The sequence below is a fragment of the Aquirufa sp. genome (assembly GCF_044239315.1).
Taxonomy (GTDB): Bacteria; Bacteroidota; Bacteroidia; order Cytophagales; family Spirosomataceae; genus Aquirufa.
In genome coordinates this window covers 57,672-98,968 of record NZ_JBIIBQ010000009.1, presented here as the reverse complement: position 1 = coordinate 98,968, position 41,297 = coordinate 57,672, and the positions used below count along the sequence as shown (strand labels likewise).

The following is a 41,297-nucleotide window of genomic DNA, read 5'->3' as shown; positions in this document are numbered from 1 at the left end:
CTTCAAGATAAACCGAAAAGTCATGTTATCACCAGTTTGCTTGAACATAAAGCCGTATTAGAAGTCTTTCATTCCCTAGAGAAAGAGGGTTGGGAGGTGACCTATATTAAAGAGGTATCTGAATTAGCCTCGGCGTTTAGACCGGATACGGTATTAGTTTCTTTGATGCTCGTTAATAATGAATTAGGATCCATTTTGCCTTATCAGGATGTACTCAAGCTTTGTGAAGTAAGGAACGTTTGTTTTCATTCGGATTCAACACAGGCTTTAGGTAAAGTGGAGTTGGATTTGTCCTCATTACCTCATTTAATTAGCTTTAGCGGACATAAAATTTATGGACCTAAAGGTATTGGTGGATTAATCACAAGAAAGCCTGTTAAAGCTATTTCTTACGGTGGCGGTCAAGAACGAGGGTTAAGACCAGGAACATTGCCAGTGCCGATGATCGTCGGTTTAGCTAAAGCCATGGAGTTGATTCCAGAGCTCTTATCTAAATCTGCTTTTTATAAGACATCTATTGAAAAGTTAAAGACTATCATACCTGCTGATTCTCTAAATACACCAACGAATTCAGTACCCTCCATCTTGAATTTCACGCTGAAAGGTGCTGATTGGGAACGTATGTTTCAGGTATTAAATGCACTAGCTTTTTCAAACGGTTCTGCTTGCAATGCCAAGACTGAATTACCTTCACATGTGTTGAAAGCTATCGGTCATTCTGATGAGGATGCTTTAGCGAGCGCTCGATTTAGTTTAGGCTATTTTACAACGCCGGAAGAGGTAGATGTAATTTGTGAAGTACTGTCTCAAAAATTACCCCAGCTCCTATGAAAGAATTAATTCAAATTATTCAGCAAGTCAAGGAGCTACAAAAGACCGAAAGGAAGTTTGTACTGGCCACAGTCGTTCAAGTAGATGGCAGTGCATACCGTCGACCAGGTGCGCGTATGTTGATTTCTGAGGAAGGAGATTGGTGGGGAGGAATTTCTGGTGGTTGTTTAGAGGGAGATATTTTGAAGAAAGCGCAATTAGCACTCTATTCGCAGGAATATAAGTCGATTACCTATGATACTCGGGAAGAAGATCCTTTTGCTTTAGGTATCGGATTGGGTTGCCAAGGTATGATTGAGATTCATATTAACCCCTTCCAACATCAAATTAATCAGCTCGTAACAGTTTTAGAAAATCATATTCAAAGTAATGTAGCTCATACTTTATCTATTAGGTATGATGTAGATTTTCAAATTTCGCTGGCGGAAGCGGTTGAATCTCATGTGAGTAAATGGGCAGAGGATACATTTACAGAATACTTGCCGGCACCGATCACGGTATGGCTTTTTGGGAATCAGTTTGATTCACATGCTTTTATTCAACAAGCCGCTTTATTGTCTTGGCGCGTGAATTGGGTGGGTATTTTGTCTAAAATGAAGGCTAATCTGCCTGTTAATGGACGATCTAGTTATGAGGATTTTGGGACTATAAAAAACTCCGATTATGTCGTGATGATGACCCACGATTTAGATAAGGATGTCAAGATTTTGAAACAGTTAATTGAATTGCCTACAAAACCTACTTATGTGGGAATTTTAGGACCTAAGAAAAGATTTGAAAAGCTTCAAAACCATTTTGAACAAGATTTAGTTACACAATTACCTATCTCTACTCCCATCGGATTAGATCTAGGTGCTGAAGGCCCAGAAGAGATTGCGATCTCCATTATGGCTGAGATTTTATCCATAAAAAACAATAGAAACGGACAGCGATTGCATCTACGTGATCGAGCTATCCACGAATAATATGAGTACACAGATAGACCGCCTAAAAAATACGATTGCGCCCCTACGTGAGGCATTAGTTCAACATCCGATTAATTCCTTTATTCAGAGTCCAGCTGAATTAGAGGTGTTTATGCAGCATCACGTATTTGCTGTTTGGGATTTTATGTCCTTAGTTAAGAAGTTACAGCAAGAATTTACGTGCGTTGAACTTCCTTGGAATCCGAAAGGCCCTGCCGAAGTTCGCTACTTAATCAATGAAATTGTCTTAGGTGAAGAATCAGATGTAGACCAAAATGGTGTCTATATCAGTCATTTCGAACTTTATTTGCGAGCCATGGAAGAATTGTCTTTCATGCCCTCTCCTTTCTTACAAGAGTTAAGGACGTATGCAAGTTTAGATGAATTGCTTTTGGCCATACCAAAGGCCTCTATTCCGGAGTCTGTAAAGCAATTTTTAAGCTTCACTTTTTCTGCGATTCAAAATAAAACCCCGGAAGAGGTGGCTGCCATCTTTACTTTTGGTAGAGAAGATATCATCCCAGAAATGTTCCAAGTTATTGTGGATCAATTGAAAAGAGATGCGCCGGAGAAAGTAGAAACCTTAGTTTACTACCTAGAACGTCACATTGAAGTAGATGGTGGTCATCACAGCGAATTAGCGTATCGCATGATGGATTATCTCTGCGGTAATGAGGAGGAAAAATGGGCACGCGCTAGGCAAGCCGCAGTTGAATCTTTACAGGTGAGACTTAAGTTGTGGGATGGAATAGTAAAGCATAAAGCATAAAGCACAAAGGATAAAAATGCAAAAAGCCCGATCTAGTGATAGACCGGGCTTTTAATTTTACCGATTAGGCTTATTTTACTTCTTCGAAAGAAACATCTTCCGCGCCGCCATCAGATCCATTGGCATCTGCATTTGCTGTAGGTTCGCCACCTTCAGCGCCAGCACCTGCTGCATACATCTCTTGAGATGCTGCCGTCCAAGCTGCGTTCAATTTTTCTAAACCTGCGTCAATACCCGCTATATCTTGTGAAGCATGTGCCACCTTCAATTCAGCTAAAGCACCTTCGATCGCCGTTTTATTTCCTTCCGATAATTTCTCACCGTATTCTTTCAATTGCTTGTCCGATTGGAAAATCAAAGCATCTGCCTGGTTTACTTTTTCTACTTTCTCTTTTTCTAATTTATCTGATGCTTCGTTTGCTTTTGCCTCGTTACGCATCTTCTCGATATCCGCGTCTGTTAAGCCGCTAGAAGCCTCGATACGGATTTTTTGCTCCTTACCAGTTCCTTTGTCTTTCGCAGATACGTTTAAGATACCATTCGCATCGATATCAAAAGTTACTTCGATTTGAGGTACACCGCGCTGTGCTGGTGGTAAACCATCTAAGTGGAAACGACCTAATGAACGGTTATCTTTCGCCATTGGACGCTCTCCTTGAAGAACGTTTAACTCTACTGAAGGTTGGTTATCTGCAGCTGTAGAGAATGTTTCAGACTTCTTAGTCGGAATCGTTGTATTAGATTCGATTAATTTCGTGAACACGCCACCCATTGTTTCGATACCTAGAGAAAGAGGTGTTACGTCTAATAAAAGAACGTCTTTCACTTCTCCTGTTAATACACCACCTTGGATAGCAGCTCCGATTGCAACCACCTCATCGGGATTCACTCCTTTTGAAGGCTTTTTACCAAAAAATTTCTCCACTTCTTCCTGAATACGCGGAATACGAGTCGAACCACCCACTAAGATGACCTCATCGATATCTGAGTTCGTGTAACCAGCGTTTTTCATCGCACGCTTACAAGGTTCTAAGGTGCGTTGGATTAAGCTATCCGCTAATTGTTCGAATTTAGCTTTTGATAAAGAGCGCACTAAGTGTTTTGGAATACCATCTACCGGCATGATGTACGGTAAGTTAATCTCCGTTGCAGCACTGGAACTTAATTCGATTTTCGCTTTTTCAGCCGCTTCTTTTAAACGTTGAAGAGCCATTGGATCTTTACGTAAGTCGATATTCTCGTCAGCGATAAATTCTTCTGCTAACCAATTGATGATTACTTGGTCAAAGTCATCTCCACCTAAGTGCGTATCACCATCTGTTGATTTTACTTCGAATACACCATCACCTAATTCAAGTACAGAAACGTCGAATGTACCGCCACCTAAGTCGAATACAGCGATTTTCATGTCTTTACCACCTTTGTCTACACCATATGCTAAAGCAGCTGCTGTAGGCTCGTTGATGATACGCTTTACTTCTAAACCAGCAATTTGACCTGCCTCTTTAGTTGCTTGACGTTCTGCATCGTTAAAGTAAGCTGGAACCGTGATAACGGCTTCTGTTACTGTTTGGCCTAAATAGTCCTCAGCTGTTTGCTTCATTTTTGTCAAAATCTGCGCTGAAATCTCTTGAGGTGTGTATAAACGATCTCCAATACGAACACGTGGCGTGTCATTGTTTCCTTGCTCTACCGAGTAAGAAATCGTTTTTAATTCAGAGCTTACCTCTGAGTATTTTTTACCCATGAATCGCTTCACAGATGAAATCGTGTTTTGTGGATTTGTAATCGCTTGTCTTTTCGCAGGATCGCCTACTTTACGTTCGCCGTTCTCTAAAAATGCAACGATCGATGGAGTCGTACGTCTACCTTCTGAGTTTGCAATAACGACTGCCTCGTTCCCTTCCATTACCGCCACACATGAGTTGGTGGTTCCTAAGTCAATTCCAATAATTTTTCCCATGATTATTTTTAAATATTTGTCAGCATTTATACAAGGAATGTGCCATTTTAGAATGCCAATGGCTTTTGTGACATATTGTCACCTTTTAATTTAAAATCACTTAGTGAACGGAAAAAATGGCGAGATGTGGTATATTTGTGCAGTATTAAATAGACAATTATGTCCGAATCAAAAGATTTTAATTGGGTAGAAGGCCCAGAACCGCATAGAGCTCGTACTCGTGCTATAGTTAGAGCTCATCCCGAGGTGAAGAATTTGATAGGTAAGAATCCGATGACTTTCGTTTGGATCTTAGCCTGCGTAGGCATGCAAATCGCAATGGCTTATTTTATTAAGGATTATCCTTGGTGGGCGATTGTGGGTGTTGCTTGGATTTTTGGGGCATTCCCTACGCATACATTATTTGTATGTATCCATGAGTCTGCACATAATTTAATTTTCAAAAAGAATTCTTGGAATGTAGCATCAGGAATTATTGCCAATTTTCCTTCTCTTTTCCCAACAGCCATTTCTTTTAAAAATTTCCATTTAAAGCACCATGCTTTTCAAGGTGTACATGAATTAGATGCTGATTTACCGGATTATTGGGAAGCTAAATTGATCGATAATTATTTCATTGGAAAAATGATCTGGTTATTATTATTCCCTTTCTTCCAAGGTATTCGTACAGTACGTTGCATTGAATTAGCTGTATTTGATCGCCCGGTGATCATGAATATTATCGCTCAAGTTACTTTCAATGTTCTTATCGTTTATTTCTGGGGATGGTCAGCGCTAGCTTACATGGGTTTAAGTTTCATGTTCTCTGTAGGATTACATCCACTAGGTGCTCGTTGGATTCAAGAACATTTCTTAGTGTTAGACAAGAATCAAGAGACTTATTCTTATTATGGAAATTTGAATGGCATTAATATGAATGTAGGTTACCATAATGAACACCATGATATGCCATCTGTCCCTTGGAATAATTTGCCAAAGCTAAAGGCAGCCGCTCCTGAATTTTATGAAAACTTAAAGTATCATACGTCTTTTGTGAAGCTATTTTTCACCTTCTTATTCTCACAAGAATTAGGTTTATACTCTCGTATTGCGCGCAAGGATCGCGACGGAGTGCCATTGACGGATCAATCGATGCCGGATGTAGAGCTTTTGAAATAGAGTATAGATTATAGATTATAGATATGGATAAATAAAAAGGGAGCAATTGCTCCCTTTTTGTTTGTAGTTGGTAGAATATATACCCTATCTCTACTCTATACTCTCTAATCTCTACTCTCGAGCACCCTCGCTTCCCCATGCACAAAAACCGTCAGTTCAGGACCCGCCAGGTTTGTGATTTCTACTCCCGTTTGCTTCACGGCAATATTTAATTGGTTTGCACGGAAGTTGATTTTGAAGGAGAACTCGGTCCATTGTTTTGGCAAGAATGGATTAAAGTGTAATGAATGACCTTTTAGACGCATTCCGCCAAAACCTTTGATGATCGACATCCAGGTTCCTGCCATACTCGTAATGTGGCAACCGTCTTCTGTGTCGTTATTATAATCATCTAAATCTAAGCGTGCGGCACGCGTGTAGAATTCGTATGATTTATCTTCTTTTCCCAATTTTGCAGCTAAAATGCTGTGAACGCAAGGGCTTAACGATGATTCGTGAACGGTAATCGGTTCGTAAAAATTATAATTGCGTTCTAAGTCTTCTAAGCTGAAATCATCCTCAAAGAAGTACATTCCCTGTAATACGTCTGCCTGTTTGATGTAACAAGAGCGTAGAATGCGATCCCAAGACCATTTTTGGTTGATAGGACGTTCTGCAGCAATCGTTTCAACTGGTGCAATTACTTTGTCTAAGAAACCATCTTGTTGTAAATAAATACCTTTATTCTCATCAGAAGGCAGGTACATATTAGCAATGATATGCTGGAATTGATCGATTTCTGAAGCAGTAAAGGCTGTTTTAGCGATTTTAGTCGCAGCCTCTGAAGGATAATTCTGTTGAATTTCAGCGTAAACTTCCAAGGTATATTTTAGACACCAAGTAGCGATGTAATTCGTATACCAGTTATTGTTAACGTTATTTTCGTATTCATTAGGGCCAGTAACGCCTAACATCACATATTTCTGCTTGTCTTCTGACCAATTAACGCGTTGAGCCCAGAATCGCGCGATGCCTACTAATACTTCCCAGCCGTAATCAACTAAATGCTTGCGATCGTCCGTGTAATTCACATAATCCATAATCGCGTAGGCGATGGCGCCGTTGCGGTGGATTTCTTCGAAGGTAATTTCCCATTCGTTGTGACACTCCTCTCCGTTCATGGTAACCATTGGATAAAGAGCGGCACCCTTGTTGAAACCAAGTTTGCCCGCGTTTTCGATAGCGCGATCTAATTGCTTCCAACGGTAAATCAATAAGTTTTTAGAAACTTTCGCTGGAGCTGTACCTAAATAGAACGGAATACAATATGCTTCAGTATCCCAATAGGTAGATCCACCGTATTTTTCACCGGTAAATCCTTTAGGTCCAATATTCAAACGATCGTCCTCCCCTGTATAGGTTTGGTTCATTTGGAAGATATTGAAACGAATACCTTGTTGTGCAGATGCGTCGCCCGAAATGATAATGTCATTAATTGACCATTTAGCCGCCCAAGCTTCTGACTGTTCAGCTAACATTTTAGCGAAACCTTTTGCCGAAATACGTGCTAGGTAATCAGAGGCGATTTTCTCGAACGAAGCGGTTGGGTGATTTTCAGAAGAAATATTAACCGCATACTTAATGATGGTTAACTTCTCCCCTTGCTTCGCAGCTATTGTATAGGCAAGTTCGCTGTATTTTTCGCGAGTTTTTGAGGATGCTTTTGCCTCTATTTTTTGCCCATTGGATTGGATTTCAATCTGTTGAGCGGTGATAACCTCGAAACCGGTTTTCTTTGTTTTGGACCAAACAAAATTCGAACCTACTTTCACCTCATCCCAGAATTTCTCATCATAATTTGAATCTTTATTCTTGATATCCCCATCTATGAAGGCTCTTACATTAATGTCTTCCGTGAAATTGATGGGTGTAATCGTGTAAGAGATGACACCTGATTCGTCATCAGCCATACTATTCAAACGAATAGACTCGATGGCTAAACGCTTCCCGTTACGAAGGGTCATTTCACAAGTACGAAGGATATGACCTTCTTTCATGTTCAATTCGCGATAGAAGGAATGAATTTCACTGGTGTTTAAATCTACTTCTTCACTCCCTATTTGGATAGATAAACCATTCCAGTTAGCGGCATTTAATACTTTAGCAAAATATTCTGGATAGCCATTCTTCCACCAACCCACACGCGTTTTATCTGGATAATAGACTCCTGCAACGTAATTTCCTTGTAAAGATTTTCCTGTGTAAGTTTCTTCAAATGAGCCCCTTTGTCCCATTCGGCCATTACCTAGAGAAAAGATGGATTCGGTTATTTCATTGTAGTCAGGATGGAATTGATCTTCGATGACCTTCCATTCATCTATTTTTAGATATTGCTTCATTCAGTTTATTTGGTAATCTTTTACAATATCACAAAAATAGAAAATTGTAAATTTTGGACATTTCTGTGCTATGGTGTTTCTTTAAAATTTAAATAATTCAGACGCTTTAGCACCAATAAATGTAGGAATCACCTTATCTGCTTCGCTTAAAACATCAGCTTCACCTATTCCGATTGCTTTCATTCCCCCTTTTTTTGCCGCTTCTACCCCAGCTTGCGCATCTTCAAATACAATACATTCTGCTGGTGTAAATCCTAAACCTTCTGCGCCTTTCAAGAAAACTTCTGGATCTGGCTTACTCTTCGTCACCTTGTTACCATCAATTATAAGGTCAAACCAAGGTAAGAGACCTGTTTTTGTCAAAATGACTTCCGAATTCTTGCTAGCAGAACCTAAAGCGATTTTATACCCTAGTTCCTTTATTTGGCCTAAAAAATCTAAAACACCCGGTAAAATTTCAGCCGGATTCATATTAGAGATCAATTGAAGGTAATTCTCATTTTTCTCGATTAACCAAGCTTCTTTTTGATCGGAAGTAGCTGAATAGTTTGCCCAATCTAGGATACGATTTAATGACTCAACACGTGATACGCCTTTTAATTGCTCATTTTGCTCTTCAGTTAGTTGGTAATTGAAGTTTTCACCTAACATTTTCCATGCTTGAAAATGGTAAATCGCAGTGTCAACTAATACACCATCGAGGTCAAAAAGGCAGGCTTTGTACGTCATATTTAGGTAGGGATTGTTTTAAAGATTAACAAAATTATTACATTTACATCTGCCAAAAAACCTTTTTCTGCTGTGCTAGACAGTTTATTTTAAATTATATGCGTAAATTCTATTTATTACTGTTAACTGCCGCCTTACTACATCCACTTATGGCTCAAGACAAATCTAAATCTGATAAACATGTCGTTTACCAAATGATGTTTCATCTTTGGGGAAATCAACAAACTCAAGTAAAAAGAAATGGTTCTGCTTCCGAAAATGGAGTGACTAAATTTAAAGACATTTCTGAAAAGGGTTTGAAGGCCTTGAAAAAGAAGGGTTATTCGCATTTGTATACCACGGGAATTTTAGAGCACGCGACGATGGAGGATTTGACCGCTTATGGCTCTCCTCTGGATCATCCTCACGTTGTTAAAGGTCGTGCAGGCTCCCCTTTCGCTATTAAGGATTATTATGATGTGAATCCATTTTTAGCGGATAAACCGGCAGAACGTATGCAGGAATTCGCTGCTATGTTAGATCGCGTGCACAAAGCTGATTTAAAATTAGTCTTGGATTTCGTGCCTAATCACTTAGCGAGAGCTTACCATTCTGATATGAAGCCGGCGGGTGTAGTTGATTTTGGCCAAAATGATAACAAAGACCTCTCCTTCTCACCAAATAATAATTTTTATTATTTACCAGGTACGCAGTTTACAGTTCCAACAGGTGTGAATCCGCCGGTTCCAGTGACAGTCCCTTATATTGAAATTCCAGCCAAAGTGAGTGGTAACAATGTATTCTCTGCACAACCTTCCATACATGATTGGTTCGAAACAGTGAAGTTGAATTATGGGGTTGATTTACAGCATGGTAATCAAACACATTTTGATCCGATTCCTGATACTTGGTTGAAGATGACAGATGTGTTGATTTATTGGACAAAGAAGGGCGTGGATGGATTCCGATGTGATATGGCAGAGATGGTGCCGGTAGAATTTTGGGCCTATGCGATACCTAAAGTAAAAGCGATTAATCCTGAGGCAGTTTTTATCGCAGAGATTTACAATCCTGCTGAATACCGCAATTATATTTTCAAAGGGGGCTTTGATTATCTCTATGACAAAGTGGGCTTGTATGATGGTATTCGTCATATTATGGAAAGGAAGCCAGGTGCAACTACGGCTGATATTACTCGAGTTTGGCAGAATGAATCAGGTGATTTTGCGAACCACATGCTTCGCTTCTTAGAGAATCACGATGAGACGCGTTTAAATTCACCAGGATTTGCCGCTTCTAATTTTTGGTCTACAATCCCTGGAATGGTCTTGACTGCAAGTATGCACGATGGTCCATTGATGATTTATTTCGGTCAAGAGTTTGGTGAGAAAGCGCAGGAAATTGAAGGATTCAATGAAGCGGATGATCGTACGACAATGTTTGATTTCTACCGTGTGGATACACACCAGCGTTGGGTGAATGGCGGAAAATTTGATGGAGGTAAATTGACGAAAGACGAAAAAGTGATTGAATCTTTCTACTCGGATTTATTAGCTTGGGTGAATTCATCCGAAGTTATCAGAAAAGGTAAATTTTTCGATTTACAATATGCCCAAAGTGCGGGGTATCCTAAAGATAAAGTGTACTCCTATTTACGATACACGGAGAAAGATCGAAATTTAATCATCTGTAACTTCGATTCAGTTGATCATTCTTTTGATGTTGAAATTCCGACTTTGGCCCTAGATATGATGGGTGTTAAATCTGTTCAATGGAAGGAAGATAAAACATTTTTACCTCCTACTAGTGCTACTGTGAAAGTAGACGGCAATCACATTCAACTACCGGCTAATTCAGCCCTCATTATTACCTTATAAACTCGATGAAAAATTTTACTAAACCTCGTTTAAGTATAGGCCAAATCTTCAATATGAGTGTTGGATTCCTAGGAATTCAATTCGGCTTTGCGCTACAAAATGGAAACGCCTCTCGTGTTTTGCAGAATTTTGGTGCGGATGTCGAGCAATTATCGTGGTTTTGGTTAGCTGCTCCATTGACTGGCATGCTTATTCAGCCCATCATTGGTTTCTATTCCGATCGTACTTGGAATGGATTAGGTCGTCGTAAACCCTTTTTCTTAACGGGTGCTATTCTAGCTGCTACGGCTTTATTCTTTTTCCCACATGCTGGAGCTTTAGCAAATTTCATCCCTCCTATGATTGTGGGAGCAGGAATTCTGATGATGATGGACGCTTCGTTTAATGTGGCGATGGAGCCATTTAGAGCTTTAGTGGCAGATAATTTACCAGAAGAACAAAATACATTAGGCTTCTCCATTCAAACCTTTTTAATTGGAATTGGTGCTGTAGTAGGTTCTTGGTTGCCCTATATGTTTGGAAATTGGTTTGGCATCTCTAAAGTGGCAGCAGAAGGCCAAATCCCGGATAACGTACTTTATAGCTTTTATGTTGGAGCTGTCGTTTTTATTTCTGCTATTGTGTGGACTATTGCTACAACGAAAGAATATTCTCCTTCAGAGCGGGAGGCGATGGGTTTTCAAGAAGAAGGTTCAACAGATACTATTTGGTCAGTTTTTAGATATATCAAGGAAATGCCCTTTACCATGCGCCAATTAGGAATGGTTCAATTCTTCTCTTGGTTTGCCTTATTCTCGATGTGGGTATTCTCTACTCCTGCCATCGCGCATCATGTATATGGCTTACCTATGGATGATCACAGTTCTCCGGAATTCCAAAATGCAGCGAACTGGGTGGGTATTATTTTTGGAGTTTATAATGGCGTATCTGCTATCTATGCTGTTTTTTTACCGAGAATTGCAAAGGCAATTGGGAACAAGGCGACCCATGCTTTTTCTTTAATTGCTGGCGGTCTAGGTTTGATTTCTATTTATTTCATTTCTGATCCTCAGCTGTTGATAGTAAGCATGGTGGGTGTTGGAATGGCTTGGGCCTCTATTTTAGCTATGCCTTATGCTATTTTGGCAGGTTCTATTCCGATGTCCAAAATGGGCGTTTACATGGGAATTTTTAACTTCTTCATCACTCTTCCTCAGATCGTAAGCGGTATTATAGGTGGTTCTTTAGTGAAGCATGTATATGGTGGTAACGCAATCTATGCGATTGTGGTAGCTGGATTTTTCTTTATTGCTGGTTCTGTCAGTGTGCTATGGATTAAAGAGAAGGCCTAATGAAGATCATTTTCTTTCTTTTATTCTCATTTATTGGCTTTTCGCAGGTTATTCCTGGGCCTTTAGTGGATAAAATAAAGGAAGCCCGTTTACAAAAAGATCCATTATTACTAGCCAAGCAATTTACGGGTTTACCCTACGCTTCGCATGCTTTATCGAAAGAGAATCCTGAGAAGTTTGTAGTGGATTTCTCTGGTTTTGATTGCATTACTTTCGTCGAAAATATTTGGAGTTTGTATCGTTCAAAAGGCTTATACAGTCTTTTTCTTCACGAATTAACCCAAATTCGGTATCGAAAAACGCCCATCTCCTTTGAGAATAGAAACCACTATTTAAGTGCTACTCTTAATCAGATGGAAGACAAAGGCCTTTTTAAGCAAGTGATTCCTTCCAAGTATTTAAAGTTGGCTGATAAGAAGGTGGAGTTTTTATCTCATTATTTGGCCCCTAAAAAATACGTGATAGTGGTAGATTCTATCAAGGCAACAGAAGCATCATTAGGTCCTATAACCTATGTTCCGAGTGCTCAATTTGCCGCTGTAAGTTCTTTTGTTCGTACGGGTGATCTAATCGCCTTTGTTTCAAAAAGGAAAGACCTTGATTATCAGCATGTAGGATTTGTTCGCGAAATGGGAGGGCAATTTTATCTCGTACATGCTTCTCAAGATCGCCGTAAAGTGTGTCAATCAGTTGAATCAATTTCCGTATATTTAAAGAATCATCCTAGTATGATAGGATTTAATGTCTTTAGACCGGAATATGAGCCATAAAGTTTACGATTTTGATCAGGTTATTGATCGCCACCATACCCACTCCTTCAAATGGGATAACGTAACTTATCCAGCTAACGTAGATATGCTACCTATGCCGGTGGCAGATATGGATTTCGTGGTAGCGGATGAGATTTTAGCTGCTATAGATCAAATTACTTCCCATGGAATTTTAGGTTATTCGATTGTTCCTGAAACACTTAAAGTGGCTGCTCAATCCAAGATAGCGCGCGATTATAAGTGGTCTACCTCCCTTGAATCGCAAGTTTGGATTCCTGGAATTGTCCCAGGGATTACGGCGGCTTGTGCTGCCTTAACAAATGAGAAAGAAGGAATCATAACTGCCGTTCCAGTGTACCACCCCTTTCATTTAGTCGCAGGATGGGTGAATTGTCCTTTGATTACCTTTCAAATGATAAAGGACGGCGATCGCTGGACCTACGATTTTGATGATTTTGAGAGAGGTTTGCAAAAGGGACCTAAGGTCTTTTTACTATGTAATCCACACAATCCAGGGGGTACCGTATTTAACGAATCAGAAATTATGCGCATCGTCGAATTATGTGCGAAATACCAGTTGACTATCGTTTCGGATGAGATTCATGCAGATTTGCGTTTAAGAGCTGCATCTGAACACATTTCGATTGGGCGTTATGAGCAGCAGCCGATTATCAGTTTTTTTGCTACTTCTAAGGCGTTTAATACGGCAGGATTAGGTGGCGCGGTAACTGTTATTCCCGATGCAGCACTGCGAGATAAATTCATAAAGGCCTCCAATGGCTTTTTCTCCATGCTTTCAAGACATAGCATTGAGGTGATGCTAGCCACTTATGCTTCTGGTGAATCTTGGTTAAGTCAGCTTCTACCCTATTTACAGGCGAATCATGATTTGTTATATGATTTTGTGCAATCTACTCCTGGTTTAGCTATGCAGCCTTTAGAGGCTACTTATCTAGCTTGGATTGAATACGATGAGGCTATTTTAGGTGATTTCCAAAAGAAATGTTGGGATGCCGGACTTCATGTTCTTCGTGGAGAACAATTTAAGGGACGAAATTTTGTTCGCTTAAATTTTGCTTGTCCTCGCTCTGTACTTGAAAAAGCGATAAATCGAATGAAATCCATTACTAATGGCTAAACTGTTGAAGTTTTTCCTGTTTGTCATTTTGTTGGGCTTTTTGGCCTACATATTTGTGTATATTTCAGAATTAGACGATCAGCCAGAAAAAACAGAAGTAGTAGATATCGATGTGGTTAAGGCCTACGGGGATTCTTTAGCCCAAATTGCAGTGGATGATACGGCTTCCAAGCCTGTATCTAATTTGAAGAGTTCAGCTTTCGAGGATTTCACTGTTTCGGTGGATAATGGGCGCTTGAAGGTAGAAAAAAGTCATGAGGTGATCTTAGAAAAAACATTTCAAGGATTTAGATCACAGACCGTTTTAGCTACAGATTTGAATGGTAATGGATTACCTGAATTTTGGGTAGCCGGATTTGAGGGTAAAAAATACCGAGTTTATGCTTTTGAATACAAAGCTGGAAAATTAAATACTGTTCGTTTTCCGGGTATTATGGGAAGGCAACAATTAGGTTATGCTGGTGGAGATAGTTTATATCTAGAAAAATCTGCCATCGTACATTCTTTTGACTATGAAAATGATCCCTACGCTGATATTTCCACTGGGGTTCGAAACTGCTATTATAAATATGGTGTGGATGGGAGTTTTGTCCTCACTAAAACCTTAGACCTAGATAAACAAGATGAGTAAAGTTGAATTGCGTTCGCAGCAGTGGTTTGGTAAGACGGGTAAAGATGGTTTCATCTACCGTGCTTGGATGAAAAATCAGGGTATTCCAGACGATTATTTCCAAGGAAAACCGGTGATTGGAATTTGTAATACGTGGTCTGAATTAACACCATGTAATGCTCATTTCAGGGAATTGGCTGAATTTGTAAAGAAGGGAGTTATTGAGGCTGGTGGATTTCCGGTAGAGTTCCCTGTGATGTCTTTAGGTGAGACATTGATTAAACCTACGGCCATGTTATACCGCAATTTAGCGAGTATGGACGTAGAGGAATCGATAAGAGCGAATCCGATTGATGGCGTGGTCTTAATGTGTGGTTGTGATAAAACGACTCCTTCCCTTGTGATGGGTGCATGTAGTGTAGATTTACCTACCTTGGTTATATCGGGAGGACCAATGATGAAAGGTAAGTTCAAAGGAAAAGAGATTGGTACTTCAGATGTATGGCGTTTTGCCGAAGCCTATAAATTAGGCGAGCTAACTCAGAAAGAATTTATTGAAGCGGAAGCTTGTATGGCTAGAACGCCTGGTCATTGTGCCGTGATGGGAACAGCCTCTACGATGGCAACGATGGTGGAAGCTTTAGGTTTGAGTTTACCTCAAAATGCCGCGATTCCAGCGGCCGATGTACGCAGGAAAGTATTAGCGCAGCATTCAGGTCGTCGGATTGTGGAGATGGTGAATGAGGATTTGAAGATGTCCAAAATCTTAACGCGTCCTGCTTTTGAAAATGCGATTCGTGTTAACGCGGCAACGGGTGGATCTACGAATTTTGTGATTCACTTAACAGCCATCGCTGGTCGTTTAGGTGTTGATTTAAAATTAGATGATTTTGATGAATTCTCCCGTAACATTCCTTTGTTAGCGAACATTCAGCCCTCTGGAGAGCATTTTATGGAAGATTTATACTATGCCGGAGGACTTCCAGCCTTGATGAATCAAATGAAGGAACATCTTCATACTTCAATTATGACGGTCAATGGTAAAACAGTAGGCGAAAACATCGATAATACGCCTATATATGATCCTAATATCATTTCTTCCTTTGAAGAACCATTCAAGCCTGATTCTGGCATTGCAGTCGTGAGAGGTAATTTAGCGCCTAATGGAGCGGTTTTAAAACCTTCTGCTGCATCGAAGGAATTGTTTAAGCATCGGGGGAAAGCGGTGGTTTTTGAAAATATTGAAGATTACCACGCTCGCATTGATTCAGATGAGTTAGAAATCGATGAGAATTCAGTGATGGTTTTGAAGAATGTAGGACCAAAAGGGTATCCTGGAATGGCTGAGGTGGGTAACATGGGGATTCCTAAAAAGCTTTTGGAAAAAGGAGTAAAAGATATGGTTCGTATATCTGATGGTAGAATGAGTGGTACGGGTTTTGGTACAGTCGTATTGCATGTTTCTCCTGAATCTGCGGCCGGTGGTCCTTTGAATTGGGTTCAAAATGGAGATTATATCGCTCTGGATGTGGAGAATCGCACGATTAATTGGGAAGTATCAGAAGAAGAATTAGCGGCCCGTAAGGCGGCACAACCATTAGAAAAGCCTAAAACGATTCGTGGATATGTCGGATTATTTATTGACCATGTCGAGCAAGCCGATCAAGGAGCTGATTTTGATTTCTTGAAAGGTGGATCAGGATCAGTTGTAACACGAGATTCTCACTAAGATGAAAAAGTATATCGTTACGGGTGCAGGACAAGGTATTGGTCATCAGATTGCCCAGCAATTGATGGCTGAAGGACATGTCGTACTTGTCAATGATATCGATCCTGCCTTATTAAAAGGCACCTATGTAAAGGCTGGGGACGTTAGTTCTCCAGCCTTTATTCAAGAACTAGTAGCCTATGCAGAGACTATTCCTGGCGATTTAGCTGGTTGTGTGTGCAATGCGGGGGTAACGACATTTGGGAGTTTTTGGGATTATAGCCCTGAATCGATGAAATCATTACTCGATTTAAACATTCAAGGTACTTTTTTTTTAATTCAAGCGGTTGCGAAGTCAATTCGTAAATCTAGAAAGGCGGGTTCTATTGTGGTGACTTCCTCTGTTACAGGACACCAAGCACATCCCGATTTAGCCGCGTATGGAATGACAAAAGCAGCCTTGAACCAATTAGTGCAGAATCTAGTTATCGACTTATCGCCTGTTCAGATTCGGATCAACGCGGTTTCCCCTGGTGCTACAATGACGGAGCGGACGGAGAAAGATGCGAATTATTTGAAAGAATGGAGCAGATTAACGCCTTTAGGTAAACCGGCGGATGTACAGGATATTTCAGAAGCGGTTTGTTTCTTTTTAAGTGATAAAGCCAAACATATTACAGGTCAGACCCTAATCGTCGATGGTGGATGGACGAGTGTCAGTCCCCCTCCCCAGTCCTAGGTCCAGGCATTTTCTAGGAAATTAAGCCAGTTTTGATGGCAGAATTTGACGATATCTTCATTCGAGAAACCTCTTTTCAATAATAAATCGGGTAGTTTTTGTAGATCAGCGATGGTTTCAATATCAGCAGGACATTGCTCCCGACCAAATCCACCATCTAAATCCGTCCCTAGTCCCACTTGGTTCGTATTTCCGGCCAAACTGCAAACGTGAACTAAATGATCGATGAGTGTATTTAGCGTCACATTTTTATTTTGTGGAGTGGATTCTCCTCTCACCCATCCCGGTACCATCATCCAAGCATCCATGGGCATTCCTATGACGGCATCTCTGCTTATGATCTCCTTTAATTGTTCATCGGAAAATTGACGGTTATGATCCACTAAGGCACGGCAATTCTGATGACTCGCCCAAACAGGCCCCTGGTGATTTTCCATCGCCTCCCAAAAACTATCATCGCATAAATGTGTTGCATCTAAAATGATATTCAATTCCATCATTTTGCGTAATAAATCTTTGCCTACTATTCCCATTCCTCCAACGGCATTAGTCCCTTGTGCATAACGTCCAGGCCCATAATGAGCTGGGCCTAAAGCACGCAATCCATAGGCATGAGCTATTTCTAGGTATTCTAAAGAGACGATTGAGTCTGCTCCCTCTAAGCTTAAAATATAGCCGATGGCCTGCTTGGACTCCTCCCATTGGATTAAGTGATCCTTTAATTCGGATAGATTTCGAATAGGTCTTAAATCACCGGAACGCTCTAAAGCCTTGTAATAGGCTAATTGGCCTTGAGTCTGCGCCCATGCTTGTTCTGGACTATTCCAACCCGGTAAACTGGAACCTGGAGCTACATAACGGGCAATTTGAGTAGCAACGACTACACCAATGTTTCCTTTGCGCAATTCGTCTAGACTGACTGTGGCATTCCCTCGATCAGGTTTGTCTGTTAATCCTTTTTCGCGTTCATTGATTTCCTTTATACTTGAACGCAAATCTCGATTCCATTCGAGTGCGTTCATACTTAGATCTAAATGAGCGTCGATTAATAACATAGTCGTCTGTTTCTGGCTTTTACTTCCCAAAGACCTCCATCAATCACCTGTAAATGCGAATGTAAATTTACCGTTGGGCAAATGTGATAAGGAACCATAGTTACGATTTCACCAATTTGATAAGCTGAACTATCTCCCACCTCTACAATACCATGCTCCTCACTTTGTGATTTTAATATCCACTCAGGTCTATCAATAAATCGCACTCGGTTATCAATTGGATTTTCTGCCGCCACCGATTTATGCCCTAAGTCAAGGCAAATGGTTGTTTCTGTCGGTTTTGAAATGATTCTGGAAATGATTTCTACCCCAAATTCAAAGGTGTTTTCTGGAAAAAGGGCTGCATATCCCGCGTCAAAAAACACATAGGTTCCTGGGCTGCAAGTAAACAATGGATTCTTGTGGTGCACTAAAAAACTAGGAGTTCCAGAGACCACTAGTTCTAAATTGTTCGTGTCTAATTGATCTATTAAGTAATAGAAAGAGACAAAGTCGGAGTTGACATGCTTTTCACGTTCTTGGAACTCTTTATCACGGATATGTCCGTCGTAGGCGTGTAAACCTTTTAATGTTACATTGGGTAATTTGTGTAGTTGCTGAATTAAATCAAAGGCCTTTTCTGGGCGAATACCGGTTCGATTCATTCCCATATTTAAATCGATATAAACTCCTGTGGTTTTTCCTTCGAAAGCCTCATTCAAAGATTGAGCAGCATGTAAATCATCGATAATAGAGGAAAACTGAGTGGTAGGATATGCCTCTTTTAATTGCTTGAAACGGATAATGTTTGGACCAATTAATTGTATGGAAATCAATACATCTGGTGCATTAGATAAAGCCAATAGTTCAGCCTCTGCGATGGTGGCACATTTGAATTTAGTGATTCCTGCCTCTAAAAGTAGGTCGTTTACCTCCTTTGTTTTATGCGTTTTTATGTGGGGACGTAATCGAGCTGGGTTTCCATCTACCATCTCGATGGCTTTGGCAATATTTCGTTTCACTCGATCAGGATAAACGAGCAGTCCCGGACTCTCAAAAATGTCTAAATTGATCATAAAACGGCACGATCTAAATGAACATACCCTCCATCTACGTGGATAATTTGTCCGGTGGTATGACTTGATTTAGGTGACAAAAGAAACGTGACCATATCACCTATCTCCTCTTTTGTGGTCATGCGTTTGCCTAAGGGAATGTTATTGGTTATGCTAGCTAATTTCTCCGTCGGATTATCCAATGTTTGAATCCATTTCTCGTACATCGGGGTAAAGCATTCCGCAACGATCACGGAATTAACACGAATCCCGAAATTTCTCAATTCTAATGCCCATTCTCTTGTAAGCGCATTTCTACCCCCATTGGATGCGGCATAACCGGAGGTATTGCCTTGGCCTGTTTCAGCAGTTTTAGATCCGATGTTTACTATCGCTCCTTTGCTCTTTTTTAAATAAGGCAAACAAGCCTGAGCCATTAAATAATAGTGTGTGAGGTTCGCGTTGATGGATTGAATGAATTTTTCATAATTACCTGATTCTAAACCCACTCCATCGTTAAGACCTGCATTATTCACTAGACCATCAATTTTACCAAACATCGTTGCAATCTTTTGTACTATCTCCGCACATTCTGATGGATTACTCAAATCAGCCACAAATGAAAAAGCCTGTCCGCCAGTCGCCTGTATCTTTTCGATGCACAACTGATTGTCCGCTTCATTTCTTCCCACAATAGCAACCATCGCTGATTCAAGTGCTAATGACTCGGAAATTCCTTGTCCAATTCCTTTAGCGCCTCCCGTTACTATAATGACTTTTTCTCTTAATCCTAAATTCATAATGTTTCTAATTGATAAAATTCGATGGCGTTGCCTTCGTAAATTTTTGCTTGTTCAGTGACACTTAAACCACCTAATTGGTATTTGAATGTATTCACCCAGCGTTCTAAAGTTGAATTTAGTAAAACAACGGGATAATCGCTTCCGATTAATAATCTAGATGGGCCAAAAACTTCTAATGCCACATCAATAATTTCATTTACCTGATCTGAAGACCAGTTTTGATCGCTAGCTTCTGTAACTATTCCTGATATTTTGGCAGAAACGTGATCTAGTTCTTTAAAGCGCGCTATCTGTTTTTTCCATGCTGAAATATCACCTGATTTAAGAGGAGCTTTCGCTAAATGATCTAAAACGATTCTTTGGTCAATGCAGGTTTGGCAAAAAGAAATAGCCGAATCCATTTGATGAGGATAGATCAATAAATCATAGCTTAAGTCAAAGCTAGCTAGCGCCTTAACCCCTCTAATGAATTCTTTTCGAGCCAGAAATGCGGGATCTTTTTCTACTTGAACGATGTGTCGAAAGCCTTTAATCGCTTCAAATTGGGAGAAATAGGCTAAGCGATCTTCAATGTTTGAACTTTGGAGATCCACCCATCCTACTACACCTTGAATGAATTCATTTTGTTCAGCTAAAGCTAATAGAAATAAGGTTTCTTCTTCAGATGAGTCAGCTTGAACCGCTACGCACCCGGTAAATCCATTCTCCCTAAATAGACCTTCGCTGTAAGATGGATAATAATCTTTTCTGAGAACGGACATTTCAGGAGTAATCCAGGTGTCTCGTTCTTCGTTATAATTCCAAAAATGTTGATGCGAATCAATCATCCCTGATAGGCTACAGCAGTTTGTTTTTGTTCTCCTAAACCTTCCATTCCTAAGGTTACCACGTCTCCAGCTTTTAAATAGATCGGTGGATTGAATCCTAATCCTACACCGTGTGGTGTCCCAGTACTGATTACATCACCCGGTAAAAGCGTCATAAATTGAGAGATATAAGAAACAACTTGTGGAACATTGAAGATCAATTGGTTCGTATTACTTGTTTGAAAACGTTTCCCATTGACATCTAACCACATAGGCAGTTGATGAACATCAGCAATCTCTTCTTTCGTCGCCAAAAACGGCCCTAAAGGTGCAAACGTATCACATCCTTTACCCTTTGACCAGTTTCCTCCTCTTTCTAATTGGTATTCGCGTTCAGATAAGTCGTTGTGTAAACAATATCCAGCCACATAATCATAGGCATCTGATTCTGCAACATAAGAAGCCTTTTTGCCAATAACGATGGCTAATTCTACTTCCCAATCCGTCTTGGTAGAGTTCTTAGGTATGATGATATCATCATTTGGACCCGATAAAGCGGTAGTACTTTTAAAGAAAAGAATAGGTTCAGTCGGGATAGCAGCTCCCGTTTCCTTCGCATGATCCGCATAATTTAACCCCACACAGACGATTTTGCTAGGTCTTGCTACACAGGATCCTACTCTACCAGAGATTTTAGGGAAATCGTTTGCCTTCAACTTACTTATGGCAGCTAATCCCCCTTTTTCAAAAAAGGATTCATTGAAATCGGAAAAAATGGAGGATACGTCATAGTATTCTCCATTCTCATAAATTGCCGGTTTTTCTTGGCCTACATCTCCTATTCTTGCTAATTTCATTTTATAATTTTTTGATAACGTCCCACATCGTGTCAGCAAGGAATTGATTTCCTGCTTCATTCAAATGAACTCGGTCTGTTGTCAAAATGCCAGACGCCTTGTTTTCGATATTGTTTTTAGCCTCGTAATCCATAAATGCCTTACGAAGATCAATTAATTGTAAGGAGTTATCTTTTGCAATCTTTTTGATGATTTGACTGTAAGCATTCAGGTCTCCGTCGTTTTCATTGCTGTTATCAAACTTCTCACCTATTACCGTTGGTGTGCATATAACTACTTGAGCATTAGCTTTTTGAATCTTCTTGATTAAAGCATTGTAGAAGCGTTCAAACTTGTCAGCATCCGTACCTGTACGAGATGATGTTTTATGCCAAACATCGTTAATCCCAATGTATATAATGACAAGATTGGGATTCTTTGCAACCACATCGTCCTCGTGACGTAGGTATAAATCATAGACTTTATTTCCTCCTATTCCAGCTCCAATTAATTCATATTGATTTGAAAGACCTTGTGCGGCGATCATTTCGGTCATTTTGGTAATATACCCCGTCTTTCCTACTCCAGCTTGTGTAATCGAATCTCCGAAGAAAATAATACGCTTAGGGCCATCCTTCTTAAATGAACTTAACGAGGCTCCCAAAATCAATAAAAGGCAAATCAGTTGTTTTTTCATAGGTTTAGTTGTTTAGATAAATGAATCCACCGTCAATGGGATAATCACACCCTGTGATAAATGCGGCTTCATCGGAACATAAATATAAAGCTAAATGTGCAATTTCTTGTGGTTGGGCCATACGTCCTATCGGTTGAGTTGCAGATAATTTGGCAAACATCTCCGCTTGATTGTCTGGGTAGTTTTTCGCGATAAAACCATCCACAAATGGCGTATGGACTCTACCAGGCGAAATGCAATTACATCGAATCCCTTGGTGAATATAATCTTTCGCTACAGATTGCGTCATCGATTTAATGGCTCCTTTCGTCATTGAATAGCCAAAACGATCAGGTATCCCCACCGATGCAGCCACCGATGCCATATTTAAAATCACCCCTGACTTTTGCTTAATCATGCCTGGAATAAAGGCATACATGCAATGATATGCCCCTTTTACATTCACATCAAAGATATTTTGGAAATCTGAAGGACCCGTTTTTTCCAAATTTCCAATTTGGGGAATTCCTGCATTATTCACCAAAATATCAATTGAGCCTATATTATTAGCAATAGCTTGAACTGATTCTATATTCGTAATATCCGCTAAATGCAACGTAATTTCAGCTGGTAGGGGTTCCAATGCCGGTTTCAAGTCAATCACATGTACCTCTGCCCCTTGTACTAAAAAGGTGAGCGCAATCGATTTTCCGATGCCAGAACATCCGCCGGTGATGACGACTTTTTTGTGGGTTAGTTTGAACATAGGTCAGTATTCGGTAGTCAGTAGTCAGTAGTCAGTAGTCCGAAGGGAATGAGTCCGGAGGTGTAAATCATAAATCTTTACTCTATTATCTCTACTCTCTAATCTATAATCTATAATTTACCATTCACCATTCACCATTATAAAGATACCCCTCTCCTCCAGAACATAAAATCATCCTGTCCTAGATCCATTGCTTTCGTATTAATTTCTCCAGAAGCTAATTTAATAATGTATTCCAAAACTTCCTCTCCCATCTGTTCTACCGTTTTCTCTCCAGAAATAATGGGGCCACAGTTAATATCAATAATTTCAGGAAGTTTTTCAGCTAGCTTTGTATTAGTTGATAATTTAACCATCGGGCTGATTGGATTTCCTGTAGGAGTTCCTAAACCTGTCGTAAATAATTGGATGGTAGCTCCTGCACCCGCCATTCCGGTGGTGGCAAGAACATCATTTCCAGGTGTACAAACTAGATTTAAGCCCTTTTTCGTCACATACTGTCCATAACCTAATACATCTTCAATAGGTGAAGATCCTGCTTTCTTAGCGGCTCCAGCTGATTTTATGGCATCAGTGATTAGGCCATCTTTAATATTACCAGGAGATGGATTCATGTCAAAGCCTGCTCCTACTAAAGCAGCTCTACGCGCATATTCGCGCATCAAGAATCCAAAATTATCCGCAATTTCTTTCGTAACTGCTCTGTTTTGCAATTCCTGCTCTACGCCACAAAGTTCAGGGAATTCAGCGATCATCACCGTTCCACCTAGACCTACGACTAAATCAGCGGTGTGTCCGATGGCTGGATTCGCAGAGATGCCAGAGAAGCCATCAGAGCCACCACATTTAACTCCCACCCGCAAAGCAGATAATGGCGCTGGTTTACGCGTTTGTTTATTGATCTCAACCAGACCTTTGAATGTCTGGAGAATCACTTCATTTAACATATTCTCTACCCCGCTTCCTGTGTCTTGTTGTTGCTCAAAAATGTAAAGTGGTTTGGAGAAATTTTGATCTTTCTCTTTTAATTTCTCTTTAAATACTTCGATTTGAGAGTGTTGGCATCCAAGACTGAGCACAGTAATTCCGCCCACGTTCGGGTTCAAACAATAACCTGCTAATAAAGCGCATAAGTTTAGAGAATCATCTTTATTCTCGCCGCAGCCACTTTCATGCGTTAAAAATTTAATGCCGTCTACATTTGGGAATTGGGCTGATTTGTGTACAAGAATGGAGGCGGTTGATTCCGTATCAATTTCTAGTGGTTTCCCTTCTGCTAATTGGGCTCCTAATTGTTGTACTTTCTGAGTGAATGGATCTAGTTTTTGAAAGCCTAATCCATTTAGAAAAGCATTTTTTAATAATTCAATGTTTCTGTTTTCACAGAATACCAAAGGAATAACTAACCAATAGTTTTGTGTACCTACTTGACCATCAGATCTATGGTAACCATTGAACGTACGGTTTTGGAACTTGGTAACATCGGGTGCTGTCCACTGATAATCTTCTTGTTTTCCATTAAAATCGGTGGCTGCGTGATGCAGATTAAATGTGTGAATCAAACCACCTTTAGGAATATCTTGACTAGCAAGTCCTACTAAAACACCATACATGGTTGCTTTTCCATCCTTAAAAATAGCCTCAGTTGTGAATTTATGTTTTGCTGCAATATCATCCTGCAAGGTAATTTGATTTCCATTGTGGTCTATAATGGTTCCTTTAGGTAGATCTTGTAGGGCTACTAATAAATTGTCTGTGGGGTTGATTTGTAAATACGCTTGACTCATGATTTTAGGCTAAATATATTTTTGGCTAGTACCCATTTTGTGCCTTCTGGCGTTCCGGGTATTAATTTTTGATAACTTGACATTAAATTTTCCCAAGCCTGAACCTTAGGATTATTGGTATCCAATTCTTCTTTTTTAGCAAAACTAAACGACTCATTTGCTATAATCTCCATACATAGTCGGTTTTCAAAGCGAAACATCTTCATCGATTCTATACCGGATTCAAGTATGCTCATTTTAATTTCTTCAGGTATGGGTTCATGGTACTTCTCATATTCCCGAATCAATTCTGGATCGTTTTTCAAGTCAAGAAATAAGATAAATTGTTTCATTAGTCTTTAATTTCAAATCCTTTAAAAGCAAAATAGATAATATAAGCAAAGCACAATAAAGGAATCCCCAAGGCTGCAGCAGTACTTATTTTGAACAAGGAGGCAGTTAGCGGAGGAACGATGGCACCTCCCACAATGGACATGATGATTAAGGAAGACGCTAGTTTAGAACCGTCACCTAAGCCCTTACAGGACAAAGCAAATATGGTTGGAAACATGATAGATTGAAAGAAATAAACAGCGATTAAGGCAATCAGTGCTGCTAACCCTCCTCCAAACATGGCAACAGCCACTGATACTACTGCTCCGATTGCATAAACACCTAATACTTTATTGGAGGCAATTTTCCCCATTAAATAAGTGCCTAAAAAACGACCTAGTAAAAATAAAATAAAGGCAAAGGAGGCATGGAAACTAGCGATTTGTGTAGGACTCATTGTGTCTGAGATTTGGTAGATCTTATCCACAATCCAAAGATTATCGTCTTTAGCTAAGTCCAATTTTAAATCCACAAAATTCCCCCAAAGTGAGACTTGTGCTCCAACATTTAAAAATTGAGCTAAAATACCTAATACTAAATGTTTGCGCCTTAACAAACCAGAAATGGTTGTCTTGTCATTTGAGTCCTCTGCAGACTGCAACTCGGGCATTTTGGTAAAAACAAATAAGACAGCTACTAAAGCCACAACGATACCAATGATTACGTAAGGCATTTGTACAGAAGCTGCTTGGCTCACTCGAATGGCTTCTGCTTCAGCAGCTGGAAGCGCTTGAATCATTTCACGTGTATATTCCTTTTCTGAAAAGATGAATAATCCTCCGATGATGGGTCCAAGTATAATGCTCATTCCATTAAATGACTGAGCTAAATTCAATCGAAAGTCTCCTTTCTCAGGATCGCCTAATACGGTAACATATAAATTTGCTGCCGTCTCTAAGAAGGCAATACCAGCTGCAATAAGGAATAACGCAGCTAGGAAAAAGCTATACATACGAACTTCGGCTGCTGGATAAAAAAGAAAAGAACCGGCAGCATAAAGGATTAATCCCATGAGTATACCAGCTTTATACCCCATTTTTTTCATCACATAACCAGCTGGTAGGGCCATGGCAAAATAGCCAAAATAAAAGGCTGTCTCCACGATGTTAGCTTGCCAGCGTTGTAAATCAAGGGCCGTTTGGAATTGTTTGACTAATGAGCCGTTTAAACTATTTGCAAGGCCCCATAAAAAGAATAAACTGGTTACTAAAATAAAAGGAATCGTGTAGGAAGTTGATTCCGAATTTTTTAATCTAGGTTGATCTTCATTTAGAGGTAAAGCCATATGGATTTTTTATATAAAAGTAAAAACACTGCATAATTTACCTCCTTTTATTTAATTTTAATGCAAACCTAATTTACATAATGAAAAAATTGCTTTCCTGTCTCCTATTGTTGTTTAGTATCAGTATTTCAGCACAGATTAAATCTCCTGAAGAATTTTTAGGTTATCCGATGGGTACTAAATTTACTTATCATCATAACATTGTTGCATACAGTCGTTATTTAGCTTCACAAAGTAATGGATTAGCCCAATGGCAGGTCTATGGTCAAACCAATGAAGGCCGTGAACAAGGTCAAATGATTATTGCGAATCTTCCTGCAGGAATTAGCCTGGAGCAAGTTCAACAAAATCACCAAAAACGGATTCAAGGGGAAAAAGCAGATCCTACTCTCCCAGTAATTATCAATTTATCATTCAATGTACATGGTAATGAAGCTGCCGGAAGCGAGGCTGCTTTGAATACGTTGTATGCCTTGATTTCAAATCCCAATAGATCTATTCCTTATGTCATTTTAATCGATCCTTGTATTAATCCCGATGGTCGAGATGCCTATGTTACGCAATACAATCGCCGAAATTTTATCCCAGGCGGAAATGCTGATCCGAATGACCAAGAGCATTATGAAGGAATTACTTCAGGTCGTTACAATCATTTTTCATTTGATTTAAACCGGGATTGGGTTTGGCAGACTCAAAAAGAGACCCAGCAACGCTTGAAGTTCTATCGTTCTTGGATGCCTATGATGCATGCAGATTTTCATGAGCAAAGTTTCCAGCATTCGTATTACTTCCCTCCGGCAGCAAAGCCTTATTTGAATTTTATTGCTCAATCGACTAAAGATTTGCAGGAAAGTGTAGGTCGTTCTTTTTCAAAGCTTTTTGATGAAAAGAAATGGCCTTATTTTACTTCTGAGGTTTATGACTTATTATATCCTGGCTATGGTGATACTTACCCTGTTTTAAATGGCGCGTTAGGTATGACTTTAGAGCAAGGTGGAATTAGAGGTGGATTAATTTCTGCCAAGAGTGATGGTGATACGATCTCTTTGGTAGATCGAGTGAAACATCATTCAGCTTTGGCTTTAAACCTAGTAGAATGGTCACTTACAAACTCAGAAAGCTTAAAAGCTTCTTTTTATGGTGTTCATGATAAATCAAGAACGAATCCTTCAAATAAGTATGCTTACTATTTTGTCCCTGAAGAAGAATTAGTGAAAGCTCAAGACTTTAAACAGTTGTTGATTAAAAATAATATATCGTTCTCCTACACAGATGTAGTAAAAAGTGTTCCTGCCTATGAATACACATCCATGAAGCAGGTAGCTATTCCTTTAAATAAACATGGTTTACTCATTTCAGCAAAACAACCATCGGCACCTTTGATTCAGGCTTTATTGGATCCGACAATCGCATTAGAGGATTCTCTAACCTATGATATAACGGCGTGGAACTTGTTTCAATTAAATGGATTGAAAGCATTTGGACTAAATGAAAATGTTTTTGGCCCATCCAAGAATCAAAATGAAGTTAAGCAGTCCTCATTAAATGAAAAGAAATTAGCATATCAATTCACCATTGTTGATTATAAATCAAGTCAAGAATTAATTAAATATGCTATTGACTTGGGCGCTATAGTGACCTATAATGATGCGTTGAATAAGTCGGGAATTGTTACGATTACTAGTTTAAAATTAACTGATTTACAGAGAGCTGAATTGTTAAAGTTTGCATCGAATAGATCTATTCAACTTTCTAGTTTAGATTCGTTTAAATCATCGGATAATTTTGATTTAGGTTCTACTCATTACAAATCTGTTTTTGTTCCCAAAATTGCAGTTGTAGTAGATCCTACAAATGATGTAAATCAACAGGGTGAACTAGCTTATTTTTTGACTCAGAAATACGGATTCAAACCTGCCTTTATTCCATCAAATCAATTGTTTAGGTCAAATTTATTTCACTATACACACCTTATTTTCCCTGATGGAAAGCATGGTGCCCTATCCAATACAAATTCGATACTATTAATGGATTGGGTAAAGAAAGGTGGAAAACTGATACTTATGGAAGGGGCTCGTAAAATTATAGAGGATAAAGATTTAGTTGCTAAAGAGGATACCGCTAAACATACGTCTACTTATGCCATGCGCGAAAGAGCTGAATTGTCTAATTCAACCTCGGGAAATATGTTACAAGTGGAAGTGGAAAAGACGCATCCATTGGTATTTAGAATAAATGAAAATTCGATGTATATCTTAAATCAGGTTGCTGATTTTGTTAAGCTTCCAAAAGATTTTACGCCAGTACTGAAGACATCATCTAAGCCCACTATCATGGGGTTTGTAGGATCAAATAAAAAAGCTCAGTTAGCTAATTCTTTGATATTGGGTGTAAAAGAAATGGATAAGGGTAAAATTATTTGGTTTGGCTTTAATCCTTTATTCCGAGCAATTCCTAATCAAGGTCAAACCATTTTTGAAAACTTATTTCTTTATTCTGAATTCTGATGTTTCGATTTACGCTCCTTCTTACCATATTAAGTACTTCCATTTTCGCTCAAAAGGTTAGCCCCGTCTATCCTATTCCCTCTGCAAAGCAATTAGCCTGGTCAGAATTAGAGTATTATGGCTTCATTCATTTTAATATGAACACCTTTACGAATGTGGAGTGGGGTGAAGGTAAAGAAAGTCCTTCTTCTTTTAATCCGAGTGCCTTAGATTGTAATCAATGGGCTAGAATCGCTAAGAAGGCAGGAATGAAAGGATTAATTTTGACGGTAAAGCACCATGATGGCTTCGCACTTTATCCTTCTAAATATACTACCCATTCAGTGGCCAAATCACCATGGAAAAATGGAAAAGGCGATGTGGTTAAAGATTTATCTGAAGCTTGCAAGAAGTATGGGTTAAAACTCGGAATCTATTTATCGCCCTGGGATCGTTTTCATCCAGATTATGGTACAGATAAGTATAATCAGGTGTACGCCAAAATGCAGGAGGAGTTATTAACCAATTATGGTCCTATTTTTGAGTTTTGGTACGATGGGGCAAATGGAGAAGGTCCAAACGGGAGGAAACAAGTGTACGATTGGCCGCTCTTTCATTCCATGGTTAATAAATACCAACCGAACGCGGTTCAATTTTCTGATGCAGGACCTGATATTCGTTGGGTTGGAAATGAAAGAGGTTATGCCTATGATACGATGTGGAGCCCGATTTTACGAGACAAAATTTATCCAGGATGTTTAGACTTTGATAATTACCGAAATGGTCAAGAAAATGGGACGCATTGGGTTTCACCTGAAGTAGATGTTTCCATTCGACCAGGTTGGTATTATCACCCAGATCAAGATGATAAAGTAAAGACCCCGGATTCTTTATTAAAGATTTATGTAGCCTCAGTGGGGCGCAATGCTAATTTATTATTAAATATTCCGGTTGATACACGTGGATTAATTCATGAAAATGATTCAGCCTCTTTGATGGGTTTTGCAGCTATTCGGGCTAAATCGCTTGTTAATCTTTTGAAGGGTAACTCTGTAGATCCCTTGTTTGATGGAAAGAATTCCACCTATTGGATGGCATCTGAAAAGAATAATTTGATCAAAGTGGATTTAAATTTTGTTCAAAAAGTAAATACCATTATGCTTCAAGAACCCATTGCTTTAGGACAGCGTGTAAGCAGCTTTGAAGTAGAATTAGTGGATGAGACAGGAATAAAAGAAGTGATCAAATCAGGTACGATCGGCCATAAACGAATGATTACCTTCAAAGAGCGGAAACTAAAAAGCTTCCAAATTAGATTTACCGGCTCTAGAGGACCCGTGTTAATATCCAATTTAGAAGCTTATCGGTTTATTTCAACACGTAACGAACCGCTTTTCCAGTAAAGGTAAATCCATTAGCTGTTTGCGTGCTATAAACCGAATATTTCACATCAACTAGAGCCGTAGCTCCTAGTTCCATCGCCTTTTCGACCATCAAGCGTAATATCTCCTGCTTTTTATCCTGGTGATTACCTCTGTAAAGCATTTTTCCATTTTGTGTCTGATTATTCTCTAATGGAACCTCACCTGACATTTTGATCGTTTCGATTTCCTCAAAGCTTGACTTAGGAGTTTCATTGAAATATACTACATCAATATCGTATTTAACGGGAATTTCGAAACCCAAACCATCATGTCGCTCGACTCCACCATTTTTAAAATCATTCGAATAATACGAAGACGGCTTAACATGTTTAGAACACCCTACCACTCCTACTACAAGAAGTAGCTTACATGCTTTCTGAATCATAGATTAATACTTTATCCCAAAGGTGGGCACAATTTTTAATAAATTCTAAGTGGATAGGTGCAGTCTGATAATAATCATGTCCCTTCTCCTCTTCAAATGTTGTTAGTAAGCAATAATCATAAGAACGATCTATCACAGGACGATCTGTATTTGCAGGTTTACCTACACTAAACACATCAACTGTTTCAATTTCTGCAAGAGATTGAACACCGGCTTCAAATAAGGCGATATCCTCCTTGCTTAAACCTTTTTTTAACCAAAAATTTACAACGTGTACAAACATATTCTATTTATTTAAACCTTCTTGTGAACTGATTTGAGCTAATTTTTTTCCTAATTCTGGTGATGCACTTGCCAATGGCATGCGTACCTGAGCCCCAAATAAGCCTTGGTTCTCTAACAATTTCTTCACTCCAACTGGATTTCCTTCTTCATATAAATAAGGGTCAATGGTTAAGAATTTCCCTAATTCCTTAGAAGCTGATTTAAAGTCACCAGCTAAAGCACGGTGGATCATGGTGGTAAATTGCTGAGGAAATGCATTCGCAATTACAGACATCACTCCTACTCCACCAACAGAAATAATCGGAACAGCCTGAACATCGTCCCCAGAAATTAAAAGGAAGTCATCCGATTTATGGTAGACAATCTCCATACATTGTTCGATGATACAAGAAGCTTCTTTAATTCCAATAATATTTTTATGTTCCGCTAATTTTAAAACCGTTTCTGCTGACATATTAATTCCCGTTCTTCCGGGAATATTGTACATGATGACTGGAACTGGGCAGGCATCAGCGATAGCCTCGTAATGAGCAATAACTCCTCTGGCGCTTGGTTTGTTATAATAAGGACAAACGGATAAAATAGCGTCAATCCCTTCAAATGAAGTGTTTTTTATTTGAGCTAATAGCGAATCGGTATTGTTTCCACCTAAACCGTAAACAATAGGGAGATTCTTGATGTTCGCTTCTTGAATGGTTGAAACGATTTGTTTCTTTTCATCAGAAGTGGTGGTGGCAGATTCTCCAGTGGTTCCTTGAACAACTAAATAATCTACTCCACCGGTTGTCACGTGTTGTATTAATTTCTTAAGTCCACCCCAATTAATCGAACGATCTTCGTTCATTGGTGTAACTAAAGCTGGCGCAACGCCGTGAAATTTAGGTAATGATTGCATAATCTAAGAAAGGAGGGCTATAAATTCGTTCTCCGAAATAATTGGTATGGATAATGAATTGGCTTTTTCCAATTTAGCTGGTCCCATATTTTCCCCAGCTACAAGGTAATCTAATTTGGCAGAAATACTGGAAACGACTTTGCCGCCGTTAGCGATGATTTTTGCTTTTAACTCATCCCGGTCGAAATGGGTGAATACTCCCGAAATTACAAAACTTTTGCCTTCTAGTGCGGTGGTTTCTAAAACTATTTCGTTTATTTCTTCAGAAAATTGTACACCTGCATATTTCAAACGTTGGATGATTGCTTGGTTTTCGGCGTTTTCGAAAAACGAAAGAACACTCACGGCAATACGCTCCCCTATTTCGGAAACAGCGATTAATTCTTCTAAACTTGCTTGAATTAGGTTTTCTAGCGAGTGAAAATGCATTACTAATTTTTCAGCGATGGTGGCACCTACATGTCTAATGCCTAAGCCGAACAATACCTGCCTAAACGGAATAGATTTAGAATTTTCGATGCTATTTAATATGTTTTGGATCGATTTAGCTTGAAAACCCTCCAATCCAATGAATTTTTCGGCACTTAAATCATATAAATCTGCCACATTTCTGACAATACCCTTTTCAAATAACAGATCCACCGTTTCGGTTCCGATATTCTCAATGTTCAATGCTTTACGGGCAATAAAATGTTCGATCTTACCTTTAATCTGAGGAGGACAGCCTGTGTCGTTTGGACAATAATGGTTCGCTTCTCCTTCTAAGCGTATTAACTCTGTATCACACGAAGGACATGCGTGTGGGAAGATAAACGAAGAACCATCCTTCCTAGCCGAGGTATCCACACCTGTTATTTTAGGGATGATTTCTCCCCCTTTTTCAATAAATACTGTATCTCCTTCTCGTAAATCTAGACGTTCCATTTCATTCGAATTATGAATAGAAGCGCGTTTAATGACTGTTCCAGCTAGGTAAACTGGTTCTAAATTTGCGACGGGCGTTACATTGCCGGTTCGCCCCACTTGGTAGGAAACTGAATTAATGCGTGTCCGTGCAATTTCGGATGGATATTTGAAGGCGATAGCCCAGCGAGGAGATTTGGCTGTAAAACCTAAACGTTCCTGCTGTCCAAAATCATTTACCTTAATGACAATTCCATCCGTATTCAAGGGAAGATCGTTTCTCTTGTCAGCCCAATCTTCAATGTAGGTCAGTACTTCATCGATAGAGGCACAAACGCGATAGGTAGGCGAAATGCTAAATCCGACCGATTTCAAATGCTCTAAAGCTTCGGAATGGCTATTAAATGGATTTTCATTGCCTAAATAAGAGTATATAAAGCATTCCATATCCCGACGAGCTACTTCCGCTGAATCCTGCATTTTAAAAGTACCTGAGGCTGCATTTCGGGGATTGGCTAAGGGTTGATCCCCTTTCGCTATTTTCTCTGAATTAATCCGATCGAATGAAGTGATAGGCATATACCCTTCTCCTCTTATCTCATAGGTCGATGGTAAAAGAGTAGAATTAATCCGAGTAGGTAAACTTTTTATCGTCTTAACATTAGCCGTGATGTCATCTCCTCTTGTACCATCGCCTCTTGTTACCCCTTTTTGTAATACTCCATTCGTATACCAAAACGACAAAGCCACTCCATCAAATTTCAATTCACATACATATTCGAAGGACTCGCCTTCTAAACCCTTTTTTACCCGCTCATCAAAATCCCTTAAATCACTTTCATTATAGGTATTACCTAAAGAAAGCATGGGGAATTGGTGCGTAACGGATTTAAATTCTTTGGTGATGGTACCGCCCACTTTTTGTGTAGGGCTATCAGAGCGAGCAAAAAGTGGATTCTCTGACTCTAATTTGATTAATTCAGCTAATAATTGATCGAAAGCCTGATCTGTAATTAGACTTTCATTTCTTTGATAATAGGCCTCATTGTAAAGATTGATCTTCACAATGAGTTCATTCATTCGCTGATTAATATCCATAATCGAAATTAAAACTTAATTCATTTGGAATCAAGCGTGAAACAAGGTTTGGGAATATTTTATACCTTTGTCATATGAGAAATTTGATCATTGCCCCCTCGGTTTTAGCGTGTGATTTTTTGAACATTGGTTCAGAGGTTCAAATGTTGAATGAATCCGCTGCAGAATGGATTCATATTGATGTGATGGATGGGGTATTTGTTCCCAATATTTCTTTCGGTTTCCCCGTGCTTGAGGCGATTAATAAAGTTGCTACGAAGGTTTTAGATGTTCACTTGATGATCGAAAAGCCGGAGCAATATATTACGACTTTTGCCAAAGCAGGCGCTAAAGTCATCACCGTTCACTACGAAGCTTGTCCTCATGTTCACCGTACGATTCAGCAAATTAAAGATGCTGGTTGTTTAGCAGGTGTAGCCATCAATCCTGGTACGCCTGTAGAAGTGTATCAAGATATTATTGCTGATTTGGATCTGGCCTTAATTATGTCGGTTAATCCGGGTTTTGGAGGACAAAAATTCATCCCTAATGCTATCAACAAAACAAAACGTGTAGCTGAGATGGCTGCTAAAGCTGGAAATACCACCTTGAAAATTGAAATTGATGGTGGTGTTACGATGGCAAATGCTGCTGATTTATATCATGCTGGCGCAAATGTATTAGTCGCAGGTAGTTTTGTTTTTGCTTCGGCTGATCCTAAGGCTACTATAACTGAATTGTTGACTGTAGCAAATTAATCCGATGGGTGTCAGAATCTGCATCTTGTTGATTTTTATGTCCACCGTTACTTTCGCCCAAAAAGTTAAATGGGCCTCTCAAGTTATTTCTGTTTCCAGTGAATATAAGGATCCATTATTAGGTAAGGAATTTAGGGCTATACATGCCTTAGGTCGACCGAGTAAATATCCAAAAATGGTTGCAAGCCCCAGCGCTTGGCAAAGTATGACACCTGATAATCCTGATGGTGAATATATTATTGTTTCATTTGATACGTTAATGGCCATTAAACAAGTGGCTATTTTTGAGAATTTTGGAGCGGGTACGATCAGTTCAGTAGAAGGTTTAGATCTTAATAATAAGATTTATCCTTTAAAATCTTTTTCTTCTGGATATAATACATCTGGTTCTCAGGTATCTACCATAAATTTACCTACTAAAACTAATTTTCGTTTAAAGAGTCTTAAAATTTCTTTTAATTCGATGCGAGTGAAGGGTTTTTCTCAAATAGATGCCATTGGTATTTCAGATAGCGATGAACCCATTGAACAAAGTATTAAGTTGCAAGCTGATCCTAATGCCTTTATGGCAAGAGAGAATTTAGGGAATTTTATTAATTCGAAATTCAATGAGATTTGTCCTGTAGTGAGTCCAGACGGACAAAAATTGTATTTCACTCGATGGAAACACCCGGATAACTATGGATCTAATAAGAACCAAGATATATGGGTTTCTACCTGGTCCGCTTCGGATAAACTTTGGAATAAAGCGACATTATTTTCTCCTCCTATTAATAACGATGAGAACAACGCCGTTTGCGGCATTACTCCTAATGGTAAAACCTTGTTGCTAAATAATGTTTATGGAAAAGACGGTACGATGGAGAAAGGTGTATCTTTTTCATTTTTATTAAGAACAGGTGAATGGAGTTTTCCTAAAGCTTTGAAAATAGTTAATTTCAAGAATAAGTCGGAGTTTTCAGAGTATACATTAGCACCTAATGGTAAGGTATTATTGATGACTACTGAGACAAAGGATTCATTCGGTGGTAAAGACATTTATGTGTCTTTTTTAAATACGGATGATACGTGGTCTGAGCCTAAAAATATCGGTTTTTCTGTTAATACCGGTGAGGCGGAATCTACTCCTTTTATTGCTCCAGATGGAGTGACGATGTATTTTTCTTCGAGTGGTCATGTGGGCTTTGGTAATAATGATATCTTTTTAACGCGACGTTTAGATGATACCTGGCAAAACTGGTCATTACCTGAAAATTTAGGCCCTATTGTCAATACTCCCCAATGGGATGGTTATTTCTCTGTCTCTGCTAAAGGTGATTATGCTTATTTTAGCTCTACTGAAAATTCGTTAGGTGCTGAGGATATTTTTCGCATTAAAATCCCGGAAAAAGCTAAGCCATTGACTCTTGTTCAGATGAATGGTCAGGTTATTAATCTTAAGACGAAGGAGCAAATGCCTGCTCGAATCTTAATTAAGTCAAAGCTTAATCCATTGGATACATTATCGATTGATTATGATCCTTATGTGGGAGATTATAGTTTTATGTGGCCGGCCAAAAAGCCATTTTCAGTTCAGGTGAAGAAGCCCGGCTTTTTAAATAAATCTGAAAATTTTGATTTCAGTTCTTTGAAAAGTTTTAGTTCATTGAATCAAAATTTCATCATGCAAACTGTTGAGCCAAATAAATCGTATTCAATAGCTAATATCAGTTTTGACCAAGGTAAGGCTGAGTTAAAGCAAGGATTTGAGATGGAACTGGATAAAGTAGTTCAAATTTTACTTGAAAACTCTTCATATCAGATTCTTTTAGAGGGTCATACGGATAATCAAGGAGATTGGAATGATAACTTGAAATTATCAATAGAACGTGTTGATAATGTAAAAGCCTACTTAGCTTCGAAAGGAATTGATGCTGCAAGAATAAAAACAAAAGGTTGGGGTGGCGCTAAACCGATAGCGAATAATTTATTGGAAGATACGAGACGAATCAATCGTCGGGTTGAGTTTACGTTAATTCCAATGGAATAAAAAAAGGAGAAAATTGCTCCCCTCCTTTTAAATTCAACCTAAAACTAAATTATTACAAAAGAACGATCAAACTCTTAATGATCGCCGTTAGTCTGATAGCATCTAATATTCTCGCTTCTGTCGCTCCGTGATTCTTCACCGATTGCTCATGTGAAGTAACACACATTTCACAACCATTGATGGCTGAGACTGTTAAGCTGGCTAATTCAAAGAACTCTTTCCCTAATACTGGATTCATCATGATGGACATGCGTATACCAGCTGGAGCCGTATTGTAATATTCTTTGTCTACCATGTGCTTAAAGCGGTAGAAGATATTGTTTGCATTTAATAAAGAAACCAAGGCATGAATTTCGTTGATCTCAGCGTCTGTAGCTCCTTTTGTAAGAGCTAATTCAGTTAGTGAGTCAATTGTTCTCGTGTGTTTTTGGTTTACAGATACGGCCAAAGCTAATAGGATAGCCTCTTTCTCCGTTAATGTTTGCGCGCGTAAGGCGTTCGAAACATTAATTTTTAGATCTTTGATATAGCGGTGATCCGCAGTATCTAAGGTATCTAAAAGGGCGAACGATTCTGTAGCAGGGATATTGATCTCTGCTAATAAGTTGTCTTTAGTTTCACTCATGTTGGATGAATTTAATAGCCCCAGGGAATCCTGGGGCTAAAAGATAATTATAAAGTTGCGTCGCCAGCTTTCCAGTTACATGGGCAAAGCTCGTCTGTTTGTAAAGCATCTAATACGCGTAGAACTTCGTCTACGTTACGTCCTACTGAAAGGTCGTTAGCTGATACCCAACGTACAACACCATCTTGGTCTGTGATGTAAGTAACTCGGTAAGCAACTTTCTCACCTTCCGTTAAAATACCTAATTCTTCTGCTAGGCTCTTAGAAGTATCCGCTAACATCGGGAATTTCAATCCACGTAAATCGTCGTGATCTCTTCTCCAAGCTGCATGTACGAACTCTGAATCTGTAGATGCTCCGATTAAAACCGCATCACGATCAGAGAAATCTCCTGCACGACGGTTAAATTCTGCGATTTCAGTCGGGCAAACAAAAGTAAAATCTTTTGGCCACCAGAACATAACTAACCATTTTCCGTCTTTCTTGTGATCTTCTGAAGTAATAGTTGCGAATTCTTTTCCTTGCTCTAAAGAAACAACCGCAGTTTTTGAAAACGTTGGAAATTGACTTCCTAATCCTAACATGTGATTTGCCATCTGTATTTGTTGGTTTATTGTTCTATTTAAATTGTGATGCAAAGATCTTCTTAATTAACTTATTAGTCAAATCTATATTTTCTATATTTGTATAGTTTTTAATTATAGTATGACCATAACCCAATTAGAGTACATTGTAGCGCTTGCTGACTTTCAAAGTTTTTCCAAGGCCGCCGATTTTTGCTGTGTTTCACAACCTAGCTTGAGTATGCAAGTACAAAAGCTAGAGGATGAATTAAATATGACCTTGTTTGACCGTAAGGCAAAACCTTTAGTTCCTACGATAGAGGCAAGAGATATCATCAATAAGGCACGAGCTATTTTAAGTGAGAGTAATTCGATCCTCTCCTTATCCAAAGGTTGGTCGAACCAAGTGAATGGATCCGTTTCTATTGGCGTTATTCCTACTATTGCCCCCTATTTGATGCCTAAATTTTTAGCCGATTTTCAATTGAAATTTCCTGATTTGAGTATACAGATTGCAGAGACTACTACAGCAAACATTAAGAAAGGGATAAAGGAAGGCAAGATAGATATCGGGATTTTGGTCACCCCATTGAATGATTCGCTGGTTGAAATACCGCTCTATTATGAGGAGTTATTTCTTTATTCTAATGTGTGGGAGGAGGATGGTTCTAAACTAAAGTCTACTTTAGATCCTGCCAAATTATGGCTTTTAGAAGAGGGCCACTGTTTGTCTAGTCAAGTAAATTCAATTTGTAATTTACCCACAGGTCCTTTAATTGGGACAAATATGACCTACCAGACGGGAAGTATGGAAACGATTGTGCGGTTAGCCGATCAGGGTTTTGGCCAGACCATCATTCCTCAAATGTTCGTTGACTACCTAGATCCTAAATTGAAAGAGAAAGTGTATACCTTACCTGAACCGAAGCCCGTTAGAGAAGTTGCGCTTGTTCATGCTACATCTTATTCTAGAAAGGCCATTGTAAAGGCTTTAGAGGTCGAAATCCTCGCTCATATTCCAGATTCATGGAAACAGGCAACGGAAAGAAATATTATTCCCATATAGCTTTTGCCTTAGGGCTTAGTAATAAGGGTCTTAAGAAGATTAAACTAGCGCCAAAAACAAAAGTGAGAACTAATATACTGATGCGCATATTGCCTGTTAATTGAATAATTAGGCCAAACATAAACGTACCTATTACCGTTGACATGCGATCGCATACGTCATAGAAGCTGAAGTACGAGGCGGTGTCCTTCTCCCCTTTTGGGCACAATTTTGCATAGGTGGCTCTGCTATTTGATTGAATTCCTCCCATCACAAAACCGATGGCAGTAGCTAATAAATAGAAATTGAACTGCGTCGTGACCGTGTAAGCATAGGCGCAGACGATTATCCAAACGAAGACAATCAAGCCAAGCGCTTTTATATTCCCCACCCAACCAGATAAACGGGCACAAAAATAAGCCCCCGGAATAGCCACTAATTGGATCAATAGAATTGTAATAATCAGGGCATCTTCGGGTAAATGTAATTCTTGACTACCAAATAAGGCACCTAAATACATTACCGTTTGTGCACCCATATTGAATAAGAAGAAGCTTACTAAGAAATTTTTAATCTCCTTATTAAGCGATACTTCTTTAAAAACTTTCTTGAGTTCATTAAAACCGCCCAGCCACCATTGATTGGTGTCTTTTTCCTTAGCCTTCGAATCAGGTAAATAATGAAGAGGTATTTGCGCAAACACTAACCACCATATACCGACAGTTAAAAAAGAAACTCGCGCTGCCATTTCGCCTCCAATCCCACCATACCATTCTGGTTTTAAGAGCATGGTAAGGTTTTGGACTAATAATAAGACCGAACCGATATATCCTAAAGTAAAACCTTTCGCACTTAATCTATCAAAACGGTCTGGGCTAGCTATTTCGGGCAAAAAGCTATTATAGAATACCATACTTCCACCCCAACCAATAATTGAAAATAGGAATCCTAGTGTTCCAATATAATAATGTCCTTTGCTAAAGAAAAACAGGGCAATGCAACTAAGTGACCCTAGGTAGCAAAAGAAACGCATGAAGCTTTTCTTTGAACCTGTATAATCTGCAATTCCAGAAAGGAATGGCATTAAAAAAGTTAGTGCTAAAAAAGCGAGTGAAATCGAGTAGGAGAAAACAACCGTGTTGCTTAACTCAAAACCTAGTATATTAATAATGCCAGGTGTGTCACTGCCTAAAGTGACGGCTGCATTAGGAAAATAAATGGGAAAAATGGCTGAAGTAATCGTTAAAGAATGAACTGAATTTGCCCAGTCATAAAAGGCCCAGGCATTCAAAGTTTTCGGATTATTCAGCTTTAACTCCATTAAAATAGGCCTAACTGCTCCCCAGTTGGTGGATTTTTGATTTCAAATGGTATATCTTCCTTCTCCTCTGTCTGTATTTCTTCTTTCTCAGAAGGAAAATTAACGACAAATTCAGGTTCGTCGTTTGTCACGTTTACTTCCTCTACGACTTGCTCTTCCTCCGACTCTATTTCGACTTCTGCTTGAATTTCTACTTCTACTTCTTCAGCTTCTGCTTCTACTGGTGACGCTTTTTCGCTAACAGGCGCCTCTTCTTCCGTTTCTAAAAATGTTAAGTCCACTAATTTCGGATAATTCAACTTACTCCCCAACGCCTTCCATCCGCGAACCTCAGCTAAGTCATCAATTGGGATAATTTCTAATTCGTTTGTTTTGCCATCTGGTTTATGCTTAATCTGCACATTCGGGGCATAATTATCAGTAACTGCAATTAATTTACTTGCTTTGTGATCAGAAATGAACAAGAATTTCTTGTCTAATGAAGTGGTTTCTAAATGGAAACGCTTGATCAAGTGTGTTTTATTAGATCCGTCGAAATAGGCAGCGGTGATAATGGACTGAGGTTCAAATTTCTTCAGGTACATTATTTCTTCAGCTGGATAGCGATTCGTTAATTCGAAATTCGTCAACTCATAGTTTCCAGATGAGTAGATGGCTAAAATGCTATCATTGGGCTCGAAATTGCCAATATGATCTCCATGTCCATCACGATTTAAACGCCCAATTGTCGGATCATACCAAATATCCACCCCACCTAAGGTAGAAACACCCGCGGATTTCATGGTAATCTTTCGTACTGGATACTTAGTCAGCATATTGCCTAGGGACTCCCGCCCTTTGATCGCTAATTTGGCAAAATCATAGTCAAATTGCTTTATTTTAGCGGTGCAATTAGCCGTTAAGCTGATTTGGATTACTTCCGCCTCGCCGTTTTCATTGGCGGAGAAATAGGTAAGTTTTGATTTGGCATTATCACTGCTCACTTTGTATTCACGATCGCGAGTAACTGAAGTGACTTTGAAACGCTTAACATATGATGTACCAGACTTTCCATCTAGATAAACTAGGTTATACACTTTTCTGTCGTCATTTTTCTTGAATACAGAGCAATAGATGATGTCACGACCCACAAATAC

37 protein-coding genes (1 of these 37 only partly in view) are annotated in these 41,297 nt (G+C 39.2%); 16 read left to right on the top strand and 21 right to left on the bottom strand.

The window, feature by feature from the left end; all coding sequences use genetic code 11:
* The 3 genes from ACILP5_RS05140 to ACILP5_RS05130 all read left to right on the top strand — a co-directional run.
* Positions 1-831: cysteine desulfurase family protein (locus tag ACILP5_RS05140; RefSeq protein WP_395617583.1), on the top strand; the 831-nt coding region annotated here is incomplete at its 5' end.
* Positions 828-1,796, top strand: coding sequence for an XdhC family protein (locus tag ACILP5_RS05135; RefSeq protein WP_395617582.1), 969 nt, complete (start codon positions 828-830; stop codon positions 1,794-1,796). The genes ACILP5_RS05140 and ACILP5_RS05135, both read left to right, overlap by 4 nt.
* Position 1,797: 1 nt before the next feature.
* Positions 1,798-2,565 carry a DUF3050 domain-containing protein gene (locus ACILP5_RS05130; RefSeq protein ID WP_395617581.1) on the top strand — a complete coding sequence of 256 codons (768 nt, stop codon included), beginning with the start codon at positions 1,798-1,800 and terminating at the stop codon, positions 2,563-2,565.
* Positions 2,566-2,635: 70 nt separating this feature from the next.
* On the opposite strand, the gene dnaK is transcribed toward ACILP5_RS05130, so the two are convergent.
* Positions 2,636-4,528 (bottom strand): molecular chaperone DnaK, encoded by a 1,893-nt coding sequence (gene dnaK / locus ACILP5_RS05125; RefSeq protein WP_395617580.1) that lies wholly within the window; start codon positions 4,526-4,528, stop codon positions 2,636-2,638.
* A gap of 159 nt (positions 4,529-4,687) precedes the next feature.
* On the opposite strand from dnaK, the gene ACILP5_RS05120 reads away from it, so the two are divergent.
* Positions 4,688-5,686: a fatty acid desaturase gene (locus tag ACILP5_RS05120; RefSeq protein WP_395617579.1), complete on the top strand. Its 999-nt coding sequence runs from the start codon at positions 4,688-4,690 to the stop codon at positions 5,684-5,686.
* Positions 5,687-5,790: 104 nt separating this feature from the next.
* Here ACILP5_RS05120 and ACILP5_RS05115 read toward each other — a convergent pair whose 3' ends face one another.
* Both ACILP5_RS05115 and pgmB read right to left on the bottom strand, forming a co-directional pair.
* Complete coding sequence (locus ACILP5_RS05115; protein WP_395617578.1) at positions 5,791-8,064, bottom strand: family 65 glycosyl hydrolase domain-containing protein; 2,274 nt, start codon at positions 8,062-8,064, stop codon at positions 5,791-5,793.
* 81 nt (positions 8,065-8,145) lie between these two features.
* The gene (gene pgmB / locus ACILP5_RS05110) at positions 8,146-8,793 is read right to left on the bottom strand and encodes a beta-phosphoglucomutase (protein ID WP_395617577.1); all 648 of its coding nucleotides are present in this window, start codon (positions 8,791-8,793) and stop codon (positions 8,146-8,148) included.
* Positions 8,794-8,891: 98 nt separating this feature from the next.
* On the opposite strand from pgmB, the gene ACILP5_RS05105 reads away from it, so the two are divergent.
* From ACILP5_RS05105 to ACILP5_RS05075, 7 genes are read left to right on the top strand one after another with little or no spacing between them, the layout of a single operon-like run.
* Positions 8,892-10,649 (top strand): alpha-amylase family glycosyl hydrolase, encoded by a 1,758-nt coding sequence (locus tag ACILP5_RS05105; protein ID WP_395617576.1) that lies wholly within the window; start codon positions 8,892-8,894, stop codon positions 10,647-10,649.
* 5 nt (positions 10,650-10,654) lie between these two features.
* Complete coding sequence (locus tag ACILP5_RS05100; RefSeq protein WP_395617575.1) at positions 10,655-11,980, top strand: MFS transporter; 1,326 nt, start codon at positions 10,655-10,657, stop codon at positions 11,978-11,980.
* Positions 11,980-12,750, top strand: a complete 771-nt coding sequence (locus ACILP5_RS05095) for an N-acetylmuramoyl-L-alanine amidase-like domain-containing protein (RefSeq protein ID WP_395617574.1) — start codon at positions 11,980-11,982, stop codon at positions 12,748-12,750. Before ACILP5_RS05100 ends, ACILP5_RS05095 begins: the two co-directional genes overlap by 1 nt.
* Positions 12,740-13,888, top strand: coding sequence for a MalY/PatB family protein (locus ACILP5_RS05090; RefSeq protein WP_395617573.1), 1,149 nt, complete (start codon positions 12,740-12,742; stop codon positions 13,886-13,888). The genes ACILP5_RS05095 and ACILP5_RS05090 overlap by 11 nt, the downstream gene beginning before the upstream one ends.
* On the top strand, positions 13,881-14,519 hold the full coding sequence (locus ACILP5_RS05085) for a hypothetical protein (protein ID WP_395617572.1): 639 nt from the start codon (positions 13,881-13,883) through the stop codon (positions 14,517-14,519). The genes ACILP5_RS05090 and ACILP5_RS05085 overlap by 8 nt, the downstream gene beginning before the upstream one ends.
* Positions 14,512-16,227 (top strand): IlvD/Edd family dehydratase, encoded by a 1,716-nt coding sequence (locus ACILP5_RS05080; RefSeq protein WP_395617571.1) that lies wholly within the window; start codon positions 14,512-14,514, stop codon positions 16,225-16,227. Before ACILP5_RS05085 ends, ACILP5_RS05080 begins: the two co-directional genes overlap by 8 nt.
* Position 16,228: 1 nt before the next feature.
* The gene (locus ACILP5_RS05075; protein ID WP_395617570.1) at positions 16,229-16,945 is read left to right on the top strand and encodes an SDR family NAD(P)-dependent oxidoreductase; all 717 of its coding nucleotides are present in this window, start codon (positions 16,229-16,231) and stop codon (positions 16,943-16,945) included.
* Here ACILP5_RS05075 and ACILP5_RS05070 read toward each other — a convergent pair.
* From ACILP5_RS05070 to fucP, 10 genes are all read right to left on the bottom strand, one after another.
* On the bottom strand, positions 16,942-18,000 hold the full coding sequence (locus ACILP5_RS05070) for a dipeptidase (protein WP_395617569.1): 1,059 nt from the start codon (positions 17,998-18,000) through the stop codon (positions 16,942-16,944). The genes ACILP5_RS05075 and ACILP5_RS05070 overlap by 4 nt on opposite strands.
* Positions 17,991-19,055 carry a D-TA family PLP-dependent enzyme gene (locus tag ACILP5_RS05065; RefSeq protein ID WP_395617568.1) on the bottom strand — a complete coding sequence of 355 codons (1,065 nt, stop codon included), beginning with the start codon at positions 19,053-19,055 and terminating at the stop codon, positions 17,991-17,993. Before ACILP5_RS05065 ends, ACILP5_RS05070 begins: the two co-directional genes overlap by 10 nt.
* Positions 19,052-19,834, bottom strand: a complete 783-nt coding sequence (locus ACILP5_RS05060; RefSeq protein ID WP_395617567.1) for an SDR family oxidoreductase — start codon at positions 19,832-19,834, stop codon at positions 19,052-19,054. The genes ACILP5_RS05065 and ACILP5_RS05060 overlap by 4 nt, the downstream gene beginning before the upstream one ends.
* Entirely contained in the window at positions 19,831-20,664 is an 834-nt protein-coding gene (locus tag ACILP5_RS05055; RefSeq protein WP_395617566.1) for an amidohydrolase family protein, read from the bottom strand. Before ACILP5_RS05055 ends, ACILP5_RS05060 begins: the two co-directional genes overlap by 4 nt.
* Positions 20,661-21,500: a fumarylacetoacetate hydrolase family protein gene (locus tag ACILP5_RS05050; protein WP_395617565.1), complete on the bottom strand. Its 840-nt coding sequence runs from the start codon at positions 21,498-21,500 to the stop codon at positions 20,661-20,663. The genes ACILP5_RS05055 and ACILP5_RS05050 overlap by 4 nt, the downstream gene beginning before the upstream one ends.
* 1 nt (position 21,501) lies before the next feature.
* The gene (locus ACILP5_RS05045; protein ID WP_395617564.1) at positions 21,502-22,176 is read right to left on the bottom strand and encodes an SGNH/GDSL hydrolase family protein; all 675 of its coding nucleotides are present in this window, start codon (positions 22,174-22,176) and stop codon (positions 21,502-21,504) included.
* Between the two features lie 4 nt (positions 22,177-22,180).
* Complete coding sequence (locus tag ACILP5_RS05040; RefSeq protein WP_395617563.1) at positions 22,181-22,921, bottom strand: SDR family NAD(P)-dependent oxidoreductase; 741 nt, start codon at positions 22,919-22,921, stop codon at positions 22,181-22,183.
* 137 nt (positions 22,922-23,058) lie between these two features.
* Positions 23,059-24,708 carry a UxaA family hydrolase gene (locus ACILP5_RS05035; protein WP_395617562.1) on the bottom strand — a complete coding sequence of 550 codons (1,650 nt, stop codon included), beginning with the start codon at positions 24,706-24,708 and terminating at the stop codon, positions 23,059-23,061.
* Positions 24,705-25,040 carry an L-rhamnose mutarotase gene (locus tag ACILP5_RS05030; protein ID WP_395617561.1) on the bottom strand — a complete coding sequence of 112 codons (336 nt, stop codon included), beginning with the start codon at positions 25,038-25,040 and terminating at the stop codon, positions 24,705-24,707. The genes ACILP5_RS05035 and ACILP5_RS05030 overlap by 4 nt, the downstream gene beginning before the upstream one ends.
* Positions 25,040-26,365 carry an L-fucose:H+ symporter permease gene (gene fucP, locus ACILP5_RS05025; RefSeq protein WP_395617560.1) on the bottom strand — a complete coding sequence of 442 codons (1,326 nt, stop codon included), beginning with the start codon at positions 26,363-26,365 and terminating at the stop codon, positions 25,040-25,042. Before fucP ends, ACILP5_RS05030 begins: the two co-directional genes overlap by 1 nt.
* A gap of 80 nt (positions 26,366-26,445) precedes the next feature.
* On the opposite strand from fucP, the gene ACILP5_RS05020 reads away from it, so the two are divergent.
* Both ACILP5_RS05020 and ACILP5_RS05015 read left to right on the top strand, forming a co-directional pair.
* Positions 26,446-28,872, top strand: coding sequence for a M14 family zinc carboxypeptidase (locus ACILP5_RS05020; protein ID WP_395617559.1), 2,427 nt, complete (start codon positions 26,446-26,448; stop codon positions 28,870-28,872).
* Positions 28,872-30,254 carry an alpha-L-fucosidase gene (locus tag ACILP5_RS05015; RefSeq protein ID WP_395617558.1) on the top strand — a complete coding sequence of 461 codons (1,383 nt, stop codon included), beginning with the start codon at positions 28,872-28,874 and terminating at the stop codon, positions 30,252-30,254. Before ACILP5_RS05020 ends, ACILP5_RS05015 begins: the two co-directional genes overlap by 1 nt.
* On the opposite strand, the gene ACILP5_RS05010 is transcribed toward ACILP5_RS05015, so the two are convergent.
* From ACILP5_RS05010 to ligA, 4 genes are read right to left on the bottom strand one after another with little or no spacing between them, the layout of a single operon-like run.
* Positions 30,220-30,660 carry a hypothetical protein gene (locus ACILP5_RS05010; protein ID WP_395617557.1) on the bottom strand — a complete coding sequence of 147 codons (441 nt, stop codon included), beginning with the start codon at positions 30,658-30,660 and terminating at the stop codon, positions 30,220-30,222. The two genes, ACILP5_RS05015 and ACILP5_RS05010, sit on opposite strands and share 35 nt — an antisense overlap.
* Positions 30,641-30,943, bottom strand: coding sequence for a Dabb family protein (locus ACILP5_RS05005; RefSeq protein ID WP_395617556.1), 303 nt, complete (start codon positions 30,941-30,943; stop codon positions 30,641-30,643). Before ACILP5_RS05005 ends, ACILP5_RS05010 begins: the two co-directional genes overlap by 20 nt.
* Before the next feature lie 3 nt (positions 30,944-30,946).
* Positions 30,947-31,840 (bottom strand): 4-hydroxy-tetrahydrodipicolinate synthase, encoded by an 894-nt coding sequence (gene dapA, locus ACILP5_RS05000; protein WP_395617555.1) that lies wholly within the window; start codon positions 31,838-31,840, stop codon positions 30,947-30,949.
* Between the two features lie 3 nt (positions 31,841-31,843).
* Positions 31,844-33,841, bottom strand: a complete 1,998-nt coding sequence (ligA, locus tag ACILP5_RS04995) for an NAD-dependent DNA ligase LigA (RefSeq protein WP_395617554.1) — start codon at positions 33,839-33,841, stop codon at positions 31,844-31,846.
* Between the two features lie 74 nt (positions 33,842-33,915).
* Here ligA and rpe point away from each other — a divergent pair, with 74 nt between their 5' ends.
* Positions 33,916-34,578, top strand: coding sequence for a ribulose-phosphate 3-epimerase (gene rpe, locus ACILP5_RS04990; protein ID WP_395617553.1), 663 nt, complete (start codon positions 33,916-33,918; stop codon positions 34,576-34,578).
* A 4-nt stretch (positions 34,579-34,582) separates the two neighbouring features.
* Positions 34,583-36,607 (top strand): OmpA family protein, encoded by a 2,025-nt coding sequence (locus tag ACILP5_RS04985; RefSeq protein WP_395617552.1) that lies wholly within the window; start codon positions 34,583-34,585, stop codon positions 36,605-36,607.
* Between the two features lie 52 nt (positions 36,608-36,659).
* Here ACILP5_RS04985 and ACILP5_RS04980 read toward each other — a convergent pair whose 3' ends face one another.
* The gene (locus ACILP5_RS04980) at positions 36,660-37,232 is read right to left on the bottom strand and encodes a carboxymuconolactone decarboxylase family protein (RefSeq protein WP_395617551.1); all 573 of its coding nucleotides are present in this window, start codon (positions 37,230-37,232) and stop codon (positions 36,660-36,662) included.
* A gap of 47 nt (positions 37,233-37,279) precedes the next feature.
* Positions 37,280-37,816 carry a peroxiredoxin gene (locus ACILP5_RS04975; protein ID WP_395617584.1) on the bottom strand — a complete coding sequence of 179 codons (537 nt, stop codon included), beginning with the start codon at positions 37,814-37,816 and terminating at the stop codon, positions 37,280-37,282.
* A gap of 121 nt (positions 37,817-37,937) precedes the next feature.
* Here ACILP5_RS04975 and ACILP5_RS04970 point away from each other — a divergent pair, with 121 nt between their 5' ends.
* The gene (locus ACILP5_RS04970; protein WP_395617550.1) at positions 37,938-38,861 is read left to right on the top strand and encodes a LysR substrate-binding domain-containing protein; all 924 of its coding nucleotides are present in this window, start codon (positions 37,938-37,940) and stop codon (positions 38,859-38,861) included.
* Here the strand turns inward: ACILP5_RS04970 and ACILP5_RS04965 are convergent.
* Positions 38,848-40,161: an MFS transporter gene (locus ACILP5_RS04965; protein ID WP_395617549.1), complete on the bottom strand. Its 1,314-nt coding sequence runs from the start codon at positions 40,159-40,161 to the stop codon at positions 38,848-38,850. The two genes, ACILP5_RS04970 and ACILP5_RS04965, sit on opposite strands and share 14 nt — an antisense overlap.
* Positions 40,161-41,297: the end of a DNA gyrase/topoisomerase IV subunit A gene (locus ACILP5_RS04960; RefSeq protein ID WP_395617548.1), read on the bottom strand. The gene runs 1,593 nt beyond the window's last position; 1,137 of the gene's 2,730 nt are visible here — the last part of the coding sequence; its start codon lies off the right edge, out of view; the stop codon is at positions 40,161-40,163. The genes ACILP5_RS04965 and ACILP5_RS04960 overlap by 1 nt, the downstream gene beginning before the upstream one ends.

Coding starts and splice junctions, on each gene's coding strand:
- ACILP5_RS05135 (WP_395617582.1), top strand. CDS start 828: ATGAAAGAATTAATTCAAATTATTCAGCAAGTCAAGGAGCTACAAAAG.
- ACILP5_RS05130 (WP_395617581.1), top strand. CDS start 1,798: ATGAGTACACAGATAGACCGCCTAAAAAATACGATTGCGCCCCTACGT.
- dnaK (WP_395617580.1), bottom strand. CDS start 4,528: ATGGGAAAAATTATTGGAATTGACTTAGGAACCACCAACTCATGTGTG.
- ACILP5_RS05120 (WP_395617579.1), top strand. CDS start 4,688: ATGTCCGAATCAAAAGATTTTAATTGGGTAGAAGGCCCAGAACCGCAT.
- ACILP5_RS05115 (WP_395617578.1), bottom strand. CDS start 8,064: ATGAAGCAATATCTAAAAATAGATGAATGGAAGGTCATCGAAGATCAA.
- pgmB (WP_395617577.1), bottom strand. CDS start 8,793: ATGACGTACAAAGCCTGCCTTTTTGACCTCGATGGTGTATTAGTTGAC.
- ACILP5_RS05105 (WP_395617576.1), top strand. CDS start 8,892: ATGCGTAAATTCTATTTATTACTGTTAACTGCCGCCTTACTACATCCA.
- ACILP5_RS05100 (WP_395617575.1), top strand. CDS start 10,655: ATGAAAAATTTTACTAAACCTCGTTTAAGTATAGGCCAAATCTTCAAT.
- ACILP5_RS05095 (WP_395617574.1), top strand. CDS start 11,980: ATGAAGATCATTTTCTTTCTTTTATTCTCATTTATTGGCTTTTCGCAG.
- ACILP5_RS05090 (WP_395617573.1), top strand. CDS start 12,740: ATGAGCCATAAAGTTTACGATTTTGATCAGGTTATTGATCGCCACCAT.
- ACILP5_RS05085 (WP_395617572.1), top strand. CDS start 13,881: ATGGCTAAACTGTTGAAGTTTTTCCTGTTTGTCATTTTGTTGGGCTTT.
- ACILP5_RS05080 (WP_395617571.1), top strand. CDS start 14,512: ATGAGTAAAGTTGAATTGCGTTCGCAGCAGTGGTTTGGTAAGACGGGT.
- ACILP5_RS05075 (WP_395617570.1), top strand. CDS start 16,229: ATGAAAAAGTATATCGTTACGGGTGCAGGACAAGGTATTGGTCATCAG.
- ACILP5_RS05070 (WP_395617569.1), bottom strand. CDS start 18,000: ATGTTATTAATCGACGCTCATTTAGATCTAAGTATGAACGCACTCGAA.
- ACILP5_RS05065 (WP_395617568.1), bottom strand. CDS start 19,055: ATGATCAATTTAGACATTTTTGAGAGTCCGGGACTGCTCGTTTATCCT.
- ACILP5_RS05060 (WP_395617567.1), bottom strand. CDS start 19,834: ATGAATTTAGGATTAAGAGAAAAAGTCATTATAGTAACGGGAGGCGCT.
- ACILP5_RS05055 (WP_395617566.1), bottom strand. CDS start 20,664: ATGATTGATTCGCATCAACATTTTTGGAATTATAACGAAGAACGAGAC.
- ACILP5_RS05050 (WP_395617565.1), bottom strand. CDS start 21,500: ATGAAATTAGCAAGAATAGGAGATGTAGGCCAAGAAAAACCGGCAATT.
- ACILP5_RS05045 (WP_395617564.1), bottom strand. CDS start 22,176: ATGAAAAAACAACTGATTTGCCTTTTATTGATTTTGGGAGCCTCGTTA.
- ACILP5_RS05040 (WP_395617563.1), bottom strand. CDS start 22,921: ATGTTCAAACTAACCCACAAAAAAGTCGTCATCACCGGCGGATGTTCT.
- ACILP5_RS05035 (WP_395617562.1), bottom strand. CDS start 24,708: ATGAGTCAAGCGTATTTACAAATCAACCCCACAGACAATTTATTAGTA.
- ACILP5_RS05030 (WP_395617561.1), bottom strand. CDS start 25,040: ATGAAACAATTTATCTTATTTCTTGACTTGAAAAACGATCCAGAATTG.
- fucP (WP_395617560.1), bottom strand. CDS start 26,365: ATGGCTTTACCTCTAAATGAAGATCAACCTAGATTAAAAAATTCGGAA.
- ACILP5_RS05020 (WP_395617559.1), top strand. CDS start 26,446: ATGAAAAAATTGCTTTCCTGTCTCCTATTGTTGTTTAGTATCAGTATT.
- ACILP5_RS05015 (WP_395617558.1), top strand. CDS start 28,872: ATGTTTCGATTTACGCTCCTTCTTACCATATTAAGTACTTCCATTTTC.
- ACILP5_RS05010 (WP_395617557.1), bottom strand. CDS start 30,660: ATGATTCAGAAAGCATGTAAGCTACTTCTTGTAGTAGGAGTGGTAGGG.
- ACILP5_RS05005 (WP_395617556.1), bottom strand. CDS start 30,943: ATGTTTGTACACGTTGTAAATTTTTGGTTAAAAAAAGGTTTAAGCAAG.
- dapA (WP_395617555.1), bottom strand. CDS start 31,840: ATGCAATCATTACCTAAATTTCACGGCGTTGCGCCAGCTTTAGTTACA.
- ligA (WP_395617554.1), bottom strand. CDS start 33,841: ATGGATATTAATCAGCGAATGAATGAACTCATTGTGAAGATCAATCTT.
- rpe (WP_395617553.1), top strand. CDS start 33,916: ATGAGAAATTTGATCATTGCCCCCTCGGTTTTAGCGTGTGATTTTTTG.
- ACILP5_RS04985 (WP_395617552.1), top strand. CDS start 34,583: ATGGGTGTCAGAATCTGCATCTTGTTGATTTTTATGTCCACCGTTACT.
- ACILP5_RS04980 (WP_395617551.1), bottom strand. CDS start 37,232: ATGAGTGAAACTAAAGACAACTTATTAGCAGAGATCAATATCCCTGCT.
- ACILP5_RS04975 (WP_395617584.1), bottom strand. CDS start 37,816: ATGTTAGGATTAGGAAGTCAATTTCCAACGTTTTCAAAAACTGCGGTT.
- ACILP5_RS04970 (WP_395617550.1), top strand. CDS start 37,938: ATGACCATAACCCAATTAGAGTACATTGTAGCGCTTGCTGACTTTCAA.
- ACILP5_RS04965 (WP_395617549.1), bottom strand. CDS start 40,161: ATGGAGTTAAAGCTGAATAATCCGAAAACTTTGAATGCCTGGGCCTTT.